This window comes from Pseudoxanthomonas sp. 68-E7 (genome assembly GCF_057773145.1).
Window position 1 is genome coordinate 926,516 of the sequence record NZ_JBYMTI010000001.1, and the last position, 54,294, is coordinate 980,809.

The 54,294-nt window shown below is 66.9% G+C and carries 51 protein-coding genes, 2 tRNA genes and 1 pseudogene (1 of these 54 running past the window's edge); 28 read left to right on the forward strand and 26 right to left on the reverse strand.

Going from position 1 to position 54,294, the window contains the following annotated elements; translation table 11 throughout:
* From map to bfr, 8 genes and pseudogenes are all read left to right on the forward strand, one after another.
* Window positions 1–27 carry the 3' portion of a type I methionyl aminopeptidase gene (gene map, locus AC3DE2_RS04335; protein ID WP_295382689.1) on the forward strand. Its footprint begins 768 nt before the window's first position, so 27 of the gene's 795 nt are visible here — the last part of the coding sequence; its start codon lies beyond the left edge, outside the window; its stop codon occupies window positions 25–27.
* Window positions 24–2,660: a [protein-PII] uridylyltransferase gene (gene glnD, locus AC3DE2_RS04340; protein WP_488425189.1), complete on the forward strand. Its 2,637-nt coding sequence runs from the start codon at window positions 24–26 to the stop codon at window positions 2,658–2,660. The genes map and glnD overlap by 4 nt, the downstream gene beginning before the upstream one ends.
* Before the next feature lie 56 nt (window positions 2,661–2,716).
* Window positions 2,717–3,544, forward strand: a pseudogene (gene dapD, locus AC3DE2_RS04345) (2,3,4,5-tetrahydropyridine-2,6-dicarboxylate N-succinyltransferase); the annotation flags it as partial.
* Between the two features lie 69 nt (window positions 3,545–3,613).
* The gene (locus tag AC3DE2_RS04350) at window positions 3,614–3,985 is read left to right on the forward strand and encodes a hypothetical protein (RefSeq protein ID WP_488425190.1); all 372 of its coding nucleotides are present in this window, start codon (window positions 3,614–3,616) and stop codon (window positions 3,983–3,985) included.
* Between the two features lie 61 nt (window positions 3,986–4,046).
* Window positions 4,047–4,418 (forward strand): Spx/MgsR family RNA polymerase-binding regulatory protein, encoded by a 372-nt coding sequence (locus tag AC3DE2_RS04355; RefSeq protein ID WP_295382690.1) that lies wholly within the window; start codon window positions 4,047–4,049, stop codon window positions 4,416–4,418.
* Entirely contained in the window at window positions 4,415–5,554 is a 1,140-nt protein-coding gene (dapE, locus tag AC3DE2_RS04360) for a succinyl-diaminopimelate desuccinylase (RefSeq protein ID WP_488425191.1), read from the forward strand. The genes AC3DE2_RS04355 and dapE overlap by 4 nt, the downstream gene beginning before the upstream one ends.
* Before the next feature lie 290 nt (window positions 5,555–5,844).
* Window positions 5,845–7,518, forward strand: coding sequence for an asparagine synthase B (gene asnB / locus AC3DE2_RS04365; protein WP_488425192.1), 1,674 nt, complete (start codon window positions 5,845–5,847; stop codon window positions 7,516–7,518).
* A gap of 96 nt (window positions 7,519–7,614) precedes the next feature.
* Window positions 7,615–8,100 (forward strand): bacterioferritin, encoded by a 486-nt coding sequence (gene bfr, locus AC3DE2_RS04370; protein ID WP_488425193.1) that lies wholly within the window; start codon window positions 7,615–7,617, stop codon window positions 8,098–8,100.
* Between the two features lie 56 nt (window positions 8,101–8,156).
* On the opposite strand, the gene AC3DE2_RS04375 is transcribed toward bfr, so the two are convergent.
* The 4 genes from AC3DE2_RS04375 to AC3DE2_RS04390 all read right to left on the reverse strand — a co-directional run bounded on the left by AC3DE2_RS04375 (window position 8,157) and on the right by AC3DE2_RS04390 (window position 11,763).
* Complete coding sequence (locus tag AC3DE2_RS04375) at window positions 8,157–8,816, reverse strand: thiopurine S-methyltransferase (protein ID WP_488425194.1); 660 nt, start codon at window positions 8,814–8,816, stop codon at window positions 8,157–8,159.
* Window positions 8,816–11,059, reverse strand: a complete 2,244-nt coding sequence (parC, locus tag AC3DE2_RS04380; protein ID WP_488425195.1) for a DNA topoisomerase IV subunit A — start codon at window positions 11,057–11,059, stop codon at window positions 8,816–8,818. Before parC ends, AC3DE2_RS04375 begins: the two co-directional genes overlap by 1 nt.
* Before the next feature lie 114 nt (window positions 11,060–11,173).
* Entirely contained in the window at window positions 11,174–11,545 is a 372-nt protein-coding gene (locus AC3DE2_RS04385) for a carboxypeptidase-like regulatory domain-containing protein (RefSeq protein ID WP_295378394.1), read from the reverse strand.
* A 133-nt stretch (window positions 11,546–11,678) separates the two neighbouring features.
* Window positions 11,679–11,763, reverse strand: a tRNA-Leu gene (locus tag AC3DE2_RS04390).
* Window positions 11,764–11,858: 95 nt separating this feature from the next.
* Here AC3DE2_RS04390 and rnr point away from each other — a divergent pair.
* The 3 genes from rnr (at window position 11,859) to AC3DE2_RS04405 (ending at window position 16,370) form a co-directional block, all read left to right on the forward strand.
* A complete protein-coding gene (rnr, locus tag AC3DE2_RS04395) occupies window positions 11,859–14,291 on the forward strand; it encodes a ribonuclease R (protein WP_488425196.1) in 2,433 nt (810 codons plus the stop codon).
* Window positions 14,292–14,395: 104 nt separating this feature from the next.
* Complete coding sequence (gene rlmB / locus AC3DE2_RS04400) at window positions 14,396–15,139, forward strand: 23S rRNA (guanosine(2251)-2'-O)-methyltransferase RlmB (protein ID WP_488425198.1); 744 nt, start codon at window positions 14,396–14,398, stop codon at window positions 15,137–15,139.
* 34 nt (window positions 15,140–15,173) lie between these two features.
* Window positions 15,174–16,370, forward strand: coding sequence for a DmpA family aminopeptidase (locus AC3DE2_RS04405; RefSeq protein WP_488425200.1), 1,197 nt, complete (start codon window positions 15,174–15,176; stop codon window positions 16,368–16,370).
* 19 nt (window positions 16,371–16,389) lie between these two features.
* Here AC3DE2_RS04405 and AC3DE2_RS04410 read toward each other — a convergent pair whose 3' ends face one another.
* Window positions 16,390–16,929 (reverse strand): helix-turn-helix domain-containing protein, encoded by a 540-nt coding sequence (locus AC3DE2_RS04410; protein ID WP_488425202.1) that lies wholly within the window; start codon window positions 16,927–16,929, stop codon window positions 16,390–16,392.
* Window positions 16,930–17,055: 126 nt separating this feature from the next.
* Between AC3DE2_RS04410 and rhtA the strand changes: the two genes are divergently transcribed.
* Window positions 17,056–17,943: a threonine/homoserine exporter RhtA gene (rhtA, locus tag AC3DE2_RS04415; protein WP_488425203.1), complete on the forward strand. Its 888-nt coding sequence runs from the start codon at window positions 17,056–17,058 to the stop codon at window positions 17,941–17,943.
* Between the two features lie 18 nt (window positions 17,944–17,961).
* Here rhtA and AC3DE2_RS04420 read toward each other — a convergent pair whose 3' ends face one another.
* From AC3DE2_RS04420 to AC3DE2_RS04500, 17 genes are all read right to left on the reverse strand, one after another.
* On the reverse strand, window positions 17,962–18,474 hold the full coding sequence (locus tag AC3DE2_RS04420) for an O-acetyl-ADP-ribose deacetylase (RefSeq protein ID WP_488425204.1): 513 nt from the start codon (window positions 18,472–18,474) through the stop codon (window positions 17,962–17,964).
* Window positions 18,474–19,055 carry a methyltransferase family protein gene (locus tag AC3DE2_RS04425; RefSeq protein ID WP_295378379.1) on the reverse strand — a complete coding sequence of 194 codons (582 nt, stop codon included), beginning with the start codon at window positions 19,053–19,055 and terminating at the stop codon, window positions 18,474–18,476. The genes AC3DE2_RS04420 and AC3DE2_RS04425 overlap by 1 nt, the downstream gene beginning before the upstream one ends.
* Window positions 19,056–19,104: 49 nt before the next feature.
* Window positions 19,105–19,728, reverse strand: coding sequence for a ribonuclease T (gene rnt, locus AC3DE2_RS04430; protein ID WP_295378377.1), 624 nt, complete (start codon window positions 19,726–19,728; stop codon window positions 19,105–19,107).
* 100 nt (window positions 19,729–19,828) lie between these two features.
* Window positions 19,829–20,578, reverse strand: coding sequence for an HvfC family RiPP maturation protein (locus AC3DE2_RS04435; RefSeq protein WP_488425205.1), 750 nt, complete (start codon window positions 20,576–20,578; stop codon window positions 19,829–19,831).
* Complete coding sequence (locus tag AC3DE2_RS04440; protein WP_488425206.1) at window positions 20,571–21,416, reverse strand: HvfB family MNIO-type RiPP peptide maturase; 846 nt, start codon at window positions 21,414–21,416, stop codon at window positions 20,571–20,573. The genes AC3DE2_RS04435 and AC3DE2_RS04440 overlap by 8 nt, the downstream gene beginning before the upstream one ends.
* An 88-nt stretch (window positions 21,417–21,504) precedes the next feature.
* Window positions 21,505–21,954 (reverse strand): HvfA family oxazolone/thioamide-modified RiPP metallophore, encoded by a 450-nt coding sequence (locus AC3DE2_RS04445; protein ID WP_295378370.1) that lies wholly within the window; start codon window positions 21,952–21,954, stop codon window positions 21,505–21,507.
* Between the two features lie 66 nt (window positions 21,955–22,020).
* Window positions 22,021–22,545 carry an RNA polymerase sigma factor gene (locus AC3DE2_RS04450; protein WP_488425208.1) on the reverse strand — a complete coding sequence of 175 codons (525 nt, stop codon included), beginning with the start codon at window positions 22,543–22,545 and terminating at the stop codon, window positions 22,021–22,023.
* A gap of 140 nt (window positions 22,546–22,685) precedes the next feature.
* A complete protein-coding gene (phoU, locus tag AC3DE2_RS04455) occupies window positions 22,686–23,396 on the reverse strand; it encodes a phosphate signaling complex protein PhoU (RefSeq protein ID WP_295378364.1) in 711 nt (236 codons plus the stop codon).
* 121 nt (window positions 23,397–23,517) lie between these two features.
* Window positions 23,518–24,336, reverse strand: coding sequence for a phosphate ABC transporter ATP-binding protein PstB (gene pstB / locus AC3DE2_RS04460; protein ID WP_488425209.1), 819 nt, complete (start codon window positions 24,334–24,336; stop codon window positions 23,518–23,520).
* On the reverse strand, window positions 24,329–25,180 hold the full coding sequence (pstA, locus tag AC3DE2_RS04465; protein WP_295378360.1) for a phosphate ABC transporter permease PstA: 852 nt from the start codon (window positions 25,178–25,180) through the stop codon (window positions 24,329–24,331). The genes pstB and pstA overlap by 8 nt, the downstream gene beginning before the upstream one ends.
* 2 nt (window positions 25,181–25,182) lie before the next feature.
* Entirely contained in the window at window positions 25,183–26,154 is a 972-nt protein-coding gene (gene pstC / locus AC3DE2_RS04470) for a phosphate ABC transporter permease subunit PstC (protein WP_488425210.1), read from the reverse strand.
* 77 nt (window positions 26,155–26,231) lie between these two features.
* The gene (gene pstS, locus AC3DE2_RS04475; RefSeq protein WP_488425211.1) at window positions 26,232–27,329 is read right to left on the reverse strand and encodes a phosphate ABC transporter substrate-binding protein PstS; all 1,098 of its coding nucleotides are present in this window, start codon (window positions 27,327–27,329) and stop codon (window positions 26,232–26,234) included.
* A gap of 341 nt (window positions 27,330–27,670) precedes the next feature.
* The gene (pstS, locus tag AC3DE2_RS04480) at window positions 27,671–28,687 is read right to left on the reverse strand and encodes a phosphate ABC transporter substrate-binding protein PstS (protein ID WP_295378354.1); all 1,017 of its coding nucleotides are present in this window, start codon (window positions 28,685–28,687) and stop codon (window positions 27,671–27,673) included.
* 278 nt (window positions 28,688–28,965) lie between these two features.
* Window positions 28,966–30,132: an OprO/OprP family phosphate-selective porin gene (locus tag AC3DE2_RS04485; RefSeq protein WP_295378351.1), complete on the reverse strand. Its 1,167-nt coding sequence runs from the start codon at window positions 30,130–30,132 to the stop codon at window positions 28,966–28,968.
* A gap of 374 nt (window positions 30,133–30,506) precedes the next feature.
* The gene (gene nth / locus AC3DE2_RS04490) at window positions 30,507–31,178 is read right to left on the reverse strand and encodes an endonuclease III (RefSeq protein ID WP_488425212.1); all 672 of its coding nucleotides are present in this window, start codon (window positions 31,176–31,178) and stop codon (window positions 30,507–30,509) included.
* Between the two features lie 7 nt (window positions 31,179–31,185).
* Window positions 31,186–31,503, reverse strand: a complete 318-nt coding sequence (locus AC3DE2_RS04495) for a hypothetical protein (protein ID WP_488425252.1) — start codon at window positions 31,501–31,503, stop codon at window positions 31,186–31,188.
* A 64-nt stretch (window positions 31,504–31,567) separates the two neighbouring features.
* Window positions 31,568–32,350, reverse strand: coding sequence for an enoyl-CoA hydratase/isomerase family protein (locus AC3DE2_RS04500; RefSeq protein ID WP_488425214.1), 783 nt, complete (start codon window positions 32,348–32,350; stop codon window positions 31,568–31,570).
* Between the two features lie 170 nt (window positions 32,351–32,520).
* On the opposite strand from AC3DE2_RS04500, the gene AC3DE2_RS04505 reads away from it, so the two are divergent.
* The 4 genes from AC3DE2_RS04505 (at window position 32,521) to AC3DE2_RS04520 (ending at window position 36,404) form a co-directional block, all read left to right on the forward strand.
* The gene (locus tag AC3DE2_RS04505; RefSeq protein WP_295382562.1) at window positions 32,521–33,222 is read left to right on the forward strand and encodes an FKBP-type peptidyl-prolyl cis-trans isomerase N-terminal domain-containing protein; all 702 of its coding nucleotides are present in this window, start codon (window positions 32,521–32,523) and stop codon (window positions 33,220–33,222) included.
* 113 nt (window positions 33,223–33,335) lie between these two features.
* The gene (locus AC3DE2_RS04510) at window positions 33,336–34,136 is read left to right on the forward strand and encodes an NUDIX hydrolase (protein ID WP_488425215.1); all 801 of its coding nucleotides are present in this window, start codon (window positions 33,336–33,338) and stop codon (window positions 34,134–34,136) included.
* Window positions 34,136–34,990, forward strand: coding sequence for a sulfurtransferase (locus AC3DE2_RS04515; protein ID WP_488425216.1), 855 nt, complete (start codon window positions 34,136–34,138; stop codon window positions 34,988–34,990). Before AC3DE2_RS04510 ends, AC3DE2_RS04515 begins: the two co-directional genes overlap by 1 nt.
* Before the next feature lie 76 nt (window positions 34,991–35,066).
* Window positions 35,067–36,404, forward strand: coding sequence for a substrate-binding domain-containing protein (locus AC3DE2_RS04520; RefSeq protein WP_488425217.1), 1,338 nt, complete (start codon window positions 35,067–35,069; stop codon window positions 36,402–36,404).
* Between the two features lie 69 nt (window positions 36,405–36,473).
* Here AC3DE2_RS04520 and AC3DE2_RS04525 read toward each other — a convergent pair whose 3' ends face one another.
* The gene (locus AC3DE2_RS04525) at window positions 36,474–37,250 is read right to left on the reverse strand and encodes an enoyl-CoA hydratase/isomerase family protein (protein ID WP_488425218.1); all 777 of its coding nucleotides are present in this window, start codon (window positions 37,248–37,250) and stop codon (window positions 36,474–36,476) included.
* 38 nt (window positions 37,251–37,288) lie between these two features.
* Between AC3DE2_RS04525 and AC3DE2_RS04530 the strand changes: the two genes are divergently transcribed.
* On the forward strand, window positions 37,289–37,738 hold the full coding sequence (locus AC3DE2_RS04530) for a copper chaperone PCu(A)C (RefSeq protein ID WP_488425219.1): 450 nt from the start codon (window positions 37,289–37,291) through the stop codon (window positions 37,736–37,738).
* A 147-nt stretch (window positions 37,739–37,885) separates the two neighbouring features.
* Here AC3DE2_RS04530 and AC3DE2_RS04535 read toward each other — a convergent pair whose 3' ends face one another.
* Complete coding sequence (locus AC3DE2_RS04535) at window positions 37,886–38,305, reverse strand: acyl-CoA thioesterase (RefSeq protein WP_295377031.1); 420 nt, start codon at window positions 38,303–38,305, stop codon at window positions 37,886–37,888.
* Window positions 38,302–41,223: an excinuclease ABC subunit UvrA gene (uvrA, locus tag AC3DE2_RS04540; protein ID WP_488425220.1), complete on the reverse strand. Its 2,922-nt coding sequence runs from the start codon at window positions 41,221–41,223 to the stop codon at window positions 38,302–38,304. The genes AC3DE2_RS04535 and uvrA overlap by 4 nt, the downstream gene beginning before the upstream one ends.
* A 389-nt stretch (window positions 41,224–41,612) precedes the next feature.
* On the opposite strand from uvrA, the gene rplU reads away from it, so the two are divergent.
* The 3 genes from rplU (at window position 41,613) to obgE (ending at window position 43,433) form a co-directional block, all read left to right on the forward strand.
* Entirely contained in the window at window positions 41,613–41,921 is a 309-nt protein-coding gene (gene rplU / locus AC3DE2_RS04545; RefSeq protein ID WP_141453509.1) for a 50S ribosomal protein L21, read from the forward strand.
* A 12-nt stretch (window positions 41,922–41,933) separates the two neighbouring features.
* Window positions 41,934–42,194, forward strand: a complete 261-nt coding sequence (gene rpmA / locus AC3DE2_RS04550; RefSeq protein WP_295377038.1) for a 50S ribosomal protein L27 — start codon at window positions 41,934–41,936, stop codon at window positions 42,192–42,194.
* Between the two features lie 186 nt (window positions 42,195–42,380).
* Window positions 42,381–43,433: a GTPase ObgE gene (gene obgE, locus AC3DE2_RS04555; protein WP_295377041.1), complete on the forward strand. Its 1,053-nt coding sequence runs from the start codon at window positions 42,381–42,383 to the stop codon at window positions 43,431–43,433.
* Window positions 43,434–43,707: 274 nt separating this feature from the next.
* Here obgE and rpsT read toward each other — a convergent pair whose 3' ends face one another.
* Entirely contained in the window at window positions 43,708–43,977 is a 270-nt protein-coding gene (gene rpsT / locus AC3DE2_RS04560; RefSeq protein WP_141453506.1) for a 30S ribosomal protein S20, read from the reverse strand.
* 110 nt (window positions 43,978–44,087) lie between these two features.
* Between rpsT and murJ the strand changes: the two genes are divergently transcribed.
* The 8 genes from murJ to AC3DE2_RS04600 all read left to right on the forward strand — a co-directional run bounded on the left by murJ (window position 44,088) and on the right by AC3DE2_RS04600 (window position 54,286).
* Entirely contained in the window at window positions 44,088–45,701 is a 1,614-nt protein-coding gene (murJ, locus tag AC3DE2_RS04565; RefSeq protein ID WP_295377044.1) for a murein biosynthesis integral membrane protein MurJ, read from the forward strand.
* A 92-nt stretch (window positions 45,702–45,793) separates the two neighbouring features.
* Window positions 45,794–46,741, forward strand: coding sequence for a bifunctional riboflavin kinase/FAD synthetase (locus tag AC3DE2_RS04570; RefSeq protein WP_295377046.1), 948 nt, complete (start codon window positions 45,794–45,796; stop codon window positions 46,739–46,741).
* Window positions 46,738–49,569, forward strand: coding sequence for an isoleucine--tRNA ligase (gene ileS / locus AC3DE2_RS04575; RefSeq protein ID WP_488425221.1), 2,832 nt, complete (start codon window positions 46,738–46,740; stop codon window positions 49,567–49,569). Before AC3DE2_RS04570 ends, ileS begins: the two co-directional genes overlap by 4 nt.
* 318 nt (window positions 49,570–49,887) lie before the next feature.
* Window positions 49,888–50,397: a signal peptidase II gene (gene lspA, locus AC3DE2_RS04580; RefSeq protein ID WP_488425222.1), complete on the forward strand. Its 510-nt coding sequence runs from the start codon at window positions 49,888–49,890 to the stop codon at window positions 50,395–50,397.
* A gap of 81 nt (window positions 50,398–50,478) precedes the next feature.
* Window positions 50,479–51,429 (forward strand): 4-hydroxy-3-methylbut-2-enyl diphosphate reductase, encoded by a 951-nt coding sequence (gene ispH / locus AC3DE2_RS04585; RefSeq protein ID WP_295377052.1) that lies wholly within the window; start codon window positions 50,479–50,481, stop codon window positions 51,427–51,429.
* Window positions 51,430–52,088: 659 nt separating this feature from the next.
* On the forward strand, window positions 52,089–53,093 hold the full coding sequence (locus AC3DE2_RS04590; protein ID WP_488425223.1) for a glycoside hydrolase family 16 protein: 1,005 nt from the start codon (window positions 52,089–52,091) through the stop codon (window positions 53,091–53,093).
* Window positions 53,094–53,346: 253 nt separating this feature from the next.
* A tRNA-Thr gene (locus tag AC3DE2_RS04595) sits at window positions 53,347–53,422 on the forward strand.
* A gap of 336 nt (window positions 53,423–53,758) precedes the next feature.
* The gene (locus AC3DE2_RS04600) at window positions 53,759–54,286 is read left to right on the forward strand and encodes an IS1595 family transposase (RefSeq protein ID WP_488425253.1); all 528 of its coding nucleotides are present in this window, start codon (window positions 53,759–53,761) and stop codon (window positions 54,284–54,286) included.
* Window positions 54,287–54,294: the final 8 nt, after the last annotated feature.

Genomic DNA, 54,294 nt, shown 5'->3' on the forward strand with positions numbered 1-54,294 from the left:
CTGCCGGGCGACGACAACGACCTGTGAGCATTCCCCAGGCCGCGGTTGATTCTCCTGCGCGGCTGACCGGAATCGGCCCTGGCGTCGCGGACGACGGCGCCTGGTCGGCCGCCGCGCGCGCCGCGCTCGGCCATACCGATGCGCGGCTGTGCAAGCGCTTCGATCATGGCGATGGCATGGACCGGGTCCTGGCGCTGCGCGCACGCGGCGTGGATCACCTGCTCATCGAGGCCTGGCGGCGCTGCGTACCCGCCGACAGCCTGATGGCGTTGTTCGCCGTCGGCGGCTATGGCCGGGGCGAACTTTTTCCGCAATCGGACGTGGATCTGCTGGTGCTGGCGGAAGCGCCCGCGCAGGCGCGGCACCATGAAGCCCTGGCGCGTTTCTTCGCGCTCTTGTGGGATGCCGGCCTGCCGATCAGCCATGCGGTACGCTCGGCCACCGAATGCACCGAAGCCGCCGCCGACCAGACCGTGCTGACCGCGCTCATCGAAGCCCGGCCGGTGGTGGCCGAACCGGTCGACGAGGCGCGCCTGATCGACGCGGTGTCGGCGGCGCGGGTATGGCCGGCACGTGATTTCTTCCTTGCCAAGCGCGAGGAAATGACCGCGCGCCACGCGCGTTTCGGCGACACCTCCGAAAACCTGGAACCGAACATCAAGGATGGCCCCGGCGGCCTGCGCGATCTGCATACGCTGGGCTGGATGGCATTGCGCACGTTTGGCGTGCGGGATCTTGAGCCGCTGGTCGGCATGGGCCAGCTCGGGCCGGACGAGGCTGCCGCGCTGGCGCGCGAGCGCCGCGCGCTGGGCCGGCTGCGCTATGGCCTGCACCTGATCGCCGGACGCCCGGAGGAGCGCCTGCGCTTCGATTTCCAGAAGGCGCTGGCGCAGCGCCTGGGCTTTGTCGACGACGCCGAGAACCTGGGCGTCGAGAAGATGATGCAGGGTTTCTACCGCAGCGCCGCGATCGTCCGCCGCATCGGTGATCGGCTGTTGCAGCGGTTCGAGGAACAGTTCGACGGCGAAGCGCTGCCGGAACCGCTGGACGACGCGTTCGCGCTGCGCCGTGGCTACCTGGCGGCGCGCGACCCGGCCTGGCCGCAGGGCGATGTGTCGCAGGTGTTCGCGCTGTTCGCGATGTGGGCCGCGCAGCCGCAGGTGCGCGGCCTGCATTCGCGGACCGCGCGCGCCCTGGCCGAGGCGCTGCCGAAGCTGACCGCGTATCCGGCGGCGACCGCCGCGCAACGTGACGCCTTCATGGGCCTGCTGCGCGGGCCGCGCGCGGTGGAAACGCTGACCCGGATGGCCCGCCTGGGCGTGCTGGGGCAATGGTTGCCGGCGTTTGCGCGGGTATCCGGGCGCATGCAGTTCGATCTCTTCCACGTCTACACCGTGGATCAGCACACCCTGATGGTGCTGAAGAATCTCTCGACCTTCGCCTCCGGACGCGCCGACGAGCGTTTCTCCATCGCCCATGAAGTCTGGCCGCGCCTGCGCAAGCCGGAACTGCTGCTGTTGGGCGGACTGTTCCATGACATCGCAAAAGGACGCGGCGGCGATCATTCCGAGCTGGGCGCGGTGGACGCACGCGAGTTCTGCGGCGCGCATGGCCTCAGCGCCTCCGACACCGAACTGGTGGCCTGGCTGGTCGAGCAGCACCTGCGCATGTCGGTGACCGCGCAGAAGCAGGACATTTCGGATCCGGACGTGATCCATGCATTCGCCCGCCTGATCGGCGATCGCGAGCGTCTGGACTATCTGTACCTGCTCACCTGCGCCGACATCGCCGGTACCAGTCCGAAATTGTGGAACGCCTGGAAGGATCGGTTGCTGGCGGATCTCTATTTCGCCACCCGGCGAGTGTTGCGCGAGGGCCTGGAGTTTCCGGTCGACGTCGATGCGCGCCTGGCCGAGGCGCGCGAATCGGTGCGCGTGCTGCTGCGCCTGCATGCCATCGGTGATGCCGACGCGGACGCATTGTTCGCGGCGATGCCGGAGGAGAGTTTCCTGCGCTTCCGTCCGGAGCAACTGGCCTGGCAGGCGGAAGCGCTGCGCGGGGTGGGGCCAGGCGAAACCCGCGTGCGTGCGCGGCTGATCGCCGAGGATGCCAATGCGATGGAGGTGTTCGTGCATTCGCCGGATCGCGATGGCCTGTTCGCGGCGATCCTGGCCACGCTCGATCGCATGGGTTACGCCATCCACCAGGCGCGGGTGCTGGTGGGACCGCAGGGCACGGTGTTCGATACCTTCGAGGTGCTGCCTGCCGACAGCTACGCCACCCGCGATCCGGCCGATGTCGAACACGGCCTCAGCGTCGCCCTGGCCGGCAATCTGGAAAAGGTACGCACCTCGCGCCGGGCGCTGCCGCGCCAGCTCCGGCATTTCCGCTTCGCGCCACGCATCGAGTTCGGCCGCACGCCGGACGGGCGGCGGACCGTGCTCAGCCTGATCGCGCCGGATCGCCCCGGACTGCTCTCGGACATGGCCCAGGTACTGCGCGCGCAGCGACTGCGCGTGCACGATGCCCGCATCGCGACCTTCGGCGAACGCGCCGAGGACATTTTCCAGATCACCGACGAGGGCGACATGCCGCTGGCGTCGGAAGAACAGCAACAGGCCCTGCGCGAGGCATTGCGCGCCGGGCTGGAAACCCACTGACGAAAACTTCCCCCAAGGAATCCGGATTGATGAGCCCCAAGAAAGCCACCGCCACCGAAGAACTGAAGTCGACCATCGAGAGCGCGTTCGAACGCCGCGCCGAGCTGACCACGGTCGAGATCGAGGGCTCCACCCGCGCCGCGGTCGAGCGCGCCATCGATGGCCTTGAAAGCGGCAAGCTGCGCGTCGCCGAACCGGATGGCAAGGGCGGCTGGAAGGTCAACGAGTGGCTGAAGAAAGCGGTGCTGCTGTACTTCCGCGTCAACGAGATGGAACTGGTCGAAGCCTATCCCGCGCCGTTCTGGGACAAGGTGGAAGCGCGTTTCGGCGCCTTCGACGAGGCCGACTTCCGCAAGCTTGGCGTGCGCGTGGTGCCGGGCGCGATCGCCCGCCGCGGCAGCCACTTCGGCAAGGACGTGGTGCTGATGCCGAGCTTCGTCAACATCGGCGCCTACGTGGGCGAGGGCACCATGGTCGATACCTGGGCCACGGTCGGATCCTGCGCGCAGGTGGGTAAGCATTGCCATCTGTCCGGCGGCGCCGGCATCGGCGGCGTGCTGGAACCGCTGCAGGCGTCGCCGACGATCATCGAGGACCATTGCTTCATCGGCGCGCGTTCGGAAGTGGTCGAGGGCGTGGTGGTCGGCCATCACAGCGTGATCGGCATGGGCGTGTTCCTGGGCCAGTCGACCCGCATCTACAACCGAATGACCAAGGAAATCACCTACGGCTACGTGCCGCCGGGCAGCGTGGTGGTGTCCGGGTCGTTGCCGTCCGCGGATGGCTCGCACTCGCTGTACTGCGCGGTGATCGTCAAGCAGGTCGACGAGAAGACCCGCAGCAAGACCAGCGTCAACGAACTGCTGCGCGGCCTGGCTGACTAGAAACCGATCGGGTCACGGCGCCATGACTGTAGTTGGCAGGCAGGAGCCCGATATTCTCAAGGTGCGCGCATGTCGAGATTGCGTATTTCCTTCTTTTTCGTGGTCCTGCTGTTGTTCGTGACCAACGCTTTATGGGCTTATGCGGGACTTGACCCGCAGGAGCCGGTGAAGCAGAGGATCAACGACGATGCGAACTGCTATCCAGATGAGGTCGCCAAGGACATGTATCACGATGTCGTTCGGCCACTGGTTGCCGCAACCAATGCGGCACTGGAACGCGGGGCGACCCGGGATCTGATCCTTGACCGCGCACGAACGGCGAGCGGACGAAATTCGTTCTGCATGGAACAGGATGGAGTCGAGAAGGTCGGTGATATTGGCCTGCGCTTCGATGCTTCCGGGCGCCTGACTGGCGTCAGCATCACCTCCTGTCCCCCATGATGGCTCCTGGGATGTTTTCCACGGCGGATTCCATCCCGAATCAATTCTGACTGGAAACTGCATGACCACGACCCTGTATGGATTGAAGAACTGCGATACCTGCAAGAAGGCGGTCAAGTGGCTGGACCGCTTCGGCGTCGCCCACACCTTCGTCGACTACCGCGACAACCGCCAGGCGCCGGAAGTGCTGACGGGATGGGCGGAGCGGGCGGGAGGCTGGGACAGCCTGATCAACAAGTCCTCCACGACCTGGCGGCAATTGCCGGAGAACCGCAAATCGCCAGGCTCGGAAGCGGAGTGGAAGCTGCTGCTCAAGGAGTATCCGCAGTTGATCCGCCGGCCGGTGGTGGTGCGCGAGGAGGACGGCGGAACCGCGTTTTCACAGGGCTTCAGTGACAATGGTTTCAAGAAACTGTTCGGAGCCGGCAAGTGAGCGATGTCGTCGAGCTTTCCAGCGAACTGATCCGCCGCCACTCGGTCACCCCGGATGACGCCGGCTGCCAGCAGGTGCTGGCCACGCGCCTGACCGCCACCGGGTTCCGCTGCGAGTCGCTGCGCTATGGCGATGTCGACAATCTGTGGGCCACGCACGGGCAGGGGGCGCCGGTACTGGTGTTGCTGGGGCATACCGATGTGGTGCCGCCCGGCCCGCTGGAGGCCTGGGCCAGCGATCCCTTTATTCCTACCATGCGCGACGGCGTGCTGTACGGTCGCGGCGCCGCCGACATGAAATGCAGCGTGGCCGCCTGCACGATCGCGCTGGAGCGTTTCGTCGACGCGCATCCCGATCATCCCGGCACGGTCGCGCTGCTGGTGACCTCGGACGAGGAGGGCGATGCGCTGGATGGCGTCAAGCTGGTCGCCGAGACGTTCCGCGAGCGCGGCCAGCGCATCGACTGGTGCATCACCGGCGAGCCTTCTTCCAAGGAAGTGCTGGGCGATCTGCTGCGCGTCGGCCGTCGCGGCACGCTCACCGGAACCTTGAGCGTGCGCGGCGTGCAGGGCCACGTGGCCTATCCGCACAAGGCGCTCAATCCGATCCACAAGGCGCTGCCGGCGCTGACCGAACTGGCGGCGCGAATATGGGACGACGGCTATGAAACCTTTCCACCGACCAGCCTGCAGATCTCCAACATCAACGCGGGCACCGGCGCCAGCAACGTCATTCCCGGCGAATTGAAGCTGGTGTTCAACCTGCGCTTCAACCCGACTTGGACCGCGGCGCGCCTGGAAGAGGAGATCGAAGCCGTGCTGCGTCGGCACGCGCTGGACTACAGCGTCCATTGGCACCGTGGCGGCGAGCCGTTCTACACCCCGGAAGGCCATCTGCGCGCCACCGCGCGGCAGGTGCTGGCCGAGTTCTCCGGCGCGCCGCCCGAGGAAAGCACCGCCGGCGGCACCTCCGATGCGCGCTTCATCGCCCCGCTGGGTGCGGAGTGCATCGAGGTCGGGCCAGTGAACGCCAGCATCCACAAGGTCGACGAGAACATCGCGCTGGCCGATCTGGAAGCGCTTCCGGGGCTGTACCAGCGACTGCTGGAGCGGCTGCTGCTGCCAGCGGCGCGCTGAGTGGTCCGGCATTGGTTGCGATTGAAACCATGAGGATGCGTGGTGGCGGGGCTTGCCAAGGCCGGTCGGGACCGGTTAGGGTCGCTTCCATGCTTCGTCTCGCCGCCGCCTCCGCGAACAATTCGAACCGCCGCAACAATGCGCGTGCGAATAATCGCGCGTGGACGCTGCGGGTCTGCGACTAGGCATAGAAGTACCAGCCGGACACAGAAAACCCGCATCGCGAGATGCGGGTTTTTTTTTTACCCCCTTTGCAGCCTTCCCATACCCCCATTTCCCAGGAGTCTCCCATGTGTTCCATCTTCGGCATCTTCGGCCTGCAGGCCGGTGACGACGGCACCGCCCTGCGCCGGCAGGCGCTCGAACTGTCGCAGCGACAGCGCCACCGCGGCCCGGACTGGAGCGGTGTCCACCTGGATGACGGCGCCATCCTGGTCCACGAGCGCCTGGCCATCGTCGATCCCGCCGGTGGTTCGCAGCCGTTGCGCTCGGCCGACGGCGGCCTGGTGCTGGCGGTGAACGGCGAGATCTACAACCACCGCGAACTGAAGAAGGAACTGCGCCAGCCGTATTCGTTCCAGACCGGTTCGGACTGCGAGGTGATCAACGCGCTGTACCGGGAAGACACCCCGGAGTCGTTCCTCAACCGCCTCAACGGCATCTTCGCGTTCGCGCTGTGGGACGTGGAGGCCCGTCGCTTCCTGATCGCGCGCGATCCGATCGGCGTGTGTCCGCTGTACTGGGGCCACGATCGCGAAGGCCGCCTGTGCGTGGCTTCGGAAATGAAGGCGTTGGCGGATCTGTGTGCGGACGTGGCGCAGTTCCCGCCGGGACACTACTACGACAGCGCCTCCGGCGAGCTGAAGCCGTATTACGGCAAGCAGTGGCGCAGTTACGACGCGGTGCAGGGCGTGGAAGTCACCCGCCAGGAACTGCGCGAGGCCTTCGAGCGCGCCGTGCATCGCCAGCTGATGACCGACGTGCCGTACGGCGTGCTGCTGTCCGGTGGCCTGGACTCCTCGCTGGTGGCGGCGGTGGCGGCGCGTTTCGCCCGCCGCCGGGTGGAGGACGACGACAGTTCCGAGGCCTGGTGGCCGCGCCTGCATTCCTTCGCCATCGGCCTGAAGGGCTCGCCGGACCTGGCCGCCGCGGAGGTCGCGGCGCAGGCGCTGGGCACCGTCCACCACGGCTTCGAGTACACCTTCGAGGAAGGCCTGGACGCGTTGCCGGAAGTGATCCGCCACATCGAGACCTACGACGTCACCACCATCCGCGCCTCCACGCCGATGTTCCTGCTGGCCCGCCGGATCAAGGCGATGGGCGTGAAGATGGTGTTGTCGGGGGAAGGCTCGGACGAGATCTTCGGCGGCTACCTGTACTTCCACAAGGCACCGAACGCGCGCGAATTCCATGAGGAGCTGGTGCGCAAGCTGGACGCGCTCCACAACTACGATTGCCTGCGCGCCAACAAGTCGATGATGGCCTGGGGCGTGGAGCCGCGCGTGCCGTTCCTGGATGTCGAGTTCCTCGACGTGGCGATGCGGATGGACGCGCAGTACAAGATGGCCGGCAAGGGCCGGATCGAGAAGGCGGTGTTGCGCGAGGCGTTCGAGGGTTACCTGCCGGATTCGATCCTGTGGCGACAGAAGGAGCAGTTCAGCGACGGCGTGGGCTATGGCTGGATCGACGGGCTGAAGGCGCACGCCGAGGCGCAGGTCAGCGATCGTGAACTGGCGGCGGCCGCCAAGCGCTTTCCGATCAACCCGCCGCAGACCAAGGAGGCGTACTTCTACCGCAGCCTGTTCGAGCGCTTCTATCCCGGCCAGGCCTGCGCCGAGACCGTGCCCGGCGGCAAGTCGATTGCCTGTTCCTCGCCGGCGGCGATCGCCTGGGACGCCAGCTTCGCGGCGGCGGCCGATCCCTCCGGACGGGCGGTGGCGGGAATCCACAACGCGGCCCTGTGAAGGGCCGCCAAGGCGGCTGCGAGTGCGACTGATTCCGATTAGAACACCGGCGCGCGGGTTCGGGCATCATGCGCGCAGTTGCAAGGAGCTGAACCCATGAAAGGCCATCCCGAAGTCGTCGATTACCTCAAGCAGTTGCTGCGTGGCGAATTGTCCGCGCGCGATCAGTATTTCATCCATTCCCGTCGCTACGAGGACATGGGGCTGATGTCGCTCTACCAGCGCATCGACCACGAAATGCAGGAGGAAACCGAACACGCGGACGCGCTGCTGCGCCGGATCCTGTTCCTGGAAGGTGACCCGGACATGAGCCCGACCGCGTTCGTGTCCGGCCGCACCGTCGAGGAGATGCTGCAGCGGGATCTGGAAGTGGAGTACGAAGTGCGCGCCAATCTCGCCAAGGGCGTGGCGCTGTGCGAGCGCCACGGCGATTTCGTCAGCCGCGGGATCCTGCAGACGCAGTTGAAGGATACCGAGGAAGATCACGCGCACTGGCTGGAGCAGCAGTTGGGCCTGATCAAGCGCATCGGGCTGGAGAACTACCTGACCGCGCGCCTGGCCGAGAAATCCTCCACGGAGTGAGCGTTCCGCCAGGAGAGGACACCACACCCCGGCGGTGACGCCGGGGTGTCTGTTTTTCAGCTGTGCTTGCGCAGGCGATAGATCGCGGTGTGCAGCGCGGTCACGCCTTCGGCGCGGAAGCCCGGCTCGTTGGCCAGGATGTCGCGTCGTTCCAGCAATTCGACGTCCCAGCGAGCCGCGAACAGGCGCCGGACTTCGGCCTCGTCGACCGAGAAGGGCGGGCCGTTCTTTTCCGGTTGCGGATACTCCAGCGTGATCAGCAATCCGAGGCAACCGGTCGGCAGGCGACCATAGACCTCGTCCGCATAGCGGACACGCAAGTCAGGCGGCAGCGCGATCAGCGCGGCGCGGTCATACACCGCCCCGCACGCCGCCAGGGTGGTGGCGTCCAGCGCGAACACATCGCCCAGCATCAGCCCGATGCCATCGACAGCATGCAGGCGACCCGTCGGCGTGTCGGTGACCTGCGGTTCCAGTCCGTTTTCCTCGAAGAACTGCCGGACGGCCAGCGGTGACAATTCGACGCCCAGTACCGCGTGGCCCTGCGCCGCCAGCCAGATCATGTCCAGCGACTTCCCGGCCAGCGGCACGAACACGCGGCTTCCCGCCGGCACCGCCAGCGCCGGCCAGTGCTGGACCAGCAGCGGCATCACCGCGTCCCGGTGGAAGCCGATGCGTCCCTCGCGCCAGCGCTCCAGCCAGAATTCCGGCTGCATCATTCCACCCCGAGCCCGTCGACCTTCTGCCAGCCACGCGGCAACAGGCCGCCACGGGTGGCGCGCGCGCCGAGGTAGGTATCGAGATCCTTGAACGACAGCGACATCGTGCGTTGGCCGCTGCGCACCTGCAGGGTGTTGCCCGGCGACACCGCGGCGATGGCGACGACCCGCTCCGTGCCCAGCTTGGCCTTGGGGATGTCGATGATCTTGTTGCCCTTGCCCTTGTCGAGTTCCGGCAGTTCGCTGATCGGGAAGGCGAGCAGGTGGCCGGCGCTGGTGACCGCGACGATCCGGTCGGTCTCCGGATTCGCCACCGGCGCCGGTTGCAGCACGCGTGCGCCGGTGGTCAGGTTGAACATCGCCTTGCCGGCCTTCTGGCGTCCGGTAAGGTTCTCGAAGCGGGTGACGAAGCCATAGCCATGCGACGAGGCCAGCACCAGCCGGTTATCGTTGTCGCCACTGGCGAGCGCCTGGAACGAGGCGCCCGGCGCGGGCGAGAAGCGGCCGGTCAACGGTTCGCCGTTGCCGCGCGCGGAAGGCAGGGTGTGCACGCCGGTGGAGTAGCTGCGGCCCTCCGAATCCAGGAACGCCACCTGCTGGGTGCTGCGCGAGCGTACCGCCGCCAGCAGGCTGTCGCCTTCGCGGTAGGACAGCGAGGCTGCATCCATGTCATGGCCCTTGGCGGCGCGGATCCAGCCCTTTTCCGACAGCACCACGGTCATCGGCTCGGAGGCGACCAGATCGGTTTCCGCCAGCGCCTGGGCGGCCTCGCGCTGAACCAGCGGCGAGCGCCGGGAGTCGCCGAACTTCTTGGCGTCGGCGGTCAGCTCATCCTTGATCAGCTTCTTCAGCTTGGCCTTGGATTCCAGGATGGACTGCAGCTTCTCGCGCTCGGCGGCCAGTTCGTCCTGCTCGCCGCGGATCTTCATTTCCTCCAGCCGCGCCAGCTGGCGCAGCTTGGTGTCGAGGATGTAATCCGCCTGGTCCTCGCTCAGCTGGAAGCGCGCGATCAGGGCGGGCTTGGGCTCGTCCTCGGTGCGGATGATCCGGATCACCTCGTCCAGGTTGAGGTAGGCGATCAGCAGGCCTTCCAACAGGTGCAGGCGCCGTTCGACCTTCTCCAGCCGGTGCTTCAGGCGGCGGGTGACGGTGTCGTAGCGGAAGCCGAGCCATTCGGTCAGCAGCGTCTTCAGGTTCTTGACCTGGGGGCGTCCGTCCAGGCCGATGATGTTGAGGTTGACCCGGTAGCTCTTCTCCAGGTCGGTGGTCGCGAACAGGTGACCCATCAGCTGTTCGATGTCGACGCGGTTGGAGCGCGGAATCAGCACCACGCGTACCGGGTTGGCGTGATCGGATTCGTCGCGGATGTCCTCCAGCCAGGGCAGCTTCTTGGCGCGCATCTGGGTGGCGATCTGTTCGATCACCTTGGAGGGCGAGACCTGGTAGGGCAGGGCGTTGATGACCAGGTTGCCGTTTTCCTTGGCATAGGTCGCGCGTGCGCGCACGCTGCCGTTGCCGGTCTCATACATCGCGCGGAGATCCGCCAGCGGCGTGATGATTTCGGCGGTGGTGGGATAGTCCGGGCCGAGCACGTGTTCGCACAGGTCGGCGACGGTGGCGTCCGGGTCGTCGATCAGGCGGATGCAGGCACTGACGATCTCGTTGAGGTTGTGCGGCGGCACGTCGGTCGCCATGCCGACCGCGATGCCGGTGGTGCCGTTGAGCAGCAGGTGCGGCAGGCGCGCCGGCATCCAGGTCGGCTCCTCCAGGGTGCCGTCGAAGTTGGGCGTCCAGTCGACGGTGCCCTGGCCGAGTTCGCCGAGCAGGACCTCGGCGATCGGGGTCAGCTTGGCCTCGGTGTAGCGCATGGCCGCGAACGACTTGGGATCGTCCGGCGAACCGAAGTTGCCCTGGCCTTCGATGAGCGGGTAGCGATAGGAGAATGGCTGCGCCATCAGCACCATCGCCTCGTAGCACGCGCTGTCGCCGTGCGGGTGGTACTTGCCGATGACGTCGCCGACGGTGCGCGCCGACTTCTTAGGCTTGGAGGCCGCGCTGAGCCCCTGTTCGCTCATCGAATAGATGATGCGGCGCTGCACGGGCTTGAGGCCGTCGCCGATGAAGGGCAGGGCGCGGTCCAGCACCACGTACATCGAGTAGTCCAGATAGGCGCGCTCGGCGTACTCGCGCAGGGGGATCTGTTCGAAGCCGTGGAAGGAGGTGCGGATGGTTTCGCTCATCGGTTGCGTCGGTCTGCGGTTTGTTCCAATCGGGCAATTCTACCGGGCATGGGCATCGCCCGCCCAAAAGAAAGGCCCCGCGATGCGGGGCCTTTCGACGACACGGGTGGAGCTTCAATTGCCGGCGGACGGCGCCGGCGATGGCGCGGGATCCGCGCCCGCGGCGGCGGGCTCCGGTGCCGGCGGCCGCGCCGTACCACCGGGACGCAGGGTCACCGTGGCATTGAGGACGTTCTCCTCGCCACGGACGATCTTCACCTGGTAGGTGCCCAGCGGAAGTGAGCGGAACCGGTACTTGCCTTCTTCGTCGGCCACGGTCTCTCGCTTGAGGCCGGTGCCGGTATTGGCGACGTACACCTTGTCGCCGGGGGCTGCATCGCCATTGATGTTTCCGTCGGCGCGCTGCGCGGTCGCGCTGAATGCCACCAGCAGGAGCGCCATCGCCGAAGCGAAGATTCCCGCCTTCTTGCCAAATGCCTTGATCATGTCCTTCTCTCCCTGAGGAGAGCGCACATTCCCGCGCCGCCAGCGGCGGGGACAGTGGCGGAAGTCATGGTTACAGATACAAAAAAACCCGCCGGAGCGGGGTTTCGTGTCGGCGGATTCCGCCGGTTTGCAGTGGTGCCCAGGAGAGGACTCGAACCTCCACGGTTTTACCCGCTAGTACCTGAAACTAGTGCGTCTACCAATTCCGCCACCTGGGCGAGGTGTGCAGGCCGCGAATTCTGGAGGTCGCGCCGGACTTTGTCAACGGTTGTTTTCTCACGGCCGGTATTCAGGCGGGGTGTAACATGCCCGCATGAGCAAGAACACAAGCAAGAAAGGCGGCAAGTCCGCCCCCGGGAAAGGTGGCAAAGGCAGCGCGGGAGCCGCGCCGGGCGGTGCGCGCAGGAAGGCGCCGCTGCCACCGTGGATGCCGGACCTGCCGCCGTCGCGCGGCAAGGCCGCGACGCCCAAGCCCTCTCCGGGTCGCGGACCGCGCCCCGGCGGACGCGGTCCGTCCTCCTTCACCGATCCCCATGCGGCACGTGAGGCCGCGCGCTACGACAATCCGATTCCCAGCCGCGAGGCCATCCTGGGATTGCTGGAGGCGTCGGAGGGCCCGCAGACCGCCGAAGAGATCGCCCCCCGCCTGGGCCTGACCGCGCCGGACCGCTTCGAGGCGCTGGGCAAGCGCCTGGCGGCCATGTTGCGCGACGGCCAGGTCGTGCAGAACCGTCGCGGCGGCTACGCGCCGGTCCAGCAGACCGATCTGGTGGCGGGCGTGGTGATCGCCAATCCGGATGGCTTCGGTTTCCTGCGTCCGGATGCCGGCGGCGACGATCTGTTCCTGCCGCCGTTTGAGATGCGCAAGGTCATGCATGGCGATCGCGTGCTGGCCAACGTCACCGGCATCGACCGCCGGGGTCGCCGCGAAGGCAGCATCGCGCGGGTGCTGGAACACCGGTTGACCCGCCTGATCGGGCGCTTCGGTTTCGAGGCCGGCATCGCCTACGTGGCGCCGGACGACAAGCGCGTGCAGCGCAACGTGCAGATTCCACCGGATGCCACCCAGGGCGCGCGCGATGGCCAGTTGGTGGTGTGCGAACTGACCCAGCCGCCGGATGCGCGCCGTCCGCCGATCGGCCGGATCCTGGCGGTGCTGGGGGACAAGCTGACGCCCTCGCTGGTGGTGGAAGCCGCCATCCACGGCCACGACATCCCGCACGAGTTCCCGCCGCAGGTGCTGGCCGAGGCCACCGCCGTGCCGCTGGTGGTGGAGGAGGGCATGCTGGACGGGCGCGTGGATCTGCGCGCGGTGCCGCTGGTCACCATCGATGGCGAGGATGCCAAGGACTTCGACGACGCGGTCTACTGCGAAGCCAACCGCACCGGCTTCCGCCTGATCGTCGCGATCGCCGACGTGTCGCACTACGTTCGCCCGGGCACGCCGCTGGACGACGAGGCGCAGAAGCGCGCGACCTCGGTGTACTTCCCGGGTTTCGTGGTGCCGATGCTGCCGGAGACCCTGTCCAATGGCATCTGCTCGCTGAATCCCAAGGTCGATCGCATGTGCTTTGTCTGCGACATGCAGATCGATCACGACGGCCAGGCCACCCGTTCCAAGTTCTACGAGGCGGTGATGAATTCGCACGCGCGCCTGACCTATACCCAGGTCTGGAACGCGGTGGGCCTGGACGACGAGGAGGCCAGGCGCCAGGTCGGCGCGCAACTGCCGCAGGTGGAGCGCCTGCACCAGCTGTACCAGGTGCTGGCGAAGGCGCGCCAGCAGCGTGGCGCGATCGAGTTCGAATCCTCGGAGGTCCGCTTCGTCCTCGACAATCGCGGCGAGGTCACCCAGGCCGGCATGCTACAGCGCAACGACGCGCACAAGCTGATCGAGGAATGCATGATCGCCGCCAACGTGGAAGCGGCGAAGTACCTGCTGCAGAAGCGGATTCCCGCGCCCTACCGCATCCACGACAAGCCGCCGGAATCCAAGTTCGAGGATCTGCTGGAGTTCCTCAAGGAGTTCAAGCTGAGCCTGCCGCCCTGGGGCAAGGTGCAGCCGCGTGATTTCACCCGCCTGCTGAAGAAGATCCGCGAGCGCCCGGATGCCGCCCTGCTGGAGTCGGTGCTGCTGCGCAGCCAGAGCCTGGCGGTCTATTCGCCCGACAACGTCGGTCACTTCGGCCTGGCGCTGGAGGCCTACGCGCACTTCACCTCGCCGATCCGGCGTTATCCGGATCTGCTGGTGCATCGCGCGATCAAGTACGCGCTCAAGGGCGGCAAGCCGGACAAGTACCTGTATCCGCCGCACGAAATGGCCGCGCTGGCGCTGCAGTGCTCCGAACGCGAGCGCCGTGCGGACGAGGCCGAACGCGAGGTCGACGAGCGCTACCGCGCGGCGTGGATGGAAAAACACATCGGCGGCCAGTTCGACGGTGTGATCAGCGGCGTGACCAGCTTTGGCCTGTTCGTCGAACTGGACGAATCCAAGGTCAATGGCCTGGTCCACGTCACCCAACTGCCGCACGACTATTACCACTTCGATCCGGTCCGCAAGACCCTGTCCGGCGAACGCCGCGGCAAGGAGTACCGGCTGGGCGATCGCGTCCGCATCGTCGTGCTCAAGGCCAGCCTGGAGGAACGCAAGATCGACTTCCGGCTGGTCGAGGACAAGGCCGAGCAGGGCATGCCGGCGCCTCCGCCGCGCGGCCAGCCGGCCCGGCGCAAGAAGCAGGCGTACTGAACAGCCGGGATTCGTGATTCGGGATTGGGGATGGGGGCCTTGCCGCCGATCTTCCGGTGCGAATCCGAATCCCGAACTCCCAATCCCGAATCCCCAATCAACCCATGAGCAAACAGAACCAATGGATCGTCGGTGTCAACGCGGTGGCCTCGGCCATCGAGAACGACGCCGATCACGTGCGCGAAGTCCTGGTCGAGGGCGGCAGCAAGAACGCTCGCCTGACCGAAATCGAGGAGAACGCGCGCCGCAAGGGCATCGAGGTGCGGCGGGTGACCGCGCAGGCGCTGGACGGCGTGGGCGGCCAGCTTCGCCACCAGGGCGTCGCCGCCCGCTACGCGGCCGCGCGGACCTGGGACGAGGGCGAACTGGAGGGCCTGGTCGAGGCGGCAGAGGGCAAGGCGCTGCTGCTGGTGCTGGACGGCGTGCAGGATCCGCACAACCTGGGCGCCTGCCTGCGCAGCGCGGCGGCGGCCGGAGTGACCGCGGTGGTGATTCCGAAGGACAAGTCGGCCACGGTCAACGCGACCGTGCGCAAGACCTCGGCGGGTGCGGCGGATCGCATTCCGGTGGTGGCCGTGACCAACCTGTCGCGCTGCCTGCGCGATCTGCAGAAGCAGGGCGTGTGGATTTACGGACTGGCTGGCGAGGCCGACGCGTCGTTGTACGCGACCAACCTGCGCGGCAATGTCGCGCTGGTGCTGGGGGGCGAAGCCGATGGCCTGCGCCGCCTGACCCGCGAGCATTGCGACGGGCTGGTGAAGATCCCGATGCCGGGCGACATCGAAAGCCTCAACGTGTCGGTGGCCGCCGGCATCACCCTGTTCGAGGCCGTCCGCCAGCGCCTGTAGCCCTGGCCGGCGGGAACGACATAGGATGGCGCGCATGACGATCATGCGCGCTTCCCGCTCCCTGCATCCGTGGCTGATGGCCGCGGCCCTGCTGTCCCTCGCCGCCGCCGTTCCGGTGGCGGCCCAATCGACCGAACGCGTCCGCGCCCGCGAACTGGGCGTTGCGCCCGGGATCTTCCCGACCGGAACCCACAACGCGATCACCGACGTGGCCGGCGTGCGGGTGGGGCAGGTCACCCTGAGCGAGGGCGACCGCGTGCGCACGGGCGTCACCGCGATCCTGCCGCATGGCGGCAACGCCTACCGTTCGCGGGTGCCGGCGGCGCTGCATGTCGGCAACGGCTTCGGCAAGTTCGTCGGCGCCACCCAGGTCAACGAACTGGGTGAACTGGAAACCCCGATCCTGCTGACCTGCACGCTGTGCGTGTGGAAGGCGGCGGATGCAATGGCCGCGTGGTTGCTGGAACAGCCGGACATGCAGCAGGTGCAGTCGATCAATCCGGTGGTGGGCGAGACCAACGATGGCGGGCTGAACGACATCCGGGCCCGCCCGATGACGGCCGAGGCGGTGCGCGCGGCGTTGACCGGCGCCAGCGGCGGACCCGTGCGGGAAGGCAGCGTGGGCGCCGGCACCGGTACGGTCGCCTTCGGCTGGAAGGGCGGCATCGGCACCTCGTCGCGGGTATTGCCGGCGTCGCTGGGCGGCTGGACGGTGGGCGTGCTGGTGCAGAGCAACTTCGGCGGCGTGCTGCAGGTGCAGGGCGCGCCGGTCGGCCGCGAGCTGGAGCGCTTCGCCTTCCAGGAGTCGGTCGCGTCGAACCGGTCCCGGCCGGGCCTGGCGGACGATCGCGGCGACGGTTCGATCATCATCGTCATCGCCACCGACGCGCCATTGGGCGATCGCAACCTCGGCCGGGTCGCCTCGCGCGCGATGATGGGCCTGGGCCGGACCGGCAGTTCGGCGTCGAACGGCAGCGGCGACTACGCGTTGGCGTTCTCCACCGCCGAATCGGTACGCCGCCCGTTCGGCGAACCGCGCCGTACCACCACGGAACTGGCGAACGACGAGATGAGCGCGGTGTTCCAGGCCACAACCGAGGCGGTCGAGGAAGCGATCTACAACTCGCTGTTCATGGCCACCACCACGCAGGGCAACGGCCGGACGATCGAGGCGATTCCGCTGGATCGCGTGCGCGCGATCCTGGCGAAATACGGCATCCTTCCGCGTTGACGCGGATGTCCAGACCGGCTCAGTGCACCACGTTGCGGACGAAGCGCAGCGGGGTGTCGCCGTCGTTGCGGTACGCGTAGTCGCGATCGCTGGGGAACACGAAGAAGTCGCCGGCATCAATCCGGCGCTCGCCCCCCGGCAGTTCCAGGGTCAGGCAGCCTTCGATGACGTAGAACATCTCGTGCCAGCCGGCCGGATCGGCGAACGAGGTGTAGCGTTCGCCCGGCATCAGCGTCCACGACCAGAATTCGACCTCGCCGCGGGCCGGTACGCTGGCCAGCAGCACCGCCTGTGACGCGGGATCGCGTCCGCTCCAGGCGAGCGCTTCGATGCGGTCGCGGCCGGGTCCGGTCGGCGCCTGCACCAGATCCGCGAACTTGACCCCCAGCGCCTCGGCGATACGGTCGAGGGTATTGAGGCTGACGTTGGCGTCGCCTGACTCGATGCCCACCAGCATGCGCCGGCTGACTTCCGAGGCGTCGGCCAGCGCCTGCTGGCTCAGGCCGGCCGCCTGACGCAGGCGGCGGACGTTTTCGGCGACGTGTTCCAGAACGCTCATGCGGCTCCCATTGCGCAATATGTTGCACAGCGGTTAAGCTGTCGATGTGCAATATAGTGCACCCATCTTCTCCCCTCAAGCGCGTGGCCCGGATTCGGCGCCGCGCGCTGCACCAGGTCCTCCGCCGTGAACACCGTCCGTACCTCCCATTCGCCCCTGTGGCTGCCGATCGGCCTGCTGCTGATCGCGATGGCCTCCATCCAGCTCGGCGCCTCGCTGGCCAAGAGCCTGTTTCCCGCCGTGGGTGCCGCTGGCGCGACCGCGCTGCGCCTGGGTGTGGCGACCGTGCTGCTGGCGGTGGCGTTCCGGCCGTGGCGGGTGCGGGTCGAACGCGGGCAATGGCCGGCACTGCTGGTCTACGGCGCTTCGCTGGGCCTGATGAACCTGCTGTTCTACAAGGCGTTGGAAACCATCCCGCTGGGCATCGCGATCTCACTGGAGTTCACCGGGCCGCTCGCGGTTGCGCTGTTCGGTTCGCGGCGGCTGCGCGACGTGGCCTGGGTCGCGCTGGCGGTGGCCGGCCTGCTGATGCTGCTGCCGAAGGGGCAGGGCCAGGCGCTGGATCCGCTGGGCATGACGTATGCCTTGAGCGCCGGCCTGTGCTGGGCGCTGTACATCCTGTTCGGACAGAAAGCCGGCGCCGAGCATGGACCACAGACGGTGGCGCTGGGGTCGATCATCGCCGCCGCCGTGGCGGTGCCGTTCGGCATCGCCCACGCGGGCACCGACCTGTTGTCGCCCGCGCTGCTGCCGGTGGCGCTGGGCGTGGCGTTGCTGTCGACGGCGATTCCCTACAGCCTGGAAATGGTCGCGCTGACCCGTTTGCCGACCCGCACCTTCGGCATGCTGATGAGCCTGGAGCCTGCGTTCGGCGCGATGTCCGGCCTGCTGTTCCTGCATGAGCAGCTCAGCGGAATGCAGTGGCTGGCGATCGGCGCCATCATCCTGGCCTCGGCCGGCACCGCGATGACCGCGCGCAGGATGGTGCATGAACCGGGCGCCGGGGAAGGTTGAAGCGGGCGACGCCGCGCGTCAGCCGGCGGCAAGTACCTGCCGGTAAATCGCCAGATCGCCGGAGGAAAAACAGCAGAACACGATGAAGTCGGGCAAGCCGTCCTGATCCCGCTCGCCCCGGACGGTGTCCACCGCGATGCGCGCGGCCGGTTCGGCGGGAAATCCGAAGACGCCGGTGCTGATGCAGGGAAATGCAATGCTGCGCAGGCGATGCGTCCGCGCCAGTTGCAGTCTGCGTCGGTAGCAGGAAGCCAGCAGCGCCGCTTCACCGTGATCGCCGCCACGCCAGACCGGGCCGACCGTGTGGATGACATGGCGCGCCGGCAGGCGGTAGCCGCCGGTGAGTTTCGCATCGCCAGTCCTGCAGCCACCGAGCAGGCGGCACTCGGCAACCAGTTCCGGACCGGCGGCGCGGTGGATGGCGCCGTCCACGCCGCCGCCGCCCAGCAGCGAGCTGTTCGCCGCGTTGACAATCGCGTCCACAGCCAGCGTGGTGATGTCGGCCTGGCGGGCGTCGAGGCGGTGGCGCATCAGAGCAATCCGGGAATCAACGCCCAGGTGCGTTGCCGGTAGGCGGCGTAGGGCTCGCCGAACTGTTCGTGCAACCAGCGTTCCTCATGGCGCAGCTTGTACCAGAAGGACGCGGTGACGATGGCCAGCGCCAACAGGCCACGCCAGTCGCCGACCTTGATGGCCGTACCCAGGATTGCCAGCAGCAGGCCGCTGTAGATGGGATGGCGCACGTAGCGGTAGGGACCGGCCTGGATCAGTTCGTGGTCCTGCTTGATCTGCACTTCGCTGCTCCAGTTGCGGCCCAGCAACTGTCGCGCCCGGCAGGCCAGCGCGATGCCAGCGATCGTCAACAGCAGGCCGAGTGTCTTGAACCAGGGACTCTTCGGGACGAATCGTTCCTGCAGCAGGCTGTCGCCGAACCATTCACCCGGCCCGAGCAGCACGATCGCGAGCGCCAGCGGCAGCCAGTACGCGGCCAGGCGCAGCCAGACGCGTTCCGCACGGGCGACCTGCTTGGTGCCGAGCGCGCTGGCGAGCCAGTACAGCAGGAAGCCGAGCCAGGCCAGGTGATGCAGCCATCCCAGGATTGCTTCGTACATCGCTTGCTCCGGCCCGGAAAAAGAGGCGCCGGCGCTCCACGGGCGAATATCAGACCGGTGAAGGCCAGGCGTTGGCGATCTTGCAGAACAAGCGCGCGGTCTGCTCGGCGTCGTAGACCGCCGAATGCGCGTCCTCCGCGCTCCATTCGAAACCGGCGGCCTGCACCGCGCGCGCCAGCACGGTCTGGCCGTAGGCCACGCCGGCCAAGGTCACCGTGTCGAACACGCTGAAGGGATGGAACGGGTTGCGTTTGTGGCCGACCCGGGCCACCGCGGCGTTGAGGAAGTTGAGGTCGAAATGCGCGTTGTGGCCGACCAGGATCGCGCGCTGGCAGCCATGCCGCTTGACCGCCGCGCGGATCGGCGCGAACACGTGATCCAGCGCCTCGCGTTCGGGCTTGGCGAAGCGGAACGGATGATCCAGGACGATGCCGGTGACTTCCAGCGACTTCGGATCGATCTCCAGGCCCGGCGCGGGGTGCAGATGCGCGCTGGTGGTCTGGCCCGGGACGAACAGGCCGTTCTCGTCGAGCTCGATCGGCACCGCCGCCAGTTCCAGCAGGGCGTGGCGGTTCCAGTCGAAACCGCCGGTCTCCACGTCGACCACCACCGGCAGGTAACCGCGAAAGCGGCGGGCCATGGGCGTGGTGGCGGGCAACTCGGCGGCGTTCATGCGCGACAGGGTAGCAGAGCGCGACGACGCTTTTGCAGCGCGGGATGAACGTGCGGGCGCCGGTTCCGGGCACGGCGGGAAGCCATGCCCGGGGATGGCTTCAGTCGGGGATGGCGGTGCCCAGCAGGCTGCCTTCGTGATGCATCCTGGACAGCATCGCGGCGCCCTGCGCCATGAAGTCATCGTCCGCCGGCACCCCGGCTTCCGCGGCCAGTTGCTGGAGGATCTGGCGGCCGCTGAAGCGACGTTCGCCGATCAGTTCGAACAGGCGATACACCAGCGGCGACAGATCGGCGAAGCGGATGGCGTGGTCGGCATCACGACGCACCAGGAGCAGGGTCGGCGTGGCCGGGGGAGTGAGCGGACGGTAGTCCGGACCGATGCGCGGCACCGGCCACTGGTAGGCCAGGGCCCAGGCGTAGGGCGAGGGCAGCGGCACGCCCTCCATCAGATCACCCGCCTGATCATGGCGCGGCATTTCGTCGTCGGCGATCTGCAGGGCCAGTTCCACCCATTCGTAATGCGCCAGTTCCACCAGCCAGGGTGCGTCATCCGGAAGGGGACGGTCCTGCAGGAAGCGGATGAACTCGCGCGCCACTTCCGGAAACAGCGGCGTGCGGCTGCGATGTTCCGCATGGAACGCATGCACCAGCGCCCGCCATCCGGATTCCCCGAGGGTCTGGCGGATGACCGGGAAATTGCCGGCCAGCAAGGCCTGGATGTTGTTGAAGAACAGATCCCGGTAGATCGCCATGCGGCGGTCCTCGATGCCGGGCGGCGCGGGATGCCTGGCCGGATCACGCAGGTGCCGGGCGAATGCGAACTGCTGTTCGCGCAGCCGCTCAACCATGCGCGGTTTCCCGTGGCGCGGCCTGCGCCTGCAGGTCGCGGATGCGAGCCAGTTCGGCCAGTAGCGTGGCCATCGGCGGGAAATTGAAGTCGCGCTCCAGCAGCGTCGGGCGCACTCCGTGCAGGCGATAGGCGGTGGCCAGCAGATTCCAGACATCATCCTTCACCGCGGCGCCGTGGGTATCGATCTTCAGATCGTCCGCTTCGTCGTAGTGACCGGCGACGTGGTACGAGGCGATCCGTCGCGACGGCATCCGGGCCAGGAAGGCGTCGGCGTCGTAGCCGTGGTTGATCGCGTTGACGTAGATGTTGTTGACGTCCAGCAGCAGATCGCAGTCCGCTTCGGCGAGCACCGCGTTGACGAAATCCACCTCGTCCATCGCCTGGTAGGGCGCGGCGTAGTAGGAAACGTTCTCCACCGCGATGCGCCGGCCGAGCGTGTCCTGCACCTGGCGGATGCGGGCGGCGACGTGATGCACCGCTTCCTCGGTGAAGGGAATCGGCATCAGGTCATACAGATGGCCGTCGTCGGCGCAATAGCTCAGGTGTTCGCTGTACAGCGCGACCTGGTGGTGATCCAGGAAACGACGCGTGCGTGCGAGGAAGGTATCGTCCAGCGGCTCGACACCGCCGAGCGAGAGCGAAAGCCCGTGGCAAGTGAGCGGGGTGCGCGCGGACAGGTGCTGCAGGGACTCGCCGAGCCGGCCACCCACGCCGATCCAGTTGTCCGGCGCGCATTCGAGGAAATCGAAATCTCCCGGTGCGGCGGCCAGCAATTGATCCAGCAAGGCACGGCGCAGGCCCAGGCCGGCGGAAACGGGAGCGGGCAGGCGAGTCAAGGACGTTCCGAAGATGTCGCGGAAGCGACGGCCCGTCCATCACCCTCCCCCGCGAAAGGGGGAGGGAATGGAGCGCGGGCCGATGGCGTCAGGCGGCGCCGCCGCACTTGCCTTCGCCGCACTTGCCTTCGTGCGCGGCCTTGCCTTCGGGCTTGGCGCCGTCCTTCTTGTCGCCGCCGCACTTGCCCTCGCCACACTTGCCCTCGTGGTGGGCCTTGGCCTCGGCGGCGTCGATGAAGCCATCCTTGTTGGTGTCGATGGCGGTGAACTTGTCGCTCTTGCCGGGATGGGCGGTGTCGAACTCGGCCTTGGAGATCTTGCCGTCCTTGTCGGTGTCGGCTTTTTCGATGCCGCACTTGCCTTCACCGCACTTGCCCTCGGCGGCCTTGGCGTCGGTCGCCTTGGCGGCGTCCTGCGCGGCCAGCAGGTAACCCTGCGAGAGCGGTTCCATCGCGAAAGCCGAACCTGCGAGGACGATGCCGCCGGCCAGCGCGGTACACATGGCGAGGGCGACGGGCTTCTGGTTGGACTTTGACATTGCAGTTTCTCCAGTTGGGGTGCGGGGGTTCCGCACGGCAGGGGGCGCCAGTGTAATCCGGCGTTGTTAGGGAAGTGTGGGGTCGTCGCGCAGGTATTCGCGGGCCAGCGCGCGGGCGCGGTGCAGGCGGGATTTGACCGCCTGCGGACTCAGATCCAGGTGCGCGGCGAGCTCTTCGATGGTCATGCCTTCCAGGTCCCGCAGCAGCAGGATCCGGCGATAGTGGGCTGGAAGCGTTTCCAGGACGCGGGCGACGTCGTGGCCCAGCTCCACCGGCTCGAAACGCAGCGGCGGCAGCAGGTCATCGGAGATGGCTTCGCCGGCCAGTCTTCGCAGGCCGCGCTTGAGCCGGTTGCATTCGCGCTTGACGATCCGGAACAGCCAGGAAGCGAAGGCCTCGACCGCGCGCAGATCGCCGATCCGGCGCGATACCAGCAGCAGGCTTTCCTGCACCGCGTCCTCGGCGTCGTTGATCTGGCAGTGGTATTCGGCATAGCGGCGCAGGTTCTGGCGCGACACGACGAGCACGCGCTGCAACGCCGCCGCGTCGCCGGCGCGCGCGGCCATCAGGTCCTCGATGCTTGCGGTCACCGCTCCACTCATCCGTCGCTCTCCGTCGGCCAGCATCGCGCGTCCGCGCCATGTCCGCCAGCCAGAAAGAGAACGGGGGCGGGCGAAAGGATTCGCCCGCCCCCGGATTGGATCAGTTTCCGTTCAGCCCTGGAGCGGGGTCAGACCGCGCCGGTGGTGCTGGTGTCGTCGCGCTTGTCGCGGGCCGGCAGCGGCTGGTCGCCGTGGATCAGGAACCACACGTTCTCGGCGATGTTGGTGGCATGGTCGCCGATGCGTTCCAGGTTCTTGGCCATGAACAGCAGGTGCGTGCACGGGGTGATGTTGCGCGGGTCTTCCATCATGTAGGTCAGCAGCTCGCGGAACAGCGCGGTGTACAGCGCATCCAGTTCGGCGTCGCGTTCGCGGACCTGCAGGGCGCGGGCGTCGTCGTTGTTCTGGTAGGCCACCAATACTTCACGCACCTGCTGCGCGGCCAGCTTGCCCAGCGTGCGCAGGCCGGTGATCTGCGGCATCGGCGGCGACACGTTGAGGGCGATCGAGCGCTTGGCCACGTTGGCGGCGTAGTCGCCGATGCGCTCGATGTCGGCGGGAATGCGCAGGCCGGCGAGGATCTCGCGCAGGTCGCGGGCCATCGGACCGCGCAGGGCCAGGTGCATCACGTCGTGGCTGATCTGCTGTTCCAGCGCATCGATGGCCTCGTCGTTGGCGATGATGCGCTGGGCGGCGCGATCGTCGCGGCGCTCGATGACGTCCAGGGCGGCTTCCAGTTGCGCCACGGCGATCTCGCCCATGCGCACGATTTCGGTCACCAGCCGGCGCTGCTCTTCGTCGTAACTTTTCACAATGTGCTCGTGCGGTTGGGTGTTCATGGTTGGGAGCCGGGATTGGGAATTGGGGAATCGGGATTGGCAGGAGCGGACGGGAGCGGGAACGGATTGGGAGCCGGGCTTGCGAATCCCCATTCCCGAATCCTGGACCCCGCGGGGCATTTCATCCGAAACGACCCGTGATGTAATCCTCGGTCTGCTGCTTGCTGGGCTTGGAGAAGATGGTCGCCGTCGCATCGTGCTCGATCAGCTCGCCCAGGTACATGAAGGCCGTGTAGTCGGACACGCGCGCGGCCTGCTGCATGTTGTGGGTGACGATGGCGATGGTGTAGTCCTGCTTCAGCTCTTCGATCAGCTGTTCGATCTTGCTGGTCGAGATGGGATCCAGCGCCGAAGTCGGTTCGTCCAGCAGGATCACGTCCGGGCGCAGGGCGACCGCGCGGGCGATGCAAAGACGCTGCTGCTGGCCACCGGACAGACCGAGCGCGCTCTGCTTCAGCTTGTCCTTTGCCTCGTCCCACAGCGCCGCCTGGCGCAGCGCCTGTTCCACCCGCACGTCCATGTCGGCCTTGCCGATGCGCTCGTGGTGGCGGATCCCGTAGGCGACGTTTTCATAGATCGTCATCGGGAACGGCACCGGCTTCTGGAACACCATGCCGACCTTGCTGCGCAGCCGGTTCATCGGGAACTTCGGGTCGAGGATGTTCTGTCCGTCCAGCAGCACCTCGCCCTTGGCTTCCAGCTTCGGGTACAGCGAATAGATGCGGTTGAAGATGCGCAGCAGGGTCGACTTGCCGCAGCCCGAGGGGCCGATCAGCGCGGTCACCTTCTTTTCCGGGATTTCCAGGTTGATGCCCTTGAGGGCATGGAAACCGCCGTAATAGAAATCGAGGTTCTTGGCCGCCAGCTTCACCCGCGCCGGGGTACCGGTGTCGAGTTCGCGCTGCGGGGTCGCGACCGTGATACGGGCCACGTCATTCATGGGTCACCTTGTTTCGCAGGAGGATGGTCCGGGCCAACAGACTGAGCAGCAGCACCAGCGCGGTCACCAGGAACGCACCGGCCCAGGCCAGCGAGTTCCAGGAGTCGTACGGGCTCATGGCGTACTGGTAGATGACCATCGGCAGGTTGGCCATCGGCTGCATCAGGTCGGTGCTCCAGAACTGGTTGTTGAAGGCGGTGAACAGCAGCGGCGCGGTTTCGCCGCTTATGCGCGCCAGTGCCAGCAGCACGCCGGTCACCACGCCGGGCAGGGCGGAGCGCAGCAGCACCTGGGTGGTCACCTTCCACTGGGGCACGCCCAGCGACAGTGCCGCCTCGCGCATCTGCTGGGGCACCAGCCGCAGCATTTCGTCAGTGGTGCGCACGATTACCGGCAGGGCGATGAAGGCCAGCGCGACCGCGCCGGCCAGCGCCGACCAGTGGCCCATCTGCGCGACCATGACGGTGTAGATGAACAGGCCGAGCACGATGGACGGCGCCGACAGCAGGATGTCGTTGACGAAGCGGATGGTCTCGCCCAGCCAATGCTTGTTGGCGTATTCGGCCAGGTAGGTGCCGGCGGCGATGCCGATCGGCGTGCCGAGGACGATGGCCAGCAGGCTGATCACCACGCTGCCGAAGATGGCGTTGAGCAGGCCGCCGGGTTCATTCGGCGGCGGCGTCATCATGGTGAACAGATCGAGATTGAGGCTGCCCAGGCCCTTGGTGATCGTGGTCCACAGGATCCACACCAGCCACATCAGGCCGAACACGGCGGCGGCGATGGACAGGGTCAGGGCGACGACATTCTTGACCTTGCGCCAGGTGTACAGGGAAGCGGACATGATCAGTTGCCCTCGCGCTTGGCCAGCTGGCGCAACATCAGGCGGGCGGCGGCCAGCACGATGAAGGTCAGCAGGAACAGGGTGAAGCCCAGCAGCAGCAGCGAACCGCGGTGCAGCGGGTCGGTCGCTTCGGCGAACTCGTTGGCGATGGTGGCGGCGATCGAGGTGCCCGGCTCCAGCAGGGCCGCGCTGATGGCGTAGGCGTTGCCGATGACGAAGGTCACCGCCATGGTTTCGCCCAGGGCGCGGCCCAGGCCGAGGAACACGCCGCCGATCACCGCCGAACGGGTGTACGGCAGCACGATGTCCCACATCACTTCCCAGCGGGTCGACCCGAGCGCATAGGCCGATTCCTTCAGACGGCCCGGCACGGTCAGGAACACTTCGCGCATCACCGAGGATACGAAGGGGATGACCATGATCGCCAGCACCAGGCCGGCGGTGAGCATGCCGATGCCCAGCGGCGGGCCGGAGAACAGCACGCCGATGCCGGGAATCTGGCCCAGGTTCTCGTCGATCCACGGATAGACGTATTCGCTCAGCTGCGGCGCCAGCACGAACAGGCCCCACATGCCGTAGATGATCGAGGGAATGCCGGCGAGCAGCTCGATGGCCATGCCGACCGGACCGCGCATCCAGGTGGGGGCGACCTCGGTCAGGAACAGGGCGATGCCGAAGCTGACCGGCACCGCGATCACCATCGCGATGGTGGCGCTGACTAGGGTGCCGTAGATCGGCACCAGCGCGCCGAACTCACGCGTGCCCACGTTCCATTCGGTACTGGTGAAAAAACCCAGGCCGAAGGCCTGCAGGGCTTCGCGACCACCCCACAGCATCGACAGGGCGGCAGCGATCAGCGAGATCAGGACGAACAGGCCGGCGCCGGTGAGCGTCCAGCGGAACAGGCGATCGGCGCGCGCGTCTCGGGCGGTGCGCAGCTCGACCAGGGAAGCGGGGAGGGTGGCGGTATTCATGCGGTCGGGAAGTCCGGGCCGGCGTTGCGTGGGCGGGGGCCGTGGCCGCGCTCAGGCGGCCACGCGCGGGATACGGATCAGAGTTTGATTTCCGCGGCCCAGTACGCCTCGACCTGCTTCACCAGTTCCGGCGGCAGCGGCACGTAGTCCAGTTGCTCGGCCTGCGGCTTGCCCTGCTCGTAGGCCCACTTGAAGAAGTCCAGCGTGTTCTTCGCGCGTGCCGCGTCCTTGGGCTGCTTGTAGACCAGGATGAAGTTGGTCGCGGTGATTGGCCAGGCGTCGGCGCCCGGCGCGTTGGTGATCACCAGGTTGAAGTCCTTGGCGCTGGTCCAGTCGGCGCTGGCCGCGGCGGCGGCGAAGCTTTCCGCGGTCGGCTGCACGAAGTTGCCGGCGGCGTTCTGCAGCGAGGCATAGGCCATCTTGTTCTGTTCTGCGTAGGCCAGTTCGACATAGCCGATGGAATTCTTCAGCTGGCGCACGTAGGCGGCCACGCCTTCGTTGCCCTTGCCGCCGACGCCACCAGTCCAGTTCACCGAAGTACCTTCGCCGACCTTGCTCTTCCACTCCGGGCTGACCTTGGACAGGTAGTTGACGAAGTTGAAGGTGGTGCCCGAACCATCGGAACGGTGGACGCTGTTGATCTTCTCGGCCGGCAGCTTCAGGCCGGCGTTGAGCGCGGCGATCGCCGGGTCGTTCCAGGTGGTGATCTTGCCGAGGAAGATGTCGGCCAGCACCGGACCGCTGAGTTTGAGCTGGCCGGATTCGATTCCGGCCAGGTTGATGACCGGCACCACGCCGCCGATCACCGAGGGGAACTGGCCCAGGCCGGCTTGCGCCAGCTCTTCCGGCGACAGCGGCTTGTCCGAGGAACCGAAGTCGACCGTGGCCGCCTTGATCTGGGCGATGCCGCCGCCGGAACCGATCGACTGGTAATTGATCTTGGCGCCGGTGCTCTGGTTGTAATCGCTGGACCAGCGCGCCATCAGCGGATAGATGAACGAGGCGCCCGCGCCGGTGATTTCGGCGGTCACCTTGGCGGCGCCGCTGCCCGCGCCTTCGGCGGCCGGGGTGGCGCCGGCCGTTGCCGGGGCATCGGAGGCGGGCTTGCAGCCGGCGACGAACAGGGTGGCGGCGACGGCGAGGGCCGCGAGGCGGACCGGCGAAGCGAAGGACATGGCGGGCTCCATAACGTGGGCGGTTTGTGTCATGGCGGCTATGAAATGATGTTTTTGTTACAGCGTGATGACACTGTGGCCGGCGTCCGATTTCCGGCGCCGCCCCACCTGCAGCGGCGCCGTCCCGGCGCGGGTTTTTCCGGAGGCTCGCGGGAGCGCCGGAGGGCCGGTAGCCCCGGCACCCCGGCACGAAGATCCTCGCCGCGTGAAAGGGAGCCCCTTGGCCCGGGCAAAAAAAAAGCGGGCCGCAGGGCCCGCTTCAAGAAATGCCAGTTGGTTTGAGTAGGGGATCCCGACCGCGCGGGAGAGAGAGGGGTACGCGGCCGGGATCGGGGAGAGGGTTACTTCAGGTTCTGCGACCAGTAGGTCTCAATCTGCTTGACCAGCGGGTCCGGCAGCGGGACGTAGTCCAGTGCCTTGGCCTGGCCGTCGCCGTTGGCGTAGACCCAGCTGAAGAATTCCTGGGTGGCCTTGGTGCCGGCCGGGTTCTTCGGCTGCTTGCTGACCAGGATGAAGTTGGTCGCGGTGATCGGCCAGGAGTTGGCGCCCGGGGCGTTGGTCATCACCAGGTAGAAGTCCTTGGCGCTGCCCCATTCGGCGCTGGCGGCGGCGGCCGAGAAGGTCTCGTCGCTGGGCAGCACGTAGTTGCCGGCGGCGTTCTTCAGGCGCGAATAGGCCATCTTGTTCTGCAGCGCGTAGGACAGTTCGACATAGCCGATGCCGCCCTTGATCTGCTTCACGTAGGCGGCGACGCCTTCGTTGCCCTTGCCGCCGATGCCGGTCGGCCACTGCACGGAGGTGCCTTCGCCCACCTGGCTCTTCCACTCGCCGCTGACCTTGGACAGGTAGTTGACGAAGTTGAAGGTGGTGCCCGAACCGTCGGAGCGGTGGACGACCGTGATCTTCTGCGCCGGCAGCTGCACGCCGCCATTGAGCGCGACGATGCGCGGGTCGTTCCACATCTTGACCTTGCCCAGGAAGATGTCGGCCAGCAGGTCGCCGTCCAGCTTCAGCGCGCCCGAGGCCACGCCCGGCACGTTGATCACCGGCACCACGCCGCCGATCACCGAGGGGAACTGGGCGAGATTGAACTTGGCCAGCTCGTCCGGCTTCAGCGGGGCATCGGACGAACCGAAATCGACCGTGCCGGCCTTGATCTGGGCGATACCACCACCGGAACCGATGGACTGGTAGTTGACCTTCTTCTGGGTGGCCTTGGCATAGTCGGCCGACCACTTGGTCATGACCGGGTAGACGAACGACGCACCGGCACCGGTGACGTCGGCGGCGGCGGCCTGGGCCGAGAGCGCGCCGGCGATGGCCAGCACGGCGACGCGGGTCTTGAACGAGTTGAACACGGATGGCTCCTGGGAGTGGTGTAGCGGCACGGTGTGCCGTCGGCGTGCATTTCACGACGTTCGCGTGACAGCGCCATGTCGCCTTCATGACAGCCGGATGACAGCGGACGGGTATCGGAACGGGCCCGTTGGGGGCAGGCGTGAAAGGTCCGCGCCGGTTGGCGTCACCCGGCAGGGCAGCGCCGTCCGCGATGCGGGTTCTTGGGAGCAAGCCCCCGCACAAAAGCAAAGGGCGCGGCTTGCGCCGCGCCCCTGCCGGACGGAGGGAACCGTTCCGCTTACCAGTAGAACTGCAGGCGGGCTTCGACCACGTTCGGGTCGTCCTTCAGCACGCCCTTTTCCTGCTTGACCGCGACATAGTTCAGCATGAACTTGAAGTTCGAGCGCCAGTACCAGTTCACCCCGGCGGTCCAGCTGTCCATTTCGCCGCCGACCACGGCGCCATCGGTCAGATCGATGGTGTCATAACGCAGGCCCAGCTGCCACATGCCCTTGACCGGGTCGGCCGGCAGGCCGGTGGTCGGCACGCCGCCCTTGTAGCCCCAGGTCTCACCGGTGATGTTCCACAGGCCCGACACGTAGAAGCCGTCGCCGCTGAAGTCGTCGAAGCTGCCGTAGCGCTTCACGTCCGTCTTCATGTATTCGCCCTGCAGCTTGAACGGGCCGTTGACCCACATCGCTTCGGCGCCGAGCACGCTGCTGCGGTCGCTGGCACGCAGGCCGCTGCTGCCGGTGTCGACGAAACGGGTCGGGACCATGTCGGCCATCGGGCGGGCGCGCAGGCGGATCACGTCGCCGTCGGTGTCCTTGTCGGTGTACGACAGGCCCAGGTGCAGGATGTTGCCGGCCTCGTTGATCGGCGCCCAGTAGCCGCGGGCGGAGTAGCCGCCGCCGTGCTCGCGGTTGCGGGTCAGTTCACGGCCGAAGAAGCTGGCGGTCACGCCCCAGTTGGCGTCGCCGATGTTGTACTGCAGGCCGAGGCGGCGCGGGGTGCCTAGTGAGTTGGTGATCGACGATTTGGAGATGAAGTCGTTGTTCTTGGTGCTGGACAACTCTTCCAGGGTGGCGCCCGGCTGCTTGAACTGGCCGATCTGCAGGAAGTGGTTGGCGTTGCCGCCGATCTTGTACTTGACGTTGGCGTCCAGGAACTTGTCGTCCTTGGCGTCGTAGCCCAGCACCCATTCGATGTTGCCCGGGCCCTTGCCCTTGAGCACCAGCTCGGCGCGGCGCAGCTCGTTCAGATAGTCCTTGCCATCCAGATCCGAGGACGAATCCGCACCGTAGTCGATGGTGTCGGTGTCGAACTTGTAGAAGTCAGCCTGGACCAGGCCTTCGAACGAGACTTCGGAACCGCCAATCACATCGATCGGAATCTCGGCCTGGGCGGCGGGCGCGGCGACGGCGGCCAGCAGAGCGAGCGTCAGGGTGCTGCGGGAGAGTTTCATGGGTTAGCCCTTGGGGCAGGTGTGGAAGACGCTGCGCAGGCTAATTGGTGAAAGTTGCGTTATTGTTACAACGCTGTCTTATTTCGTCGGGATGACAGTTCGATGGCAGAGGGGCGGGGATTCGGGATGATCGGCCGTGCGGCCATTGAGCCAGGATTCGGGATGCCCGGCCACGCGGCCCATTGAGAGCCAGGATTCGCGAGATCCCCGCTTTGCCTCCCCCTTTTTAAAGGGGGACCGCGGGGGGGGTGCTCTTGGCGCAGACACCAGGCGCTCAATGACGCCCGAAGCGCCCGTCCATTCCCCGATAGCCGCCACGTAGTCCGCCGGGTCGCGCAAACCGGAGCCATCGCGATCCCCGGTCTCGGCCCCGCTCAATCCGCCACGGTCTTGTCCGGGTAGCGGCAAAGATCCCGGATCACGCATTGCGGGCAATCCGGCTTGCGCGCCTTGCAGACGTAGCGGCCGTGCAGGATCAGCCAGTGATGGGCGTCGTGCAGGAATTCGGGCGGCACGACCTTCAGCAGGCCATCCTCCACCTCGCGCACGTTCTTGCCCGGCGCCAGCCCGGTGCGGTTGGCGACGCGGAAGATATGCGTGTCCACCGCCATGGTCGGTTCGCCGAAGGCGGTGTTCAGCACTACGTTGGCGGTCTTGCGGCCCACGCCGGGCAGGGCTTCCAGCGCCTCGCGCGAGCGCGGGACTTCGCCGCCGTATTGATCCACCAGGATCCGGCAGGCGGCGATCACGTTCTTCGCCTTGGCATTGAACAGGCCGATCGTGGCGATGTACTTCTTCAGCCCTTCCTCGCCCAGGGCAAGGATCTTCTCCGCCGTGTTGGCTACCGGGAACAGGCGCCGGGTGGCCTTGTTGACGCCGACATCGGTGGCCTGCGCCGACAACGTCACCGCCACCAGCAGTTCGAACGGACTGCTGTATTCCAGCTCGGTGGTCGGCTTGGGATTGAGTTCGCGCAGGCGCGAGAACAGTTCCTGCACTTCGGCCTTGCCCAGGGTGCGGCTGCGGCGTTTGCGGCGTTCGGTCATGCGATGTCTATTCGGTGGCCTTGTGGCCGGCCGCGCGCGCCTTGGCGCGCGCCAGGATGGCGGCGGCCGATGGAGGCAACGGCGGTCGGGCGGTGGGTTGCGCACTCGCGACGGGCGCGCGGCGGGCGTCGCGTTCGGCGGCACGCCGCGCCAGGCGGACCTGGCGGGCGCGATGGCGATCGCGGGCCTCCCAGGCGAAGCGCAACTGGCGCTGGGCGTCCAGGATGGGTGTCCAGCGCCCCGCGCATGCGCAACCCGGCGGGCATGGCACGAGATCCATCAATCCCGCCTCGATGGCGGCATCCCGATCATCGTGCGCGAGCATGGCCAACACGGCTTGCGCGCGCGGTGCCTGCGGACAGGCGTGGGATGCTTCGCCCATGGTCGGCTCAGCGGCCCGCGAACTGCGGCTTGCGGCGTTCGAGGAACGCACGGGTACCCTCGCGCATGTCCTCGGTCGAGAACATCAGGCCGAATTGCGCCGACTCGTATTGCAGGCCTTCCTCGATCGCGCACTCGCCACCGACATGGATGACGTCCAGGTTGCCGCGCAGGGCCAGCGGCGCGGCCTGTGCTAGTTGTTCGGCCCACTGCAGGGTCTCGGCTTCCAGCGCATCGGCGGCGACCACCTTGTTGACGATGCCCAACTGGCAGGCGCGTTCGGCGGTGATGGGCGCACCCAGCAGGCACAGCTCCAGCGTCGCCGCGCGCCCGGCCAGGCGCAGCAGCCGCTGGCTGCCGCCGAAGCCCGGGATCAAGCCGAGGTTGATCTCCGGCTGGCCGACCTTGGCGTTCTCCGAGGCGATGCGCAGGTGGCAGGCCATCGCCAGTTCCAGGCCGCCCCCCAGGGCGAATCCGTTGACCATCGCGATGACCGGCTTGGGCAGGGTTTCGACGCGCCGCATCAGGCGCTGGCCACGCAGCGAGAAATCGCGTCCTTCGACCGCGCTGAGGGCTGACATCTCGGCGATGTCCGCACCGGCGACGAACGCCTTGGGACCGGCCCCGGTCAGCACGACCACGCGCACCGCCGGGTCGCCGGCGGCGGCCTCGAAGGCTGCCAGCAGGGCGTCCAGGGTGGCCGCGTTCAGGGCATTCAGCTTGTCTGGCCGATTGACGGTGATGCGCCGGATGGCGCCCTGGTCGGCGACGGAAACGGGGGTGTCGGACATGCGCGGAATCCCGGTAAATTCGTGAATTTTAAGTGAAATTGAACTATTGGGCCGCCCCTTCGGTCGTACCCGGCGGTTGTCAGTGGCGGTTAAGCGCACTGACCGTTATCCTAGCGCGTCCATTCGAGGCGGTACGTCCGCCCTGTACCACCACCCTGGAGAAATCGTTGATGAAGTTGCGTTCGTTAGTGGTCGCTGTCGCGGCATTCGCCATGGCCGGTAGCGCCCTGGCTCAGGACACCACGTCCGAGAAGGGCAAGTTGAGCTATTACTTCGGCTACGACTACGGCAACAACCTGGCGGAACTGACCGGTCGTGGCGAGCAGCTCGACATCAACACCGTCATCAAGGGCCTCCAGGACGCGTACGCCAAGAAGCAGCCGGCGCTGACCGCCGACCAGCTCAAGCCCGCGCTGGAAGCTTTCCAGAAGCGTGAGCAGGCGCGCGCCCAGCAGGCCAAGGCCGAGTACGACAAGGTCGCCGCCGAGAACAAGACCAAGAGCGATCAGTTCCTGGCCCAGAACAAGGCCAAGCAGGGCGTGCAGTCGCTGCCCAGCGGCGTGCAGTACCGCGTGATCGAAGCCGGCGCCGGCGCCAAGCCGACCCAGGCCAGCACCGTCAGCCTGGAAGTGGCCGGCCCGTATCCGTACGGCCAGAAGCCGGCCGAAGCCCGTCCGGCGCAGCAGATGCCGAACGTGAAGGTCAGCGAGATCGAAATGCAGGCCATGCGCGAAGTGCTGCTGCAGATGCCTTCCGGCGCCAAGTGGGAAGTCGCGCTGCCGCCGGACAAGGCCTACGGCGCTGATCCGCGCACCGGTTTCCCGCCGAACGTGGCGGTGGTGTTCGAAATCAAGCTGCTCAGCACCAAGTAATCTCCAAGCAATTGGTTTCCCGCAGTCCCGCTACGCCGGCCCCAGGCCGGCGTAGTGCGTTTTGCGCGGCATCGGCGCGGATTTCGCGCTAGGCTGCGCAGGTATGAAGGTTCATGAATTCCGCATTCCGCGCCGTGCTTAGCCCGTGCATCGGCGTCTGTACCCTGGGTGATGACGGGCTGTGCGAAGGCTGTCTGCGAACGACCGCCGAGATCGCCCGCTGGTCGCGAATGAACGATGACGAACGCCTGCGTCTGATGGAATCGGTGCTGCCCGCGCGCGAGCAGGGCCGGCTGCCGTTCGAGCAGCGCCTGCCCGAGGCGAACCGGCTGCGGCATGTGCTGCATCCACTGGATCGCATTCCCACCACGCCCGGCTGGAACCACGAGGAACTGCTGGACCTGCTGCCACCCGGCGAGCCCGCCGAAGCGGCGGTGCTGGCCGGACTGGTGCCGCGTCCGCAGGGCACGCAGGTCGTGCTCACCCGCCGCACCGATGCCCTGCGCCACCATGCCGGGCAGGTGAGTTTTCCGGGGGGCCGCATCGAGGCGAGCGATACCGGCGTGGTCGCGGCGGCGCTGCGCGAGACCTGGGAGGAACTGGCCATCCCCGCCGGCCAGATCGCGCCGCTGGGCTTCCTGGATCCGTTCACCACCATCAGCGGTTTCCGCGTGGTGCCGGTGGTGGCGGTGATCGATCCGACCTACGTCGCCACGCCCGAACCGGGCGAGGTGGCGGACGTGTTCGAGGTCCCGCTCGGCTACCTGATGGCGCCCGCCAACCTGCGCCGGGTGGAAGTCGACTATCGCGGCCGCCGTCGCGCGGTGCTGGAATATGGCTGGCCCGGCCAGCGCATCTGGGGCGCCACCGCGTCCATCCTGTTCAACCTGAGGCAACGGCTGGAGGGCGCGTGATGGACTGGACGACGCTGGTGGACGTGGAAGGACTGGCCGCCGCGCTGGACGCTCCGGGCCTGCGGCTCGTCGATGCACGCTTTGCCCTGATGGATCCCGCCGCCGGCCGGCAAGCCTATCTGCAATCGCACCTGCCGGGCGCGGTGCATGCGGATCTCAACCAGGATCTGTCCGATCTTTCCCGCACTGGGCTGGGACGCCATCCATTGCCCGATGAAACGGCCTTCGCGCGCAGGCTCGGCGAGTGGGGCGTCGGACCGGATCACCAGGTTGTCGTCTATGACGCCGGCGATGGCAGCATGGCCGCCGCGCGGCTGTGGTGGCTGTTGAAACTGCTGGGTCACCGGCGGGTGGCGGTGCTGGATGGCGGGCTCGCCGCATGGCGCGCGCGCGGCCTGCCGGAGACGGCGGCATTGCCCGGGGTCATTTCCCTGCCGGCCTATCCGTCTCGCTTCGACATGCGGATGGTTGCCGATGCCGACGAAGTGCGCCAGCGCCTCGACGAAGACAGCGGCTGGCTGTTCGACGCGCGTGCGCCCGAGCGTTTCCGTGGCGAGGTGGAACCCATTGATCCGATCGCAGGCCACGTGCCCGGCGCGATCAATCGCCCGTTCGGCGCCAACCTGCGCGACGGTCGCTTCAAGCCTTCCGATGAACTGCGCGCCGAAATCGCACCGATGCTGGCCGGGCGCCGGCCGGGCGATCTGGTGCTGATGTGCGGCTCGGGCGTTACGGCCTGTCATCTGTTGTTGGCATTCGAACATGCGGGACTGACCGGTGCGCGCGTGTATGCGGGTTCCTGGAGCGGCTGGATCACCGACCCCGCGCGACCAGTCGAACGCAACGCGCCCTGACCCGGGTACGAGCCGGACCGTCATCGCCCTGTAACCGTCCACGGTCACTCTCCCGCGCTTCACAGGGGGATGATCGATGCTGCACCGTTTGCCGCACCTCGCGCTGGCGATGTGCCTGTTGTTGCCGGCCTGCCTGCCGGCGTCCGCGCAGGATGATGGTTCCACCGAGCGCCTGCGCATCCACGGTTCCAATACGCTGGGCGACGCGCTGGTGCCAGCGATGGTCGAAACCTGGCTGCGCCATATCGGCTATACCGAAATCCACCGGCAGGCCGTGTCGCCGCAGCGTACCGACATCCGCGCCGTGCGCGATGGCGTGCCGCTGATCGTCGAGATCGACAAGCGCGGCTCGGCGGCCGGATTCAACGATCTGATCGAAGGCAATGCCGAGATCGCGATGCTGGCGCGTGCGCCGCAGGCGGCGGAACGTGAAGCGGCCTGGCAGTTGGGCGATCTCGAATCGCCGGAACAGGAATTCGTCGTCGCCGTCGACGGAATGGCGGTGGTGGTCAACGAACGCAATCCGGTTCGCCGGCTCAGCGTGGCGCAGTTGCGCGAACTGGTGAGCGGCCGCATCGGCGACTGGGCCGGGCTGGGTGGACGCAACGCGCCCATCCACCTGCATCTGGGACGCGCACCGAGCGGCAATCGCGATTTCCTGCGCGAACGGGTGCTGGGCGCGGTACCGGCGACCGCCACGGCGCAGACGCATGCGACGCTTGCGCAGGCGGCGCGCGCGGTCGCCGCGGATCCGGATGCGATCGCGGTGGTCGGCGTGGCCAGCGCCATTCCCCGGGGCACCCGCACGCTCGCAATCGCCGATGGCGGCATCGCGGTCCTGCCGACCCGCATCAACGTGATGAGCGAGGACTATCCGCTGGTGCGACGCTACCGCCTCTATGGCGGTCCGCTGATGTCGGCGCTGGGCCGCAGCTTCGCCCAGTACGCCGTGGGCCGGGAAGCACAGCGAGCGGTGGAACGGGCGGGCTTCCTGGCGGTGACCCTGCGTCCCGCCGCCCAGCCGCAGGCGCCGGATCCGGCGCAGCCGTATGGACAGGCGGTGGCGGGCACCGCGCGCCTGCCGCTGAGCCTGAGGTTCAATCCCGCCTCGCTGACCACCTTCTTCGACAGCCGCGGCGCGAACGACATGGAACGCCTGATCGCCTATCTGCGCCTGCCGCAGAACCAGGGACGCCAGGTGACCGTGGTCGGCTTCTCGCACGACGACGGCAGCAACCGGTTGATCGCCACCGTGCGCAGCAACCAGCGCGCCGACGCGGTCGCCGATCACCTGGTCAAGCAGGGCATCGCGGTGCAACGCTCCATCGGCATGGGCGCGAGCCGCCCGCTGCTCCGGGGCGGCGACGCCGATGCGCGCTACCGCAACGAACGAGTGGAGGTCTGGGTGCGCTGACGGAGCGTCCAGTGGCGCGGGGAGGTCGCCGCGAGGCGACTTCTCCCGCGGGCCATATTTTTCAGCGGGCTATTTTTTCAGCTTGTCGACCAGCGCCTTCAGCGCGGTCTGGGTGTCGGGGGCATCCCAGGCGTCGATGAAGCGATCCAACTGGATGAATTCCGGCGACATCGCCTCCACCACGTCGCGGCGGGCGATCGCGCGGGTCTGCAGCATCGGATGGTGGGGCAGGCGGAGCAGGTTCTCCAGCCAGGCCAGCGCGCGCGCGTCGACCTGATCCTGCTCGGCCAGTTCGTCGACCAGGCCCAGTTCCAGCGCGCGTTCGGCCGGCACCATCTCGCCGGCCACCAGCAGGCGTTCTGCGCGGTGCGGACCGACCAGCCGGCGCATCAGCCTTTGGATGCCTTCGGGCGCGACCAGGCCGACCTGGGTTTCATTGAGGCCGATGCCGAAGGGGCGCGCCGGATCGGCGCTGCGGGCCATCACCCGGTAGTCGCAGCACAACGCCAGTACGCAACCGCCCGCGGGCGCATGGCCGCCAATCGCGGCGACCACCGGGATCCGCGAGTCGGCCAGCGCGCGCGCCGCGCCGAAGAATGCCTGCCAGGCATCCATCAACGCATGCCGGTTCTCGCCCAGCGAGAGCAGGTAGGGCACGTCCATGCCGGCGGAGAAGATCTTCGGGTTGCCGGCCAGCACGATGCCGTGCACGCCGTCGCCCATGGCGGTATCGACCGCATGGATCAGGGCGCGGCACAGTTCGGTGTTGAGGGCGTTGACCGGCGGCCGGGCCAGCCGGATTTCGCGGACGCTGCCGTGGTCCCGGGTTTCGATCAGCGAGGACATTCATCTGCTCCAAGGGCGTGTGGGCCTATGATAGGCGCATGAATCGCCGCCATGTATCCGCCCTCCTGTCCGCCGTGCTGCTGCTTGCCGGCAGCGCCTCCGTCCATGCCGCCGACTGCCTGCCGACGGCCCGCCAGGCGTGGATACGGCTGCCGCCGTCACCGGCGATGCCGATGATGGCCGGCTTTCTGCGCATCGACAACGCATGCGCCGGGAGCGTCGAAATCAGCGGTGCCGACAGCCTGGCGTTCGCCGAGGTCACGCTGCACGAATCGCGCCAGGTCGATGGCGTCAACAAGATGCGCGAACTGGAAACCCTGCCGGTCGCGGCGGGCAAGTCGGTCGAGTTCAAACCCGGCGGCCTGCATCTGATGCTGTACAAGCCCTACGCGCCGGTGAAGGAAGGCGACAAGCCGGTGATCACCCTCAAGCTGAAGGACGGCCGCAGCCTGCCGGTGACCTTCGAGGTGCGCAGGACGGCGCCGTAGGCGGGCTTCCTTCGGAGTAGTCGCCGCATTTGGCATCCGGGCGGTGGGGACCGCCTGATTGCGGGAGCGACGTCAGTCGCGAATGCGCGTCGCCGGGTCTAAAGTCACCGCGACTGACGGCGCTCCCACAAGGAAGAGCGCGAGGTATCAGACGGACGCGCTGCGCACCGCATCCGGCAGCGGCGCGCTCTTGCCGGTGTGGGTGTCCATCCACACCACCACCACGTTGCCGTCGCAGTACAGCACGCCGTCCTGGTCGACGATGCGGTGGCCGATGGTGACGCTGCTGGTGCCCAGGCGATCCACGTACAGCTCGACCAGGATGTCGTTCGGCCAGGTCAGCGGGCGCCGGTAGTTGATGTTGTTGGCGGCGACCACCGGCGCGATGCGATCGGTCATCGAGATGCCCGGGATATCCAGAATCCAGCGTACGCGGGCTTCTTCCAGATAGGACACGTACTTGGCGTTGTTGACGTGGCCCATGCTGTCCATGTCGCGCCAGCGCACGCTGATCGGAATCGCCGCCAGCATCTTTCGTTCGGAAGGCGTCCCGGATGCGCTGCTCATTTGGCTTTCGCCGCCTTCTTCTTGGCGGACATGCGCGGTGGCAACACGTCGGGCTTGGCCACCGCCGCTGGCTTGCTTGCCTTGGGCGCCTTGCCCGCGGGCAGCAGCTTGGCCAGGAACCGGCCGGTGTGCGACTCCGCATGCGCGGCGATGTCTTCCGGGGTGCCACTGGCCAGGATGCGGCCACCGCGATGGCCACCCTCCGGCCCGAGATCCACCACCCAGTCCGCGGTCTTGATCACGTCCAGGTTGTGCTCGATGACGACGATGGTGTTGCCCTCGTCGCGCAGCTTGTGCAGCACCGCCAGCAGGTGCTCGATGTCGTGGAAGTGCAGGCCGGTGGTCGGCTCGTCCAGGATGTAGAGCGTGCGGCCGGTGTCGCGGCGCGACAGTTCCTTGGACAGCTTGACGCGTTGCGCCTCGCCGCCGGACAGGGTGGTCGCGCTCTGGCCCAGCTTGATGTAGCTCAGGCCCACGTCCATCAGCGTTTCCAGCTTGCGGGCGATGGACGGCACCGGCTCGAACAGCTTGAGCGCATCCTCGACGGTCATTTCCAGGACGTCGTTGATGTTGAAACCCTTGTAGAGGATCTCCAGGGTCTCGCGGTTGTAGCGCTTGCCGTGGCAGACATCGCAGGGCACGTACACGTCCGGCAGGAAGTGCATCTCCACCTTGATCAGGCCGTCACCCTGGCAGGCCTCGCAGCGGCCACCGCGCACGTTGAAGCTGAAACGCCCCGGCGAATAGCCGCGCGCGCGCGCTTCGGGCACCTGCGCGTACAGTTCGCGCAGCGGCGTGAACAGGCCGGTGTAGGTGGCCGGGTTGGAACGCGGAGTGCGGCCGATCGGCGACTGGTCGATGTCGACCACCTTGTCGAACAGATCCAGGCCGACCACTTCGCGGTAGGGCGCGGGCTTGTGCGAGGCGCCGTTGATCTCGTTGGCGGCCAGTGCGTACAGGGTGTCGTTGATCAGGGTGGACTTGCCGGAACCGGAGACACCGGTGACGCAGGTGAACAGGCCCGAGGCGATGTCGAGATCCACGTTCTTCAGGTTGTTCCCGCTGGCGCCGCGCAGGTGCAGCATCATCTTCGGGTTGGCCTTGTGGCGTGCCTTGGGCACCTCGATGCGGCGCTTGCCGGACAGGTACTGGCCGGTCAGCGAGCGCGGCGCCTTCAGGATGTCCTGCAGGCTGCCTTCGCCGACGATCTCGCCGCCGTGCACGCCGGCGCCGGGACCGATGTCCAGCACGTAGTCGGCGGCGCGGATGGCGTCCTCGTCATGCTCCACCACGATCACCGTGTTGCCGAGATCGCGCAGGCGGGTGAGGGTGCCGAGCAGGCGCTCGTTGTCGCGCTGGTGCAGGCCGATGCTGGGTTCGTCGAGCACGTACATCACGCCGACCAGGCCTGCGCCGATCTGCGAGGCCAGGCGGATGCGCTGGGCTTCGCCGCCGGACAGGGTGTCGGCCTTGCGTTCCAGGGTCAGGTAGTCCAGGCCGACGTCGACCAGGAAGCCCAGCCGCTCGCCGATTTCCTTGACGATCTTGGCGGCGATCTCGCCACGCCAGCCGGGCAGGGCCAGACCGCGGAAGAACGACAGCGCTTCGTCCACCGGCATCACCACCAGCGCCGGCAGCGGGCGATCGGCGACGAACACATTGCGCGCCGCCTTGTTCAGGCGCGCGCCGCCGCAGTCGGGGCAGGGCTGTTCGCTGATGTACTTGGCCAGTTCCTCGCGCACCGCCGGCGATTCGGTCTCGCGATAGCGGCGCTCGAGGTTGGGCACGATGCCCTCGAAGCGGTGCTTGCGCTGGTTGCGCCCGCCCGATTCGGTGAGGTAGGTGAAAGTGATGACGTCCTCGCCGCTGCCGTACAGCACCGCCTGGCGGGCCTTCTCCGGCAGCGACTGCCAGGGGGCGTCGACATCGAAGCGGTAGTGCTTGGCGAGCGAGGCGATCAGCTGGAAGTAATACGCGTTGCGGCGGTCCCAGCCGCGCACCGCGCCGGCGGCCAGCGACAGTTCCGGATGCACCACTACCCGCGCCGGATCGAAGAACTGGGCCACGCCCAGGCCGTCGCAGGTCGGGCAGGCGCCGACCGGCGAGTTGAACGAGAACAGGCGCGGTTCCAGTTCCGGCAGCGAGTAGTCGCAGACCGGACAGGAATACTTGGAGGAGAACAGCAGCGGATCGGCTTCCGGCTTGTCCAGCGACATCACCGAAGCCATGCCGTCGCCCAGCTTCAACGCGGTCTCGAAGCTCTCGGCCAGGCGCTGCTTGATGTCCTCGCGCGGACGGAAGCGATCGATGACCGCCTCGATGGTGTGCTTCTGGCGCAGGGCCAGTGGCTGCACCGCGTCGATTTCATGCAGCTGGCCGTCCACCCGCACGCGCACGAACCCCTGCGCGCGCAGTTGATCGAACACCTGGGCATGTTCGCCCTTGCGCTCGCGGATGACCGGCGCCAGCAGCATGTAGCGCTGCTCGCCATCCAGGCCCAGGACCTGGTCGACCATCTGGCTGACCGTCTGCGCCTCCAGCGGGTAGCCATGGTCGGGGCAGCGCGGGGTACCCACGCGGGCATACAGCAGGCGCAGGTAGTCGTAGATCTCGGTGATGGTGCCGACCGTCGAACGCGGATTGTGCGAGGTCGACTTCTGCTCGATCGAGATCGCCGGCGACAGGCCCTCGATGTGGTCGACGTCTGGCTTTTCCATCACCGACAGGAATTGCCGGGCATAGGCCGAGAGCGACTCGACATAGCGGCGCTGGCCTTCGGCGTAGATGGTGTCGAAAGCCAGCGAGGACTTGCCGGACCCGGACAGCCCGGTGATGACAATCAGCTTGTCCCGGGGCAGATCGAGGTCGATGTTCTTGAGGTTGTGCGTTCGCGCGCCGCGGATGCGGATGCTGTCCATGCCGTGGGGTGGCCTGTTCAGGAAGGGAGGGAAGGGCTCCGATCCGCCGGTGCGAACCCGGTCGCACCAGCGAATCGCCCAGCGTAGCGATTCCGGTATTTGGGGGCAAATCGCCGGGAGCAAAGACCCGGCGGGCGGCGGCCGGCGGAGCCCGCTCCCGTCCCGTTCACCTGCCCGATCCCCGCCTTGCCGCCGCCAGCAGTGGACCCGTTTGCCGTCTCACCCCCTGCGACGGGGCAGGCGGGGCGGGGCTCTGCCGCCCGGCTGCCGGTTTCGGGGCCGCGTGGGGGGTGACTTGACCCTAAGCTGCTGAAAGCCCTACAATTCCGCTTCTGACCGCCCTCGATGGCAGTCGGGTCAAGAGAATAACTACAGAAGAGGATTCACCAATGTACGCAGTTCTGGTCACTGGCGGTAAGCAATACCGCGTGATGAAGGGCGAGACTCTGCGCGTCGAGAAGCTCGATGCGGAAGCCGGTAAGGAAGTCACGTTCGACAACATCCTGATGCTGGGCGACGGCGAAAGCGTCACCCTCGGCGACGCGCTGAAGAGCGCGAGCGTCTCGGCCAAGATCGTCGGCCACGGCCGCGCCGACAAGGTCCGCATCATCAAGTTCCGCCGCCGCAAGCACCACATGAAGCGTCAGGGTCACCGGCAGCATTACACCGAAATCGAAATCACCGGCATCAACAAGTAAGGAGAATCAGTCATGGCACATAAAAAGGGCGTAGGCTCCTCGCGCAACGGCCGCGACTCCAATCCGAAGATGCTGGGCGTGAAGGTCTATGGTGGCCAGGCGATCGACGCCGGCAACATCATCGTCCGTCAGCGTGGCACCCAGTTCCATCCGGGTTCGGGCGTCGGCCTGGGCCGCGATCACACCCTGTTCGCGCTGGTCGATGGCAAGGTCGAGTTCTCGATCAAGGGCCCGAAGAAGCGCCGCACCGTGAGCGTGATCGCGGAAGCCTGAGGCGCCGCGCACACGTAGCGAAGGGCCCCGCCGCGTGCGGGGCTTTTCGTTTGGGGGCGGGAATTGGGGATTGGTGATTCGGGATTCGTACAAGCCGGATTCCATGCCGCGGTTCCCTTCCGACCCATCCGGACACACGATCTCGCCTGTCCGAATCTCCAATCCCGAATCCCCGATCCCCATCCCATGAAACTCGTAGACGAAGCGGAAATCCAGGTCATCGCCGGCAACGGCGGCAACGGTTGCATCGGCTTCCGGCGCGAGAAGTTCATCCCGCTGGGCGGGCCGGACGGCGGCGACGGCGGCAGTGGCGGCAGCGTCTGGCTGATCGCCGACGAGAACCTCAACACCTTGGTCGATTTCCGCCATGAAAAGACCTTCCGCGCCCAGCGCGGCGAGAACGGCATGGGCCGGCAGATGTACGGCAAGGCCGGGGAGGATCTGACCATCACCGTGCCGGTCGGCACCGTGATCACCAACGTGGAAACCGACGAGGTCATCGGCGACCTGACCCGCCACGGGGATCGCCTGCTGGTCGCCAAGGGCGGCAAGGGCGGCCTGGGCAACATGCATTTCAAGAGCTCGGTGACCCGCGCCCCGCGCAAGGCGACGCCGGGCGAGGAAGGCGAGCAGCGCCTGCTCAAGCTGGAACTGAAGCTGCTGGCCGACGTCGGCCTGCTGGGTTTCCCCAACGCCGGCAAGAGCACCTTCATCCGCGCCGTCTCGGCGGCCACGCCGAAGGTCGCCGACTATCCGTTCACCACCCTGTATCCCAACCTGGGCGTGGTCAGCGTCGAGGCGCACCGGAGCTTCGTCATCGCCGACATTCCCGGCCTGATCGAAGGCGCCGCCGATGGTGCCGGCTTGGGCGCGCAGTTCCTGCGCCACCTGCAGCGCACCCGCCTGCTGCTGCACCTCGTGGACATGGCGCCGATGGAAGGCGGGGTAGAGGGCATCGCCCCGGCCGAGCAGGTCCGCGCCATCGAGCAGGAACTGATGAAGCACGATCCGGAGCTGCTGGAGAAGCCGCGCTGGCTAGTGCTCAACAAGGCCGATCTGATGTTCGAGGATGAGGCCCGCGCGCGCGCCGAGCAGATCGTGGCGGAGCTGGACTGGATGCATCCCTGGTACCAGGTTTCCGCGATTTCCCGCGAAGGCACCTGGCCGATCATGCAGGACGTGATGGCGTTCTTCGACCGCCAGCGCGAAGAGGCCGAAGAGGCCCGGAATGCCGGCTGAGCCAGCGGCGCCGATGCTCCCCGCTTTCTCCCTTCCCCCGCATGCGGGGGAAGGCCGGGATGGGGGCAAGCCGGAATCCGCGGCGGGCCCCCAGTCCACACGCTATCCGGTGAAGCAGGTGTCGGGCGTTCGCAGTTCCCCGTCGGTACCCAACCAATCGATTCCGTTCCGCCTCCACCCCTATCCTGCCCCGCAAGCAGGGGAGGGGGCCGGATTCCGGGCAACAAAAAACCCGGCCGAAGCCGGGTTTTTTTGCTTTCCCGTGGTCGCCTGCTCAGGCGGCCTGGAGCGCCTTGATGCGAGCGGTCAGGCGGCTCTTGTGGCGGGCAGCCTTGTTCTTGTGGATCAGGCCGCGCGAGCTGTAGCGATCCAGGATCGGCTGGGCGACGGCGAAAGCGGCCTGCGCGCCAGCGGCGTCGTTGGCGTCAAGCGCCTTGAGCACTTTCTTGACGGCGGTGCGCAGCATGGAGCGCTGGGCAGAGTTGCGCGCATTGCGCACGACGGTCTGCTTGGCGCGCTTCTTGGCGGACTTGATATTGGCCACGATGGGTTCCTGAAAGCTGGGATAATGGGGTTACGGGAAAATAGACAAAAAAGTATGGACTATTCAGAGGTTTGCGTCAACCTGGGTCAACCGGCCGCGGAGACTGCCCGATGAGCGGCAACCGGCTCCTGCGTTCCACCGCCGTTTTCAGCGCCATGACCTTCCTGTCCCGGCTGTCCGGGCTGGTCCGGGACCAGGTCTATGCCGCCGTGTTCGGTGCCACGGCCGCGATGGACATCTTCTTCATCGCGTTCAGGATCCCCAACTTCATGCGCCGGCTGTCGGCCGAGGGCTCGTTCTCGATGGCCTTCGTGCCGGTCCTGGCCGAGTACAAGGAAAAGCACGGTCCGGAGGCGGTCAGGGAACTGATTGACCGGGTCACCGGCACCCTCGCGGCGGCGTTGCTGGTGGTGACCGCGCTGGTGTTCCTGTTGGCGCCTCAGTTGGCCTTCGTGATCGCGTCCAAGTACACCGGCGCGCACCACGACATGCTGACCGAGATGCTGCGCATCACCTTTCCGTATGCGTTGTTCATCTCGCTGGCCTCGCTGGTGGGCAGCGTCCTCAACAGCTACCAGCGTTTCGCCATCCCCGCGTTGTCGCCGATCCTGCTGAACCTGTCGATGATCGCCGCGGCGTTCTGGCTGGCGCCACTGATGGACGGTTCGGTGATGGCGCTGGCGTGGGGCGTGTTCATCGCCGGCATCCTGCAACTGGTTTTCCAGTTGCCCGCGCTGGCGAAGCTGGGCCTGCTGCCGCGCCCGAAACTGGGCCTGGCCCATGCGGGCGTGCGCAAGATCATGACGCTGATGGTGCCGACCCTGTTCGGCTCCTCGGTGGTGCAGTTCAACCTGCTGTTCAACACCTGGGCGGCGGCGTTCCTGCTGAGCGGCAGCGTCAGCTGGCTGTACTACAGCGATCGCCTGCTGGAATTCCCGCTGGGCATGTTCGGCGTGGCCATCGGCACGGTCATCCTGCCGCACCTGTCCAGCCGTCATGCCGCGACCGATCCGGAAGGTTTCTCCAAGGGGCTGGATTGGGGCTTCCGCCTGTGCCTGCTGATCGGCGTGCCGGCCTGCATCGGCCTGGTCCTGTGCGCCGGCCCGCTGATGGCGACGCTGTTCCAGTACAACAAGTTCACCGCCTTCCACGCCCAGATGAGCAGCTGGAGCCTGATGGCGCAATCCACCGCGGTGCCGGCGTTCCTGCTGGTCAAGGTGCTGGCACCGGCGTTCTATTCGCGCCAGGACACGCGCACGCCGGTGAAGGCGGCGGTGGTGTCGGTGCTGGTGAACGCGAGCGCCACGATCCTGCTGTTCGCCGGCCTGCTGACGCTCACCGACGCGGGCCAGGCAGCGCTGGCCAAGGCCGGTGGCGGCTATCTGGATGCGCTGGCCCACATCCCCGGGGCGCACGCCCTGCTGGCGCTGGCGATTGCCATCGCCGGCTGGACCAACGCCGTGCAACTGGCCTGGTACCTGCGCCGAGCCGGGGTCTATCGACGCCAGCCCGGCTGGGGCCGATTCCTGCGCCAGATCGGCCTGGCCTCGCTGGCCATGACCGTGGTGCTGCTGGTGCTGGGCCGGGTCTGGCCGGACTGGTCCCACTGGGCCTGGTGGGAGCGTGGCTGGCGACTGGCCGTGCTGGTCGGCAGCGGCGGCACGCTGTATGCGGCGCTGCTGTGGCTGCAGGGCATCCGCCCGCGCGATCTGCGCGGGCATTGAGGGCCGTCTGGGCTGGACAGGACGGCTATACTTCGGGATTCGCGCGTTTCGCGCCGGCTTGCCCGCAACGGCGGCCATCCAACCAGGAAACTATGAGCAGGCTGTTTCGTGACGTCGACGGTGGACCGGTGAGTCCACGGGGAAGCGTGGTCTGCATCGGCGCTTTCGACGGCCTGCATGGCGGTCACCGGGCGCTGGTGCGCCACACGGCCGCGCGCGCCCGCGCCCTTGGCGTGGACGCGGTGGCGCTGACCTTCGAACCGCTGCCGCGCGAGTTCTTCGCTCGCGAGAATCCGCCGCCACGGCTGACCCTGGCGCGCGCCAAGGTCGAGGGCCTGCGCGAGCTGGGGGCCGACGCGGTCGGCCTGCTGCGCTTCGACGCGGCGATGGCCGCGATGAGCGCGGAGGATTTCGTCCGCCGGATGCTGGTGGAGCGCCTGTCCGCGCGTGAAGTCTGGATCGGGCCGGAATTCCGCTTCGGCCACCGGCGTGGCGGCGATCTGGGGTTGCTGCAGGCGATGGGCGCCGACCTGGGGTTCGTCGCCAACGAGATCGAGGCGGTGCAGGTGCAGGGCGAACGCGTGTCCAGCACCCGCATCCGCGAAGCGCTGAAGCAGGGCGACTTCACCGACGCCGCGCGCCTGCTTGGCCGCCCCTACGCGATCGGCGGGCGGGTGGTGCGCGGGCAGCAGCTCGGCCGCACGCTCGGTTTCCCGACCGCCAACCTGCGCTTCCCGAAGACGCCCGCGCTGTCCGGCATCTATGCGACCTGGGTGCACGGCGTGACCGGGGATCCGTGGCCATCTGTGTCCAGCTTCGGCACGCGTCCCACCGTCGACGGTGTCGAGCCGCTGCTGGAAGCACACCTGTTTGACTTCGCCGGCGATCTGTACGGACGCCACATCGAAGTCGAATTCGTCGCCAAACTGCGCGACGAACTGAAATTCCCCGATCTGCCCAGCCTGACCGAGCAGATGCACCGCGACGCCGAGCAGGCGCGCGTCCTCCTTTCAAACGACAACCAACGAGCAACGGCGTGAGCCAGGACTACAAAGCCACCCTCCACCTGCCGGCCACGGATTTCCCGATGCGCGGGGACCTGCCCAAGCGCGAGCCGGACACCCTGGCGCGCTGGGAAGCCGACGGCCTGTACGCGCAGCTGCGCGCCAACGCCAAAGGCCGCCCGCTGTTCGTGCTGCATGACGGCCCCCCATACGCCAACGGCGCGATTCACCTGGGCCATGCGGTCAACAAGATCCTCAAGGACATCATCGTCAAGTCGAAGTACCTGGCCGGTTTCGACGCGCCCTATATCCCGGGTTGGGATTGCCACGGCCTGCCGATCGAAATCGCCATCGAGAAGAAGTACGGCAAGGTCGGGGTGAAGCTGGACGCGGTCGAATTCCGGCAGAAGTGCCGCGAGTACGCCGAATCGCAGATCGATCTGCAGCGCAAGGACTTCAAGCGCCTCGGCGTGATCGGTGACTGGGACAATCCGTACAAGACCCTGGATTTCCGCTTCGAGGCCAACGAGATCCGCGCGCTGGCCAAGATCGTCGCCAACGGCCACCTGACCCGTGGCGTAAAGCCGGTGCACTGGTGTTTCGACTGCGGCTCGGCGCTGGCCGAGGCGGAAATCGAATACCAGGAGAAGGAGTCGCCGGCCATCGACGTGGCCTACACCGTGCGCGATCGCAAGGCGCTCGCGGCGGCGTTCGGCATCGACGTTCCCGACGACGTGGAAGTCGCGCTGCCGATCTGGACCACCACGCCTTGGACGCTGCCGGCTTCGCTGGCGGTGTCGCTGGGGCCGGATCTGGAATATGCGCTGGTCGAGGGGCCGGCCCACAACGGCAAGCGCCGCTGGCTGGTGTTGGCCGACGCGCTGGCCGCGCGCGCGCTGCAACGCTACGGGGTAAATGACGTGGTGGTGCACGCGCGTGCCACCGGTTCCTCGCTGGAAGGCGTGGTGCTGTCGCATCCTTTCTATGCAGAGCGCGAGATCCCGGTGCTGCTGGGTGATCACGTGTCGGCCGAGGACGGCACCGGCGCCGTGCACACCGCGCCCGGCCACGGCCAGGAAGACTTCGTGGTCGGCCAGCGCTACGGCCTGATCGACAAATACACCACCGCGCAGCTCAATCCGGTCGATGGCCGTGGCGTGTACTTGCCGTCGACGCCGCCGGCCGGCGACACCGCGCTGGCCGGCCTGCACATCTGGAAGGCCAACGACGCGCTGGTCGACGTACTGCGTGACAGCGGCGCGCTGCTGGCCTTCGCCAAGCTGAGCCACAGCTATCCGCATTGCTGGCGCCACAAGACGCCGATCGCCTTCCGCGCCACCCCGCAGTGGTTCATCTCGATGGAGCAGGCACACCTGCGCCGCGACGCACTGGCCGCGATCACGCAGGTTGGTTGGTTCCCGCAGTGGGGCGAGGCCCGCATCGCCGGCATGGTCGACGGCCGTCCGGACTGGACCATTTCGCGCCAGCGCACCTGGGGCGTGCCGATCGCGCTGTTCGTGCACCGCGAGACCGGTGAACCGCACCCGCGCAGTGTCGAGCTGATGCAGGCCGTCGCCGATCGGGTGGAGCAGGGCGGCGTGGACGTCTGGTACACCCTGGACATGGCCGAACTGCTCGGAGATGAGGCCGGTGACTACGAGAAGATCACCGACATCCTCGACGTCTGGTTCGACTCCGGCGTGACCCATGAAGGCGTGCTGCTGGAGCGCGGCCTGGGCAAGCCGGCGGATCTGTACCTGGAAGGCTCGGACCAGCATCGCGGCTGGTTCCAGTCCTCGCTGCTCACCGGCGTGGCCATCGACAAGCATGCGCCGTACCGGCAGTGCCTGACCCACGGTTTCACCGTGGACGAGCACGGCCGCAAGATGTCCAAGTCGCTCGGCAACGGCATCGAGCCGCAGGACATCATGAAGAACCTGGGCGCGGACATCCTGCGCCTGTGGATCGCCTCGGCCGACTACAGCAACGAGATGTCGCTGTCGCAGGAGATCCTCAAGCGCAACGCCGACGCCTACCGCCGCCTGCGCAACACCGCGCGCTTCCTGCTGGGCAACCTGCACGGTTTCGATCCGGCGCGCGATCTGCGTCCGCTGGAGGACATGGTCGCGCTGGATCGCTGGATCGTGCACCGCGCCTGGGAAGTGCAGGAGAAGATCAAGGCCGCCTACGAGCGCTACGACTTCGCCGAGATCGTGCAGGCGCTGCTGAACTTCTGCAGCGTGGACCTGGGCTCGCTGTACCTGGATGTCACCAAGGACCGCCTGTACACGATGCGCGAGGACTCGCGCGGCCGCCGCTCGGCACAGAGTGCGATGTACCGCATCGCCGAGGCGTTCGTGCGCTGGATCGCGCCGGTGCTCAGCTTCACCGCCGACGAGATGTGGGGCTACCTGCCCGGCGAACATGCCGGCAACGTGTTGTTCGCCACCTGGTACGACGGCCTGGCGCCGCTGCCGGCGGATGCCACCCTGTCGGCGGCGGACTTCGACCAGTTGCTGGCCCTGCGCGAGCAGGTCGCCAAGGTGCTGGAGCCGATGCGCGCCAACGGCCAGATCGGCGCGGCGCTGGAAGCGGAGATCGCGATCTCGGTGAATGCGGCGCTCGCCAGCAAATGGCAGCCGCTGGCCGAGGAACTGCGGTTCTTCCTCATCAGCGGCGACGTGAGCGTCGGCGCGGTGGAGGCGGACGACGTGTTCGTGCTGGCCCAGCCGACGGAAAAGCGGAAGTGCGTGCGTTGCTGGCACCACCGCGCCGATATCGGCGTCAATCCGGCCCACCCGGAACTGTGCGGTCGCTGCGCCACCAACGTGGACGGCCCCGGCGAGGATCGCCGCTGGTTCTGACCCCCGAGTTCCTTCCCCTGCTTGCGGGGGAAGGTGGCGCACAGCGCCGGATGGGGGCAAACCGGTCGAAGCGGGCTGACTGGAGCAACGCCGGAAGGGGCAGGGATCGCGAAAGCCCCCACGGCCCGCCGCGACAGTCAGCCCAACTCAAGGTACGCCTTCCCAGAACGCCCGCCGCCGCCCCTCCCGGCCCGCCGGGAACCCGCTTCGGCCAGGACGCCGTCCGCCCATTCCCGCTCGCGGGCAAAGGTGGCGTAAAACGCTAGGACCGGCCCGCTTTACCCGCATACTCCACCCATCCGGAAACCGACCCGCCCCATGAGCCCAACCACCGTCAAACCCAACGCCCTGATCTGGCTGCTGCTGTCGGCCATCGTCATCGGACTGGACCAGTGGACCAAGGCCTGGGTGCTGGCCTCGCTGCCTGAGTACACCGCCGTGCCGGTCATCGAGGGTTTCTGGAACTGGTTCCGCACCTACAACACCGGCGCGGCGTTCAGTTTCCTCAGCGGCGCCGGCGGCTGGCAGATCTGGTTCTTCACCGCGCTGGCCATCGGCATCTGCGGCCTGCTGACCTTCTGGCTGGGACGCACCCGGCGCGGCGACTGGCGCCAGGCGCTGCCGTACTCGCTGGTCATCGGCGGCGCGCTGGGCAACGTGGTGGACCGCCTGATCCACGGCCACGTCATCGATTTCGTCCAGTGGTACTGGCGCGACCATTACTGGCCGGCGTTCAACCTGGCCGACTCGGCGATTGTCGTCGGCGCCGTCGGCATCGCCCTGTTCGGCCTGTTCGAAGGCAAGCGCAACCCGCCGGACAAGGCTTGAGCCAGGGCCGGGCAGGCGCGGCTCGCGGCCCCGAAGCGGCGATTCACCGTTCACCCCGCCGGCTCCGGTAAAATCGCCGCCATGGATGTCCTGCTCGCCAACCCCCGTGGCTTCTGCGCCGGCGTCGACCGCGCCATTGAAATCGTCAAGCGCGCCATCGAGACCCTCGGTGCGCCGATCTACGTGCGCCACGAAGTCGTGCACAACCGTTTCGTCGTGGACGACCTGCGCAACCGTGGCGCGGTGTTCGTGGAGGAACTCGACGAAGTGCCGGACAACGCCACCGTCATCTTCAGCGCGCATGGCGTCTCGCAGGCGGTGCGTGCCGAAGCCGATCGCCGTGGCCTGAAGGTGTTCGACGCCACCTGTCCGCTGGTGACCAAGGTCCATCTGGAAGTGGCCCGCCACTGCCGCGCCGGCCGCGACGTGGTGCTGATCGGCCACGCCGGCCACCCCGAGGTGGAAGGCACCATGGGCCAGTGGAACCGCGAGGGCAGCACCGGCCGCATCTACCTGGTCGAAGACATCGACGATGTCGCGGAACTGGAAGTCGGCCAGCCCGACAATCTGTTCTACACCACCCAGACCACGCTCTCGGTGGACGACACCATCGGCATCATCCAGGCCCTGCAGGCGCGCTTCCCGGCCATCCAGGGGCCGAAGAACGACGACATCTGCTACGCCACCCAGAACCGCCAGGACGCCGTGCGCGATCTGGCCAAGCAATGCGATCTGGTACTGGTGGTCGGCTCGCCCAACAGCTCCAATTCCAACCGCCTGCGCGAACTGGCCGAGCGCGATGGCGTCGAGTCCTACCTCATCGATGGCGCCCACGAAATCAATCCCGCCTGGGTGCAGGGCAAACGGCGCATCGGCGTGACCGCCGGCGCGTCCGCCCCGGACATCCTCATCGACGGCGTCATCCAGCGCCTGCGCGACCTGGGCGCCGCCAGCATCGGCGAACTCGACGGCGAACCGGAGAACATGGTGTTCGCCCTGCCCAAGGAACTGCGGCTGCAACTGGTCAGCTGAGCGGAACCACTCAGGTTTGCTGCCCGGCCGCTTCCGGCTCCTTCTGCCGCGCCCAGAATTCCACGACGATCGTCATCACCGTCCAGACCAGCAGGGTCGGTTGGATCTTGTCCGGCACCCGATCCTGTCCGTGCAGTCGCGACTTTCTGCCCCTTCCCCCGCTTGCGGGGGAAGGTTGGGATGGGGGTGCTTTCAGCGAACATTCCCATCGCCCGCAGTCGGTGCAATGCGGTGATCTGGCCGCTGCTCACCTCGCCTGACGGGCGTCAACAATGCCTGCCATCGGCAATGTTCCAGGGCATTTTCCCACCAACGCGAAGACCCGCTAGCCGATCGTCGACGGCGTACTTCGCACGATTCCCTGCCTTGGCCTGTCGTTTGTCTCGAAAGTCAGTGGCATGCGCATCCGGGCGACAGGAAAAGTCCTCCCGTTTCCCTCAAAGGGACAATCCGAGAAACAGGAGGAATCCAGATTCACCGACTGATCTGCACGCATGGAGCCGCAGCGGAATTTGGATCGTGTCATATGTACTTCCACGAAAAAGCATTGCTTCCAGCGTCGCATGCAAGCCTTCAGCGGACATTTGACAACGTTGTCTGTGATGCGCCAGATTCGCCTCCTTCAATCATTGCGAATCGTCCAGGAGAGGGAAGGGAACATGGTCCGGAATCGTATTTTCGTCGTAAGCCTGCTCGCTGCATCGCTCGCCGTTGTCGGCTGCGACTCAAACACCGGAACGGCCACGAATCAGGCAACTGCGCCCGCGGAAGCCAAGGCCGACGCGTCGGCCGCGACACCCACGACGGCGCCGGTTTTCTTCGATGATTTCAGCTACCCGGATTTCGCCGCGTTCCAGAAGAATGGCTGGAAGGTCCGGACCGAAACCGGCCATCCCGGCATCAAGGGCGCGACCTGGTCGGGCGATGGCCTGTCCTTCCACGCGGATATTCCGGAGACCGAAGGCGGCGCGGTACGAATGAGTTCGGTCACCAACGGCACGCCCGAGAAAACCCGCCAGACCCAGTTCTGCCATTCGCGTAAATATCGCGAAGGCACCTACGCCGCGCGCATCTTCTTCCGCGACGCGCCGAGCTACGGCCCGGACGGCGATGAAGTCATCCAGACCTTCTACGCCATCAGCCCGCTGAAGGCGCCGATGGACAAGGACTACAGCGAGACCGACTTCGAGTACCTGCCCAATGGCGGCTGGGGCGAGAACACCAAGCCGGCGATGTGGACCACCACCTGGGAAACCTTCCAGCTCGAGCCCTGGACCAAGGTGAACGAGTTCTCCCGCAAGGAAGGCAGCTATGCCGGCTGGCGCACGCTGGTGCTGACGGTCGCAGACAACAAGGTCACCTACTACGTGGACGGCCAGTTGTTCTCCGAACACAGCAGCGCCGTGTACCCGGAAGACTTCATGTCGATCAATTTCAACCTGTGGTTCATGCCCAAGGGCGCGGACGGCTCGCTGGGCCCGGTCGACTCACCGGAAATGCGCGAGTACCAGGAAGACATCGACTGGGTGTTCTTCCAGGAAGGCGTCGCCCTGTCCACCGCCGACGTGGAAACCCAGGTCGCCGGCCTGCGCGGCAAGAAAGTGGCGCACATCGACAACGTGAAGGAACAGAACCCGGTGCTGCCGTCGCCTTGCGGGCTTTGATCGGCGCTGATGGCAAGTGTTTGTCACGGGGATGCCTTGGGCATCCCCGCAGTTTTCGCGAATGAATGCTTCGAAGCGGATGGCCGCCGTGATCCAGCCAGACGGAGGAGGCGGCGGCTGTCGGCATTCCAGGCGGGAGCTGGTATCGCGACCCGGCGGTGCAGGGTCCTTGATGCTGGAACCCCTTTGGCATCAAGTACTTGTGCGGAGTCAATTGACCGGATTCAGGCCGCCCCCTAGAATTCGCGGTTCCGCCGGAATAGCTCAGTTGGTAGAGCGGCGCATTCGTAATGCGTAGGTCGTAGGTTCGATTCCTATTTCCGGCACCAGTTCAAGCAAGAGCCCCGCCTTGGCGGGGTTTTTGTTTTTGGTAATTCCCAAGCAAACCGGACCAAATCTGAGAGGATTTGGTCATGAAGCAATGTCCTGCTTGCGCTGGTAGCCGGCACTACAGCCTGTCGGATGGACGACTCAAGTGCCGCGCCTGCGGCAAGCGCTTCACGTGGACGTCAGTGTGGGATTCGGTGCGCTTGCCGGGCGCCAGCAAACAGCGCCTGCTGGAGTTGTTCGTCCTCGGGGTGCCGTCCTATCGGCAACGTTTCCGCAGTGATACCACGGCCGCCACACGTGAGCGGTTCTACCGCCTGGCGCGCGCGTGCTGCGCAATGGCCGAGCAACTGCGGGAACCATTCGAGGGTGCACTGGAACTGGACGAAACCACGTTTGGCGGCGCCAGGAAGGGCAAACGCGGCTGGGGTTCTGCTGGCAAGGTGATCGTCTTCGGACTGATCAAGCGCAACGGCCAGGTCAAGGCGATGCCGATCGCCGCTCATGACCAGGCTTCGGTCATGCAACAGATCGATGCGCACAGTCGGGAAGGCTCGCTGTACTACACGGACGAGTGGCAAGCCTATGCCACCTTACGCTTGCGGGGCGAGCATGTGATGATCCGCAAGGAGAAGGGGCGACCGGTCGGACGTGACCACATCAACGGCATCGAGGGCTTCTGGAGCTATGCCAAGAACTGGTTGTATCCCTACCGGGGCGTGCCCTCCCAATACTTCCATCTGTACCTGGCCGAAGTTTGCTACCGCTTCAACCATCGCGAGCGGGACCTTAAACCCTTGCTTTTCAGGCTTTTGAAGACCACTTCAATCCAGGAACTACGGCCCATTCTGGTCCGGAAAGCTTAGGAATTACC

Coding starts and splice junctions, on each gene's coding strand:
- AC3DE2_RS04525 (WP_488425218.1), bottom strand. CDS start 37,250: ATGTCCTCGCTGATCGAAACCCGGGACCACGGCAGCGTCCGCGAAATC.
- rnr (WP_488425196.1), top strand. CDS start 11,859: ATGAGCAAGAACACAAGCAAGAAAGGCGGCAAGTCCGCCCCCGGGAAA.
- ispH (WP_295377052.1), top strand. CDS start 50,479: ATGGATGTCCTGCTCGCCAACCCCCGTGGCTTCTGCGCCGGCGTCGAC.
- AC3DE2_RS04600 (WP_488425253.1), top strand. CDS start 53,759: ATGGCCGAGCAACTGCGGGAACCATTCGAGGGTGCACTGGAACTGGAC.
- rpmA (WP_295377038.1), top strand. CDS start 41,934: ATGGCACATAAAAAGGGCGTAGGCTCCTCGCGCAACGGCCGCGACTCC.
- AC3DE2_RS04510 (WP_488425215.1), top strand. CDS start 33,336: ATGAATTCCGCATTCCGCGCCGTGCTTAGCCCGTGCATCGGCGTCTGT.
- bfr (WP_488425193.1), top strand. CDS start 7,615: ATGAAAGGCCATCCCGAAGTCGTCGATTACCTCAAGCAGTTGCTGCGT.
- AC3DE2_RS04485 (WP_295378351.1), bottom strand. CDS start 30,132: ATGAAACTCTCCCGCAGCACCCTGACGCTCGCTCTGCTGGCCGCCGTC.
- AC3DE2_RS04405 (WP_488425200.1), top strand. CDS start 15,174: ATGACGATCATGCGCGCTTCCCGCTCCCTGCATCCGTGGCTGATGGCC.
- asnB (WP_488425192.1), top strand. CDS start 5,845: ATGTGTTCCATCTTCGGCATCTTCGGCCTGCAGGCCGGTGACGACGGC.
- pstB (WP_488425209.1), bottom strand. CDS start 24,336: ATGAATGACGTGGCCCGTATCACGGTCGCGACCCCGCAGCGCGAACTC.
- rlmB (WP_488425198.1), top strand. CDS start 14,396: ATGAGCAAACAGAACCAATGGATCGTCGGTGTCAACGCGGTGGCCTCG.
- AC3DE2_RS04590 (WP_488425223.1), top strand. CDS start 52,089: ATGGTCCGGAATCGTATTTTCGTCGTAAGCCTGCTCGCTGCATCGCTC.
- AC3DE2_RS04530 (WP_488425219.1), top strand. CDS start 37,289: ATGAATCGCCGCCATGTATCCGCCCTCCTGTCCGCCGTGCTGCTGCTT.
- lspA (WP_488425222.1), top strand. CDS start 49,888: ATGAGCCCAACCACCGTCAAACCCAACGCCCTGATCTGGCTGCTGCTG.
- AC3DE2_RS04445 (WP_295378370.1), bottom strand. CDS start 21,954: ATGTCAAAGTCCAACCAGAAGCCCGTCGCCCTCGCCATGTGTACCGCG.
- nth (WP_488425212.1), bottom strand. CDS start 31,178: ATGACCGAACGCCGCAAACGCCGCAGCCGCACCCTGGGCAAGGCCGAA.
- murJ (WP_295377044.1), top strand. CDS start 44,088: ATGAGCGGCAACCGGCTCCTGCGTTCCACCGCCGTTTTCAGCGCCATG.
- AC3DE2_RS04505 (WP_295382562.1), top strand. CDS start 32,521: ATGAAGTTGCGTTCGTTAGTGGTCGCTGTCGCGGCATTCGCCATGGCC.
- rplU (WP_141453509.1), top strand. CDS start 41,613: ATGTACGCAGTTCTGGTCACTGGCGGTAAGCAATACCGCGTGATGAAG.
- obgE (WP_295377041.1), top strand. CDS start 42,381: ATGAAACTCGTAGACGAAGCGGAAATCCAGGTCATCGCCGGCAACGGC.
- AC3DE2_RS04500 (WP_488425214.1), bottom strand. CDS start 32,350: ATGTCCGACACCCCCGTTTCCGTCGCCGACCAGGGCGCCATCCGGCGC.
- AC3DE2_RS04515 (WP_488425216.1), top strand. CDS start 34,136: ATGGACTGGACGACGCTGGTGGACGTGGAAGGACTGGCCGCCGCGCTG.
- pstA (WP_295378360.1), bottom strand. CDS start 25,180: ATGTCCGCTTCCCTGTACACCTGGCGCAAGGTCAAGAATGTCGTCGCC.
- parC (WP_488425195.1), bottom strand. CDS start 11,059: ATGAGCGAAACCATCCGCACCTCCTTCCACGGCTTCGAACAGATCCCC.
- phoU (WP_295378364.1), bottom strand. CDS start 23,396: ATGAACACCCAACCGCACGAGCACATTGTGAAAAGTTACGACGAAGAG.
- AC3DE2_RS04410 (WP_488425202.1), bottom strand. CDS start 16,929: ATGAGCGTTCTGGAACACGTCGCCGAAAACGTCCGCCGCCTGCGTCAG.
- AC3DE2_RS04520 (WP_488425217.1), top strand. CDS start 35,067: ATGCTGCACCGTTTGCCGCACCTCGCGCTGGCGATGTGCCTGTTGTTG.
- AC3DE2_RS04425 (WP_295378379.1), bottom strand. CDS start 19,055: ATGTACGAAGCAATCCTGGGATGGCTGCATCACCTGGCCTGGCTCGGC.
- rnt (WP_295378377.1), bottom strand. CDS start 19,728: ATGAACGCCGCCGAGTTGCCCGCCACCACGCCCATGGCCCGCCGCTTT.
- AC3DE2_RS04420 (WP_488425204.1), bottom strand. CDS start 18,474: ATGCGCCACCGCCTCGACGCCCGCCAGGCCGACATCACCACGCTGGCT.
- pstS (WP_488425211.1), bottom strand. CDS start 27,329: ATGTCCTTCGCTTCGCCGGTCCGCCTCGCGGCCCTCGCCGTCGCCGCC.
- AC3DE2_RS04435 (WP_488425205.1), bottom strand. CDS start 20,578: ATGGTTGAGCGGCTGCGCGAACAGCAGTTCGCATTCGCCCGGCACCTG.
- AC3DE2_RS04535 (WP_295377031.1), bottom strand. CDS start 38,305: ATGAGCAGCGCATCCGGGACGCCTTCCGAACGAAAGATGCTGGCGGCG.
- AC3DE2_RS04495 (WP_488425252.1), bottom strand. CDS start 31,503: ATGCTCGCGCACGATGATCGGGATGCCGCCATCGAGGCGGGATTGATG.
- AC3DE2_RS04375 (WP_488425194.1), bottom strand. CDS start 8,816: ATGCAGCCGGAATTCTGGCTGGAGCGCTGGCGCGAGGGACGCATCGGC.
- uvrA (WP_488425220.1), bottom strand. CDS start 41,223: ATGGACAGCATCCGCATCCGCGGCGCGCGAACGCACAACCTCAAGAAC.
- AC3DE2_RS04350 (WP_488425190.1), top strand. CDS start 3,614: ATGTCGAGATTGCGTATTTCCTTCTTTTTCGTGGTCCTGCTGTTGTTC.
- AC3DE2_RS04355 (WP_295382690.1), top strand. CDS start 4,047: ATGACCACGACCCTGTATGGATTGAAGAACTGCGATACCTGCAAGAAG.
- AC3DE2_RS04385 (WP_295378394.1), bottom strand. CDS start 11,545: ATGATCAAGGCATTTGGCAAGAAGGCGGGAATCTTCGCTTCGGCGATG.
- AC3DE2_RS04570 (WP_295377046.1), top strand. CDS start 45,794: ATGAGCAGGCTGTTTCGTGACGTCGACGGTGGACCGGTGAGTCCACGG.
- pstC (WP_488425210.1), bottom strand. CDS start 26,154: ATGAATACCGCCACCCTCCCCGCTTCCCTGGTCGAGCTGCGCACCGCC.